Origin of the sequence: Pseudomonas sp. 21615526, assembly GCF_013386245.1 — a bacterium.
In the GTDB taxonomy this organism is placed as follows: Bacteria; Pseudomonadota; Gammaproteobacteria; order Pseudomonadales; family Pseudomonadaceae; genus Aquipseudomonas.
Genome location: NZ_JACAOM010000033.1, coordinates 1 through 55,797 on the forward strand (window position 1 = coordinate 1; position 55,797 = coordinate 55,797).

At 58.2% G+C, this 55,797-nt stretch carries 57 protein-coding genes and 1 pseudogene (1 of these 58 only partly in view); 23 read left to right on the top strand and 35 right to left on the bottom strand.

What is annotated here, in order from left to right; all coding sequences use genetic code 11:
- Positions 1-69: 69 nt before the first annotated feature.
- The 8 genes from HX786_RS11705 to HX786_RS11740 all read right to left on the bottom strand — a co-directional run bounded on the left by HX786_RS11705 (position 70) and on the right by HX786_RS11740 (position 9,655).
- A complete protein-coding gene (locus tag HX786_RS11705; protein ID WP_174717800.1) occupies positions 70-399 on the bottom strand; it encodes a GlpM family protein in 330 nt (109 codons plus the stop codon).
- Between the two features lie 18 nt (positions 400-417).
- On the bottom strand, positions 418-1,758 hold the full coding sequence (locus tag HX786_RS11710; protein ID WP_003208736.1) for a sigma-54 dependent transcriptional regulator: 1,341 nt from the start codon (positions 1,756-1,758) through the stop codon (positions 418-420).
- Positions 1,755-3,656 (bottom strand): sensor histidine kinase, encoded by a 1,902-nt coding sequence (locus HX786_RS11715; RefSeq protein WP_003208735.1) that lies wholly within the window; start codon positions 3,654-3,656, stop codon positions 1,755-1,757. The genes HX786_RS11710 and HX786_RS11715 overlap by 4 nt, the downstream gene beginning before the upstream one ends.
- Before the next feature lie 67 nt (positions 3,657-3,723).
- Positions 3,724-4,458: an amino acid ABC transporter ATP-binding protein gene (locus HX786_RS11720; RefSeq protein WP_003208734.1), complete on the bottom strand. Its 735-nt coding sequence runs from the start codon at positions 4,456-4,458 to the stop codon at positions 3,724-3,726.
- On the bottom strand, positions 4,455-5,126 hold the full coding sequence (locus HX786_RS11725) for an amino acid ABC transporter permease (RefSeq protein ID WP_003208733.1): 672 nt from the start codon (positions 5,124-5,126) through the stop codon (positions 4,455-4,457). The genes HX786_RS11720 and HX786_RS11725 overlap by 4 nt, the downstream gene beginning before the upstream one ends.
- Entirely contained in the window at positions 5,126-5,872 is a 747-nt protein-coding gene (locus HX786_RS11730) for an amino acid ABC transporter permease (protein ID WP_003208731.1), read from the bottom strand. Before HX786_RS11730 ends, HX786_RS11725 begins: the two co-directional genes overlap by 1 nt.
- A 195-nt stretch (positions 5,873-6,067) precedes the next feature.
- Positions 6,068-6,994: a glutamate/aspartate ABC transporter substrate-binding protein gene (locus tag HX786_RS11735; protein WP_008433481.1), complete on the bottom strand. Its 927-nt coding sequence runs from the start codon at positions 6,992-6,994 to the stop codon at positions 6,068-6,070.
- A 336-nt stretch (positions 6,995-7,330) separates the two neighbouring features.
- Entirely contained in the window at positions 7,331-9,655 is a 2,325-nt protein-coding gene (locus HX786_RS11740; protein ID WP_008433483.1) for a TonB-dependent siderophore receptor, read from the bottom strand.
- Between the two features lie 125 nt (positions 9,656-9,780).
- Between HX786_RS11740 and HX786_RS11745 the strand changes: the two genes are divergently transcribed.
- Complete coding sequence (locus HX786_RS11745; RefSeq protein ID WP_003208726.1) at positions 9,781-10,503, top strand: tetratricopeptide repeat protein; 723 nt, start codon at positions 9,781-9,783, stop codon at positions 10,501-10,503.
- Positions 10,504-10,551: 48 nt separating this feature from the next.
- Here HX786_RS11745 and glpD read toward each other — a convergent pair whose 3' ends face one another.
- The 4 genes from glpD to HX786_RS11765 all read right to left on the bottom strand — a co-directional run bounded on the left by glpD (position 10,552) and on the right by HX786_RS11765 (position 15,554).
- Positions 10,552-12,090: a glycerol-3-phosphate dehydrogenase gene (gene glpD, locus HX786_RS11750; protein ID WP_177028933.1), complete on the bottom strand. Its 1,539-nt coding sequence runs from the start codon at positions 12,088-12,090 to the stop codon at positions 10,552-10,554.
- 173 nt (positions 12,091-12,263) lie between these two features.
- Positions 12,264-13,019: a DeoR/GlpR family transcriptional regulator gene (locus HX786_RS11755; protein WP_003208723.1), complete on the bottom strand. Its 756-nt coding sequence runs from the start codon at positions 13,017-13,019 to the stop codon at positions 12,264-12,266.
- Positions 13,020-13,113: 94 nt separating this feature from the next.
- Positions 13,114-14,619: a glycerol kinase GlpK gene (gene glpK, locus HX786_RS11760; protein ID WP_003208721.1), complete on the bottom strand. Its 1,506-nt coding sequence runs from the start codon at positions 14,617-14,619 to the stop codon at positions 13,114-13,116.
- A gap of 80 nt (positions 14,620-14,699) precedes the next feature.
- The gene (locus tag HX786_RS11765) at positions 14,700-15,554 is read right to left on the bottom strand and encodes an MIP/aquaporin family protein (protein WP_008433490.1); all 855 of its coding nucleotides are present in this window, start codon (positions 15,552-15,554) and stop codon (positions 14,700-14,702) included.
- Between the two features lie 360 nt (positions 15,555-15,914).
- Between HX786_RS11765 and ybaK the strand changes: the two genes are divergently transcribed.
- A complete protein-coding gene (gene ybaK / locus HX786_RS11770; RefSeq protein WP_178912148.1) occupies positions 15,915-16,385 on the top strand; it encodes a Cys-tRNA(Pro) deacylase in 471 nt (156 codons plus the stop codon).
- Positions 16,386-16,395: 10 nt separating this feature from the next.
- Here ybaK and HX786_RS11775 read toward each other — a convergent pair whose 3' ends face one another.
- Both HX786_RS11775 and argF read right to left on the bottom strand, forming a co-directional pair.
- The gene (locus HX786_RS11775; protein WP_008433494.1) at positions 16,396-17,505 is read right to left on the bottom strand and encodes an ABC transporter ATP-binding protein; all 1,110 of its coding nucleotides are present in this window, start codon (positions 17,503-17,505) and stop codon (positions 16,396-16,398) included.
- A complete protein-coding gene (argF, locus tag HX786_RS11780; protein ID WP_003208712.1) occupies positions 17,502-18,422 on the bottom strand; it encodes an ornithine carbamoyltransferase in 921 nt (306 codons plus the stop codon). Before argF ends, HX786_RS11775 begins: the two co-directional genes overlap by 4 nt.
- Positions 18,423-18,867: 445 nt before the next feature.
- On the opposite strand from argF, the gene HX786_RS11785 reads away from it, so the two are divergent.
- Entirely contained in the window at positions 18,868-20,964 is a 2,097-nt protein-coding gene (locus tag HX786_RS11785) for a molybdopterin oxidoreductase family protein (RefSeq protein WP_177055194.1), read from the top strand.
- Positions 20,965-21,063: 99 nt separating this feature from the next.
- On the top strand, positions 21,064-21,402 hold the full coding sequence (gene grxD, locus HX786_RS11790; protein ID WP_003208710.1) for a Grx4 family monothiol glutaredoxin: 339 nt from the start codon (positions 21,064-21,066) through the stop codon (positions 21,400-21,402).
- Between the two features lie 78 nt (positions 21,403-21,480).
- On the opposite strand, the gene bfr is transcribed toward grxD, so the two are convergent.
- Together bfr and HX786_RS11800 are read right to left on the bottom strand one after the other, a co-directional pair.
- Positions 21,481-21,951 (bottom strand): bacterioferritin, encoded by a 471-nt coding sequence (bfr, locus tag HX786_RS11795; protein WP_008433502.1) that lies wholly within the window; start codon positions 21,949-21,951, stop codon positions 21,481-21,483.
- 200 nt (positions 21,952-22,151) lie between these two features.
- Entirely contained in the window at positions 22,152-22,370 is a 219-nt protein-coding gene (locus tag HX786_RS11800) for a bacterioferritin-associated ferredoxin (RefSeq protein WP_003208706.1), read from the bottom strand.
- A 237-nt stretch (positions 22,371-22,607) separates the two neighbouring features.
- On the opposite strand from HX786_RS11800, the gene HX786_RS11805 reads away from it, so the two are divergent.
- Complete coding sequence (locus HX786_RS11805; RefSeq protein ID WP_003172097.1) at positions 22,608-23,210, top strand: peroxiredoxin; 603 nt, start codon at positions 22,608-22,610, stop codon at positions 23,208-23,210.
- Positions 23,211-23,274: 64 nt separating this feature from the next.
- On the opposite strand, the gene rnt is transcribed toward HX786_RS11805, so the two are convergent.
- Positions 23,275-23,952, bottom strand: coding sequence for a ribonuclease T (rnt, locus tag HX786_RS11810; protein ID WP_003208704.1), 678 nt, complete (start codon positions 23,950-23,952; stop codon positions 23,275-23,277).
- Positions 23,949-24,995, bottom strand: a complete 1,047-nt coding sequence (gene pyrC / locus HX786_RS11815) for a dihydroorotase (protein ID WP_003208703.1) — start codon at positions 24,993-24,995, stop codon at positions 23,949-23,951. Before pyrC ends, rnt begins: the two co-directional genes overlap by 4 nt.
- Positions 24,996-25,151: 156 nt before the next feature.
- On the opposite strand from pyrC, the gene HX786_RS11820 reads away from it, so the two are divergent.
- From HX786_RS11820 to HX786_RS11830, 3 genes are all read left to right on the top strand, one after another.
- Positions 25,152-26,060 (top strand): OmpA family protein, encoded by a 909-nt coding sequence (locus HX786_RS11820; protein ID WP_177044498.1) that lies wholly within the window; start codon positions 25,152-25,154, stop codon positions 26,058-26,060.
- A gap of 129 nt (positions 26,061-26,189) precedes the next feature.
- Positions 26,190-27,407: an argininosuccinate synthase gene (locus HX786_RS11825; protein WP_003208700.1), complete on the top strand. Its 1,218-nt coding sequence runs from the start codon at positions 26,190-26,192 to the stop codon at positions 27,405-27,407.
- A 656-nt stretch (positions 27,408-28,063) separates the two neighbouring features.
- Positions 28,064-28,696, top strand: a complete 633-nt coding sequence (locus tag HX786_RS11830) for a response regulator transcription factor (protein ID WP_178912089.1) — start codon at positions 28,064-28,066, stop codon at positions 28,694-28,696.
- 71 nt (positions 28,697-28,767) lie between these two features.
- Here the strand turns inward: HX786_RS11830 and HX786_RS11835 are convergent, their stop codons facing one another.
- The 4 genes and pseudogenes from HX786_RS11835 to metG form a co-directional block, all read right to left on the bottom strand.
- Entirely contained in the window at positions 28,768-28,953 is a 186-nt protein-coding gene (locus HX786_RS11835) for a PA3496 family putative envelope integrity protein (RefSeq protein WP_003208696.1), read from the bottom strand.
- 107 nt (positions 28,954-29,060) lie between these two features.
- A complete protein-coding gene (nth, locus tag HX786_RS11840; protein WP_010170146.1) occupies positions 29,061-29,699 on the bottom strand; it encodes an endonuclease III in 639 nt (212 codons plus the stop codon).
- Positions 29,700-29,849: 150 nt separating this feature from the next.
- Positions 29,850-30,671 (bottom strand): annotated as a pseudogene (gene rsxB / locus HX786_RS11845) (electron transport complex subunit RsxB); the annotation flags it as partial.
- A gap of 121 nt (positions 30,672-30,792) precedes the next feature.
- Positions 30,793-32,844, bottom strand: a complete 2,052-nt coding sequence (gene metG, locus HX786_RS11850; RefSeq protein WP_003208690.1) for a methionine--tRNA ligase — start codon at positions 32,842-32,844, stop codon at positions 30,793-30,795.
- Positions 32,845-33,016: 172 nt separating this feature from the next.
- On the opposite strand from metG, the gene apbC reads away from it, so the two are divergent.
- Positions 33,017-34,111, top strand: coding sequence for an iron-sulfur cluster carrier protein ApbC (apbC, locus tag HX786_RS11855; RefSeq protein ID WP_177055192.1), 1,095 nt, complete (start codon positions 33,017-33,019; stop codon positions 34,109-34,111).
- A 496-nt stretch (positions 34,112-34,607) separates the two neighbouring features.
- Here apbC and fdxA read toward each other — a convergent pair whose 3' ends face one another.
- Together fdxA and mutS are read right to left on the bottom strand one after the other, a co-directional pair.
- Positions 34,608-34,931, bottom strand: coding sequence for a ferredoxin FdxA (fdxA, locus tag HX786_RS11860; protein ID WP_003208688.1), 324 nt, complete (start codon positions 34,929-34,931; stop codon positions 34,608-34,610).
- Positions 34,932-35,073: 142 nt separating this feature from the next.
- Positions 35,074-37,653: a DNA mismatch repair protein MutS gene (mutS, locus tag HX786_RS11865; RefSeq protein WP_178912149.1), complete on the bottom strand. Its 2,580-nt coding sequence runs from the start codon at positions 37,651-37,653 to the stop codon at positions 35,074-35,076.
- A 406-nt stretch (positions 37,654-38,059) separates the two neighbouring features.
- On the opposite strand from mutS, the gene HX786_RS11870 reads away from it, so the two are divergent.
- Genes HX786_RS11870 through HX786_RS11880 form a run of 3 tightly spaced genes read left to right on the top strand, consistent with a single transcriptional unit; the run spans position 38,060 to position 40,402 of the window.
- A complete protein-coding gene (locus tag HX786_RS11870) occupies positions 38,060-38,761 on the top strand; it encodes a hypothetical protein (protein ID WP_178912090.1) in 702 nt (233 codons plus the stop codon).
- Complete coding sequence (locus HX786_RS11875; protein WP_178912091.1) at positions 38,761-39,345, top strand: hypothetical protein; 585 nt, start codon at positions 38,761-38,763, stop codon at positions 39,343-39,345. The genes HX786_RS11870 and HX786_RS11875 overlap by 1 nt, the downstream gene beginning before the upstream one ends.
- Positions 39,335-40,402 carry an MBL fold metallo-hydrolase gene (locus HX786_RS11880; RefSeq protein ID WP_178912092.1) on the top strand — a complete coding sequence of 356 codons (1,068 nt, stop codon included), beginning with the start codon at positions 39,335-39,337 and terminating at the stop codon, positions 40,400-40,402. The genes HX786_RS11875 and HX786_RS11880 overlap by 11 nt, the downstream gene beginning before the upstream one ends.
- Here the strand turns inward: HX786_RS11880 and HX786_RS11885 are convergent.
- The 9 genes from HX786_RS11885 to HX786_RS11925 all read right to left on the bottom strand — a co-directional run bounded on the left by HX786_RS11885 (position 40,386) and on the right by HX786_RS11925 (position 44,969).
- Positions 40,386-41,633 (bottom strand): site-specific integrase, encoded by a 1,248-nt coding sequence (locus HX786_RS11885; protein ID WP_178912093.1) that lies wholly within the window; start codon positions 41,631-41,633, stop codon positions 40,386-40,388. The genes HX786_RS11880 and HX786_RS11885 overlap by 17 nt on opposite strands.
- Positions 41,600-41,776 carry an excisionase gene (locus tag HX786_RS11890; RefSeq protein WP_256735285.1) on the bottom strand — a complete coding sequence of 59 codons (177 nt, stop codon included), beginning with the start codon at positions 41,774-41,776 and terminating at the stop codon, positions 41,600-41,602. The genes HX786_RS11885 and HX786_RS11890 overlap by 34 nt, the downstream gene beginning before the upstream one ends.
- A 17-nt stretch (positions 41,777-41,793) precedes the next feature.
- Positions 41,794-42,081 carry a hypothetical protein gene (locus tag HX786_RS11895; protein WP_178912095.1) on the bottom strand — a complete coding sequence of 96 codons (288 nt, stop codon included), beginning with the start codon at positions 42,079-42,081 and terminating at the stop codon, positions 41,794-41,796.
- Positions 42,078-42,356, bottom strand: coding sequence for a hypothetical protein (locus HX786_RS11900; RefSeq protein WP_178912096.1), 279 nt, complete (start codon positions 42,354-42,356; stop codon positions 42,078-42,080). The genes HX786_RS11895 and HX786_RS11900 overlap by 4 nt, the downstream gene beginning before the upstream one ends.
- Positions 42,357-42,615: 259 nt before the next feature.
- On the bottom strand, positions 42,616-43,158 hold the full coding sequence (locus HX786_RS11905) for a phosphohydrolase (protein ID WP_178912097.1): 543 nt from the start codon (positions 43,156-43,158) through the stop codon (positions 42,616-42,618).
- Entirely contained in the window at positions 43,155-43,553 is a 399-nt protein-coding gene (locus tag HX786_RS11910) for a hypothetical protein (RefSeq protein ID WP_178912098.1), read from the bottom strand. The genes HX786_RS11905 and HX786_RS11910 overlap by 4 nt, the downstream gene beginning before the upstream one ends.
- Before the next feature lie 58 nt (positions 43,554-43,611).
- Positions 43,612-43,929 (bottom strand): pyocin activator PrtN family protein, encoded by a 318-nt coding sequence (locus HX786_RS11915; RefSeq protein ID WP_178912099.1) that lies wholly within the window; start codon positions 43,927-43,929, stop codon positions 43,612-43,614.
- A 155-nt stretch (positions 43,930-44,084) separates the two neighbouring features.
- Entirely contained in the window at positions 44,085-44,369 is a 285-nt protein-coding gene (locus HX786_RS11920; RefSeq protein ID WP_178912100.1) for a phage antirepressor KilAC domain-containing protein, read from the bottom strand.
- Positions 44,370-44,378: 9 nt separating this feature from the next.
- Positions 44,379-44,969 (bottom strand): hypothetical protein, encoded by a 591-nt coding sequence (locus HX786_RS11925; RefSeq protein ID WP_178912101.1) that lies wholly within the window; start codon positions 44,967-44,969, stop codon positions 44,379-44,381.
- Positions 44,970-45,317: 348 nt separating this feature from the next.
- Between HX786_RS11925 and HX786_RS11930 the strand changes: the two genes are divergently transcribed.
- On the top strand, positions 45,318-46,340 hold the full coding sequence (locus HX786_RS11930) for a DUF2806 domain-containing protein (RefSeq protein ID WP_178912102.1): 1,023 nt from the start codon (positions 45,318-45,320) through the stop codon (positions 46,338-46,340).
- 28 nt (positions 46,341-46,368) lie between these two features.
- Here HX786_RS11930 and HX786_RS11935 read toward each other — a convergent pair whose 3' ends face one another.
- On the bottom strand, positions 46,369-47,094 hold the full coding sequence (locus tag HX786_RS11935; protein ID WP_178912103.1) for a LexA family transcriptional regulator: 726 nt from the start codon (positions 47,092-47,094) through the stop codon (positions 46,369-46,371).
- A 78-nt stretch (positions 47,095-47,172) separates the two neighbouring features.
- Between HX786_RS11935 and HX786_RS11940 the strand changes: the two genes are divergently transcribed.
- From HX786_RS11940 to HX786_RS11965, 6 genes are all read left to right on the top strand, one after another.
- Positions 47,173-47,433 carry a hypothetical protein gene (locus HX786_RS11940; RefSeq protein ID WP_178912104.1) on the top strand — a complete coding sequence of 87 codons (261 nt, stop codon included), beginning with the start codon at positions 47,173-47,175 and terminating at the stop codon, positions 47,431-47,433.
- Between the two features lie 328 nt (positions 47,434-47,761).
- Positions 47,762-48,280 carry a phage regulatory CII family protein gene (locus tag HX786_RS11945; RefSeq protein ID WP_178912105.1) on the top strand — a complete coding sequence of 173 codons (519 nt, stop codon included), beginning with the start codon at positions 47,762-47,764 and terminating at the stop codon, positions 48,278-48,280.
- Positions 48,273-48,500, top strand: coding sequence for a TraR/DksA family transcriptional regulator (locus HX786_RS11950; protein WP_178912106.1), 228 nt, complete (start codon positions 48,273-48,275; stop codon positions 48,498-48,500). Before HX786_RS11945 ends, HX786_RS11950 begins: the two co-directional genes overlap by 8 nt.
- A complete protein-coding gene (locus HX786_RS11955) occupies positions 48,490-50,709 on the top strand; it encodes a VapE domain-containing protein (RefSeq protein ID WP_178912107.1) in 2,220 nt (739 codons plus the stop codon). The genes HX786_RS11950 and HX786_RS11955 overlap by 11 nt, the downstream gene beginning before the upstream one ends.
- Positions 50,702-51,067 (top strand): hypothetical protein, encoded by a 366-nt coding sequence (locus HX786_RS11960; protein ID WP_043046668.1) that lies wholly within the window; start codon positions 50,702-50,704, stop codon positions 51,065-51,067. Before HX786_RS11955 ends, HX786_RS11960 begins: the two co-directional genes overlap by 8 nt.
- A 528-nt stretch (positions 51,068-51,595) precedes the next feature.
- Complete coding sequence (locus HX786_RS11965; protein ID WP_178912108.1) at positions 51,596-51,907, top strand: phage holin family protein; 312 nt, start codon at positions 51,596-51,598, stop codon at positions 51,905-51,907.
- Here the strand turns inward: HX786_RS11965 and HX786_RS11970 are convergent.
- The gene (locus HX786_RS11970) at positions 51,896-52,558 is read right to left on the bottom strand and encodes a hypothetical protein (protein ID WP_178912109.1); all 663 of its coding nucleotides are present in this window, start codon (positions 52,556-52,558) and stop codon (positions 51,896-51,898) included. The two genes, HX786_RS11965 and HX786_RS11970, sit on opposite strands and share 12 nt — an antisense overlap.
- A 238-nt stretch (positions 52,559-52,796) precedes the next feature.
- Between HX786_RS11970 and HX786_RS11975 the strand changes: the two genes are divergently transcribed.
- The 4 genes in view from HX786_RS11975 to HX786_RS11990 are tightly spaced (at most 3 nt apart) and all read left to right on the top strand, a layout consistent with a single transcriptional unit that may run on beyond the window.
- Positions 52,797-53,399, top strand: a complete 603-nt coding sequence (locus tag HX786_RS11975; RefSeq protein WP_178912110.1) for a terminase small subunit — start codon at positions 52,797-52,799, stop codon at positions 53,397-53,399.
- Between the two features lie 3 nt (positions 53,400-53,402).
- Positions 53,403-55,427 carry a phage terminase large subunit family protein gene (locus HX786_RS11980; RefSeq protein WP_178912111.1) on the top strand — a complete coding sequence of 675 codons (2,025 nt, stop codon included), beginning with the start codon at positions 53,403-53,405 and terminating at the stop codon, positions 55,425-55,427.
- A 1-nt stretch (position 55,428) separates the two neighbouring features.
- Entirely contained in the window at positions 55,429-55,635 is a 207-nt protein-coding gene (locus HX786_RS11985) for a phage head-tail joining protein (protein WP_178912112.1), read from the top strand.
- Positions 55,635-55,797, top strand: partial view of a phage portal protein gene (locus HX786_RS11990; RefSeq protein WP_178912113.1) — the beginning only. Its footprint extends 1,319 nt past the window's final position; 163 of the gene's 1,482 nt are visible here — the first part of the coding sequence; it begins with the start codon at positions 55,635-55,637; its stop codon lies off the right edge, out of view. The genes HX786_RS11985 and HX786_RS11990 overlap by 1 nt, the downstream gene beginning before the upstream one ends.

A 55,797-nucleotide genomic window follows, 5' to 3' on the forward strand; every position in this document is an offset into this window, starting at 1 on the left:
CTGTAAGAGCGGAACCAATATCAGCCGTTACCTAAAAAATGGACAAACACACTCATTCGGCTCCACATGTCAGGCGTGCATGCGAACCCAAACGCTGACCAAAATCGTAGCCGCCATCAACCACGCTACCGCCGCCACCGCCAGCGAAGCCTCCAGACGCATCCGGTCAACCATCACATACAACGTCGCCAGGTACACAAAGTACGGAATGATCGACCACATCCCGAACACGATCGTGGTCTTCAGATCCTCCACCGACCGACCCTTGCCGACAATGTAATGCGCAATCAACGCGAACGTCGGAAACAGCGGCACCAACCCTGCAATGTAGTAGTTCTTGGTCTTGGCCAGCGCCGCCAGAATCAGCACCACCCCCGCACCCAATGCCGCCTTCAACAATAAATCCACAATGCGCTCCTAGTGGCTCAGCCCGTACTTCTTGACCTTATCGAACAACGTGGTCTTGGCCATCCCCAGTTCCTGGCTGGCCTGGGTCAGGTTGCCGCCGCTGCGTTGCAAGGCATCGTTGAGCAGGTTGCGCTCGAACGCCTCCACCGCTTCGGTAAAGGCCAGCCCATGGTTGCCGCTGCTGGCGCCGCTCTTCTTGAACGCCGGCAAACCGAGGGCAAACCGCTCGGCCACGTTGCGCAGTTCACGCACGTTGCCCGGCCAGTCATGGCTCATCAGGCTGGACAGGGTCTGGTTGTCGAGGTCCGGCGCGGTGCGGTCGAAACGCAGCGACGACTGCTGCAGGAAGTGTTCGAACAACTGCAGGATGTCTTCGCGGCGTTCACGCAGCGGCGGCAGTTCCAGGGTCACCACGTTGAGGCGGTAGTACAGGTCGCTGCGAAACTGGTTGGCGCGGCTCAGGTCGTCGAGGTCGGACTTGGTCGCGGCGATCACCCGGCAATCCACCGCCACGCTCTGGTTCGAGCCCAGGCGTTCCAGGGTGCGTTCCTGCAACACCCGCAGCAGCTTGATCTGCAGGTTCATCGGCATGCTTTCCACCTCGTCGAGGAACAGCGTGCCTTCGTGGGCGTGTTCGATCTTGCCGATGCGGCGCTTGCCGGCACCGGTGAACGCGTTGGCTTCGTGGCCGAAGATTTCGCTTTCGAACAGGTTCTCCGGCAGGCCGCCGCAGTTCAAGGCGACGAACTGGTGGGAGTGGCGCCGGCTGAAATCGTGCAGGCAGCGCGCGACCAATTCCTTGCCGGTGCCGGTCTCGCCCTCGATCAACACGTTGGCCGAGGTGTCGGCGACGTTGGCGATCAATTCCCGCAGGTTCTGCATGGCCGGGGAGCGGCCGATGATCCGGCCTTCCAGCGAATCGCGCTCGGCCAGTTGCCGGCGCAGCGACCAGACTTCCCGGGCCAAACCGCGTTGTTCCAGGGCGCGGCGGGCTACGTCCACCAGGCGCTCGGGAGAGAAGGGTTTCTCCATGAAGTCATAGGCGCCGTTGCGCATCGCGCCCACGGCCATGGAGATATCGCCGTGGCCGGTGATCAGCACCACCGGCAGGCTTTTATCCAGGGCCTTGAGCCGGGTCAGCAACTCCAGGCCGTCGATGCCCGGCAGGCGAATATCGCTGATGACGATGCCGGCGAAGTTTTCACCGACGAGGGTCAGGGCTTCTTCGGCACTGCCCACGCCCACGCTGGGAATGTCTTCCAGAGCCAGGGCTTGCTGGCAGCCGAGCAATACATGGGGGTCGTCTTCGACGATCAGGACGGTCAGGTCGGTGGTTTTTTCTGCGTTCATTTCGACTCGACTTGTTGAGGGCTCGCCAGCGGCAAACTCAGGACAAAGGCAGTACCACCGCTGGCCGGATGCTCGACGGCGAGGTTGCCGCCGGTCGCCGCCGCGAGGCTGGCCGACAGCGTGAGGCCGAGGCCCAGGCCTTGTTCGCCGGGTTTGGTGGTAAAGAACGGTTCGAACAAATGCTTGCGGGTCTCGGGATCAATCCCGTGGCCGTTATCGCGCACCCGCAGGCGATATTTGCCGTCGGCGATGTCGCCTTCCAGCCACAGTTCGGGGGCCGGTTGCGCCTGCATCGCGTCCAGGGCGTTGCCCATCAGGTTGACCAGGATCTGCTCCAGGCGTGTCTGGTCGATCTGCAACTGCGCGCTGCTGAAGTGGCGGTGCACCGTCAGCGGCAGGGTCTCCAGGCGACTGCCGAGGATCTGGAACGTAGCGTCCACCGCCTTGCCCAGATTGGCTTCGCCCTGGTCATCGCCACGCCGGGCAAAGGAGCGCAGGCTGGCGGTGATGCGACCCATGCGGTCGATCAGTTCGTTGATGGTCTTGAGGTTGGCACTGGCGGTGTCCAGCGCCCCACGCTCAAGGAAGCGCACGGTGTTGCCCGACAGGGTACGCAGGGCGGCCAGTGGCTGGTTCAATTCATGGGCGATGCTGGTGGACATCTGGCCGATGGCCGCGAGTTTGCCGGCCTGCACCAGTTCGTCCTGGGCTCGGCGCAAGGTTTCCTCGGCCTGGCGCCGCTCGCGAATCTGGCTCTTGAGCCGCTCGTTGCTGGCCCGCAGGTCGGTGGTGCGTTCGGCAATCCGTCGCTCCAGCTGGTTATTGGCTTCCTGCAGGGCTTCCCGGGCGGCGAGGCGGGTGGCGATCACCTTGCGGCGCTCGTTCCAGGCAATCAGCAGGAATGCCACCAGCGCAAAGGCTACGGCCACCAGGATGCCCTGGTTGATGGCGGCCCGGCGCAGGTCGTTCAGCGGGGTGAGCAGGGTGAAATTCCAGGGGGTGTCGTTCAGTGGGCGGGTCTGGGCCAGGTAGCTGACCTCATGCTCGTCGGCCACCACTTCGCTGTTGGCCGGGAAGGTCAATTTCTCGGTGCCTTCGTTGAGGCGTTCGCGGGCCAGTGGTTCCAGCTCGTTGAGCGTCGCCCAGTAGTATTGCAGGCTGTGGGCGAGGCGGTCCTTGGTGTCATCGCTCAATGGCCGCACGGACTTGAGGCGACGGGCCGGGTCGCTGGAGAGAATGATGATGCCATTCTCGTCACTGACGAAGGCCTCCAGGCGCGCCCGCTGCCAGCGCTCTTCCAGCGCTTCCAGGCGTACCTTGACCACGGCGACGCCGATGATCTTGCCGTGCTCTTCCAGACCATGGGCCAGGTAATAGCCGGGTTCGCCGTTGGTGCTGCCGATGCCGTAGAACCGGCCGGGCTGGCCGCGCACGGCATTCTGGAAATAGGCACGGAAGGACAGGTCTTCACCCTGGTAACTGTCGGCATCGCGCCAGTTGCTGGTCGCCAGCACACGGCCGGTGGTGTCCATCACGTAGATCGCCCGGCTGCGACTGCGCCGGTTCAGGCCTTCGAGGTAGTCGTTGACGGTTTTGCGGGTTTCTTGATTCGGGTCGGCCAACAGCCTGGAGACGCTGGATTCCAGCTCCAGGAGACTGGGCAGGTAGGTGTATTTGCTGAGTTCGCTCTCGACGGTGCGGGCGTGCAGTTCCAGCTGGCGTTCGCCGGTATCGCTGAGGGTGCGGATCCCATAGAACTCGCTGATCCAGAAGCCGACGTAACCCAGTCCGATCATCAGGGCGATGATCAGCGGCGGCAGGAACAATTGGCGAATCAGACGAGGCTTCACGGCAAGTGATGGCGGCGCGGCGCGAAAGAGGTTGGGGTCGCATTTCATCACAGATGCCTTGGGTCAACCAGTTGTGGTGAGTGGGGTTGCCCGACCCACCACAACAGGGCAGTGCTTAGTGCTGCAGGATTTTCTCGAGGAAGTGCTGCGCACGCTCGGAGCGGGCGCTGATGTCGCCGAAGAATTCCTCTTTCGGGCAGTCTTCGATGATCTTGCCGGCGTCCATGAAGATCACCCGGTCAGCTACCTTGCGGGCGAAACCCATTTCGTGGGTCACGCACATCATGGTCATGCCTTCCTGGGCCAACTGCACCATCACGTCGAGCACTTCGTTGACCATTTCCGGGTCGAGGGCCGAGGTCGGTTCGTCGAACAGCATGACGATCGGGTCCATCGCCAGCGCACGGGCAATCGCCACACGCTGTTGCTGGCCGCCGGAAAGCTGGCCCGGGTGCTTGTGGGCGTGAGCCGACAGACCGACGCGCTCCAGCAGTTGCAGGCCCTTCTTGGTGGCTTCTTCCTTGCTGCGGCCCAATACCTTGATCTGCGCGATGGTCAGGTTTTCGGTGATGGTCAGGTGCGGAAACAGCTCGAAGTGCTGGAACACCATGCCAACGCGCGAGCGCAGTTTCGGCAGGTTGGTCTTCGGGTCGGCAATGGAGGTGCCATCGACCACCACGTCGCCTTTCTGGAACGGTTCCAGGGCGTTGACGCACTTGATCAGGGTCGATTTGCCCGAGCCGGACGGCCCGCATACCACGATCACTTCGCCTTTTTTAACCTCGGTGCTGCAATCGGTCAGCACCTGGAAGTCGCCATACCACTTGTTGATATTCTTGATAGAGATCATACGGCAAACCTTTTTTGCAGACGCTTGACCAGCAGCGAGGCGGAAAAGCTGATGATGAAGTAGACGACACCGGCGAAGATCAGGAACTCATTGGAGCGGCCGATGATGTCGCCGTTGGAACGGGCGGAGTTGAGGAAGTCCACCAGGCCCACGGTGTAGACCAGCGAGGTGTCCTGGAACAGGATGATCGACTGTTGCAGCAGCAACGGGGTCATCTTGCGGAACGCCTGGGGCAGGATGATCAGGCGCATGGTCTGGCCGTAGGTCATGCCCATCGCTTGCGCCGCGGCCATCTGGCCCTTGGGGATCGACTGCACGCCGGCCCGCACGATTTCGCAGAAGTACGCCGCCTCGAACATCATGAAGGCCACGACGCAGGAGGTGAACGCACCGATCGGGGTGTCTTCGCCGGTGATCCAGCGCAGCACGAACGGCACCGCCAGGTAGAACCAGGTGATCACCAGCAGCAGCGGGATCGAGCGGAAGTAGTTCACGTAGGCGCCGGCCAGGCGCGACAGCAGTTTGCTGGACGACAGGCGCATCAGCGCGAGGATCGTACCCAGGATGATGCCGCCGACCACGCCCATGACCATCAACTGCAAGGTCATGACCATGCCGTTCCACAAGCCTGGGATGGCGGGGATGATGCCGCTGAAATCGAAGTCCATTATTTACCCCCCACGGAGATCAGGCCGGGCACGGCGACTTTCTTCTCGACCACGCGCATCAGCAGCATCAGGCTCATGTTCAGGGTGAAATAGATCAGCGTGGCCAGGGTGAAGGCCTCGAACAGGTTGGCCGAGAACTCGGCGGTCTGTTTGGTTTGCGCCAGCAGTTCCATCAAGCCGATCAGGGACGCCACGGAGGAGTTCTTGAAGACGTTGAGGAATTCCGAGGTAAGCGGCGGAATGATGATCCGGTAGGCCTGGGGCAGCAGCACGTTCCAGTAGATCTGCGGCAGCTTGAAGCCCATGGCGCGTGCGGCGGATTCCTGCCCCCGTGGCAGCGCCTGGATGCCGGTACGGACTTGTTCGCACACACGGGCAGCGGTGAACAGGCCCAGGCACACGACAACGCTCAGGTAGGCCGAGGTGGTCGGGTTGAGGTCTTGTTTGTACCAGTCCTGCAGGTTCTGCGGCAGCAGGTCGGGTATCAGGAAATACCAGATGAACAGCTGAACCAGCAGCGGTACGTTGCGAAACAGTTCCACGTAGCAGGTCGCGATGCCCGATACGATGCGGTTTGGCACGGTGCGCATGACGCCCAGAATGGACCCCAGCAGCAAGGCGATAATCCATGCCACGACGGCGATGGCAATGGTCCAGCCCAAGCCGGCGATGTACCAGTCGAGATAAGTCTCGCTGCCCACGCCGGTGGACTTGAAGAACACGCCCCAGTCCCAGTTGTAATTCATTAGGGTCTCCCCTCGAGATCGATCGATGTACAAGCACCCGCTTGGGGAAGATCCTTTCCCGCCCGACGGTGAACGCCAGGCACACGCGATCGGCTCGAAAACCGCCAGGTCGAGTGTTCCAAAATTAAAGCCAGCAGGTAGCAACAGACGCCTGAGGGAGGGTTGGCTCCCTCAGGACATAAGCTTAGTCAGGTATCAGATTTTTACGTCAGGCGCTGGCTTGTCGCTTGGGTTGGCGATCAGATCCTTGACCTTGTCGCTCATCGGGAAGTTGAGGTTCAGGCCTTTTGGTGGAATCGGGCTCTCGAACCACTTGCTGTAGATCTTGTTGATCTCGCCGGACTTGTACAGGCCGACGATCGCATCATCCACGGCCTTCTTGAAGGCTGGGTCGTCTTTGCGAACCATGCAGGCGTAGGCTTCGAAGGACTGTGGAGTACCGGTGATGACCCAGTCGTCCGGCTTCTTGGCCTTGGCTTCTTCACCGGCCAGCAGCGCGTCGTCCATCATGAAGGCAACGGCGCGGCCGCTTTCCAGCATCTGGAAGGATTCGCCGTGGTCCTTGGCGGAGATGACGTTCATGCCCATCTGCTTGTCGGCGTTCATCGCCTTGATGATGCGCTCGGACGTGGTGCCGGCGGTGGTCACGACGTTCTTGCCTTTCAGGTCGGCGAAATCGCTGTAGGACGGCTTGCCTTCCTTGTCTTTCTTGACCAGCAGGCGGGTGCCGATTTCGAAGATATTGACGGTGAAGTCAACCTGCTGGGCGCGTTCGGCGTTGTTGGTGGTGGAGCCGCACTCGATATCCGCGGTGCCGTTCTGGATCAGCGGGATACGGGTTTGCGAGGTGACCAGGTTGTACTTGGTCTTCAGGTCGGGTTTGTTCAGGTCTTTTTTCAGGGCTTCAACGATAGCCAGCTGAATGTCGTGGGAGTAGCCCACGGGTTTGCCCGAACCATCCGCGATATAGGAAAACGGAATGGAGCTGTCACGGTGAGCGAGAGTGATCGTGCCGGAGTCGTTGATTTTCTTCAGTGTGCCGGTGAGTTCGGCGGCGAAAACTGGAGTGCTGATCAGAGCAGCAGCGATAGCTGCGCCCAGGATATGGGGAACGATGCGCATCAATACTTCCTCGACATTTGTTTTTTTTATGAGACCGGTTGGGACGGCCACGTTTTTATATAAACAGTACTGCGAAAGCCTGTGACGGCTCCTGAGGCGCCTCAGGCAATCGCCTACGAGTGTAGAGCATGAGTCGTGCCAGACCAGAAATAAAAGGTTAACCATATGATTTATATAGAGATTAACTTTGTGTTACGGGTTTTTTCTCCTGTTTTGGTCCGGCAAACCGAATAGGTTGAGCTATGGCGTTCGGAAAACCGAATGGCGGCGTGGGCCTGTATCGCCCATGAAAAAGCCCCGGGAGTGTGGCTCCCGGGGCTTTTGGGTGTGGCTCTGTCAGAACGTATAGTCGGCCGACACCACTGCCGCGCGGCCATCGCCGGGCACTGCCCAACCGTTGTTGCGGATACGGGTGAGGTACTCCTTGTCGAACAGGTTGTTGATGTTCAGCTGCAGGTTCAACTGTTTGTTGACCTTGTAACCGAGCATCGCACGCTGCACCGCATAGCCGGGGGAAGTCGGCGAGTTGGCGGCGCTGACCAGGTACTGCTTGGTTTGCGCCGTGATGCCGTAGCCCACCTGGAAGTCGTAGGGCAGGTCGTACACCGTCCAGATGCTGGCTGCATGTTTGGGGGTGAAGGTCAGCGGCTCGCCTTTCTGCACGTCGATGCCGGTGGTCGCCAGGGTGTAATCGCTGGCGCTGCGCAGCACACGAGTGTTCAGGTAGGTGTAGTTGGCGAAGACCTTCCAGCGGTCAGTCAGCTGACCGCTCAGGCCCAGCGCCACACCGTCTGCACGTGCCTTGCCGTCGAGGGTCTGGGTGCCGCTCAGGTTGCTCGGGTCATTGTCGGCGACTTTATAGTTGGTGCGGTCATTGCGGAAGATCGCGCCCGTCAGCGAGAGGGCATTGTCGAGCAGGTCCCATTTGGTGCCGATCTCATAGCTGACGGCGGTTTCCGGGGAAACATCGCAGTTGTTGGTGGCGATGCTTGAGCTTTTGGCCGGGGTGTAGCAACCCCCATTGACGCTGGCCTGGGACGGCGTCTTGCTGTTGCCGTAGGCGATATAGAAGCTGCCGTTTTCCACCGGTTTGTAGACCAGCGCCAGGCGGTAGGAGGTCAGGTCATCCGCCTGGCCGTAGCGAGTGCCGGGCGTTTCCACGCCAGTGCTGGAATAGGCATTGGTCACCGAGCTGCCGGCGTTGTGCTCGTAACGCAGGCCGCCGTTGATTTCCCACTGTGGGTTGAGCTTGAGCGTGTCGAAGGCATAGGCGGCGCGGTTGTTCAGCGCGCCGTCAATGTGGGCGGCCCGGGTGAAGTTGACGGGGCCGGACCATTCGGAGTTCGGATCGCTGTAGCTGACCGGTGGTGGGACGATGGTGCTGCCGTTGGCGTTGGTCAGCCATTTACCGGTATCCGCCTCGTATTCCTCGCGGCTGATGGCGATGCCGGTCACCAGCGTGTGGTCGATGAACCCGGTGCTGAAGTGGCTGGTGACGTCGGTCTGGTTGGTGAACATCTTGTTCTGGGTGTTGCGCTCGTTACCCAGTGAGCCGCCGCTTGGCTGGAAGTAGCCCGGCTGCAGGCCTGCGGCGCAAGGGGCGCCGGTGATCTGGGTGCCGCTGGCCAGGCAGCCGGTCAATGCACCTTCGGGGCCTGAGGCGCGCAGGTCCTGGCGCACCCGCTCGACGCGGGTGAAGTTGCGCACCGAGACGGCGTCGTTGAAGTCGTGTTCGAGCTTCAGGCTGAACGAGTCCGATGTGATTTGCTGGTCATTGATGTTGTGGTAGCCGTAGTAGTCACTCCAACCCACGCCCGGCATGGGCTTGCCGTTGTAGATCGGGATACCGTATTGCGGTGTGTTGTCGTCTTTCTGGTGCTCATAACTGACGGTGACACGTGTCGGCGTTCCCAGGCCAAACGCGATGGAGGGCGCGATGCCCCAGCGTTCGTAATCTTCATAATCGCGGCCAGGCACGTCGTTACCATGGGCCATCAGGTTCAGGCGGAACGCGGTGGTGTCGTTGAGCGTCTGGTTGGTGTCCAGGGTGGTGCGCTTGTAGTTATCGGTGCCGATGCCCGCACTGATGGTGGTTTTGTCGCGTAATTCCGGCTGTTTGCTCACCAGGTTGATGGTGCCACCGACCGCGCCGGAGCCGGAATACACCGAACTTGCGCCGCTGACGACTTCGACCTGCTCCAGGTTGAACGGGTCGGTGCGGCTGTACTGCGCGCTGTCACGCACGCCGTCTACGTAGATGTCGCCGCTGGCGGAGAAGCCGCGCAGGTTGATGCTGTCGCCATACCCGCTGCCGCCTTCGCCGGCCCCGAAGGTGATCCCCGGCACGGTGCTGAGCACGTCGCGCAGGGTCAGCAGGTTCTGGTCATGAATGACTTCCTTGGGCACCACCGTGATGGTCTGCGGCGTGTCGCGCAGGGCCTCGGTGTACTTGGGGGAAGAAGGCGCCACAGGGTTGTAGACGCTCTGGCTCGGGGCCTGGCCTTCGATGCTGGTCGCGCCGAGTTGGATGACCCCTGTGTTGTCTTCTGGTGCGGGCTCCGCCGCGTAACTGAATCCTCCTTGCGCAGCCACTGCCAGGCCCACTGCCGACGCGAGCAAATGCCGCGATGAGAGGGGGGCAGAACTGATGCCGGTAGCCATTGAGTAATCTCTTGTTAGTGTTAGTGAGATGCGATCGTAATTGATAAGCGATCTCAAATGTAATACTTTGTAACCAAATAAATCATGAAACTTTTTGCGGTCCTTGATCGCTACTCGGGGCAGGAATGCAGAGCGCACAGCCAGGCAGCGAGCCCTCGGATATCGGTGATAACCCGCGTGCCTATGTGCGCTGGGTGATGCATGCGGCACAGCTGGGAGATGCCGACGCACAGGCGACCCTGGCCCAGCTGCTGCTCGACGGTCGTGGCGTGCAGAAGGATGAGGCGCTGGGGTTGAGCTGGTTTCGCATCGCTGCGCGGCAGCGTCACCCCATGGCGATCAACATGATCGGGCGCTGCCTGGAGAATGGCTGGGGCTGCGAGGTCGACTTGGAAGACAGTGCGCGGCATTACCGCAAGGCCGCCGATCTGGGGCTGGATTGGGGTTTGTATAACTACGGCCAGTTGCTGACGCGTGGCCGTGGTGTGGAGCGTGACCTTGTCGCGGCATATGAACTGTTCCGCCAGGCTGCGGCCAAGGGGCACGCCAAGTCGATGAACCTGTTGGGTCGGTTCCACCATGAAGGCGTGGTGGTGCCCAAGGATGTTCAACTGGCGCGCCAGTGGTATCAGCGCTCAGCCGAGGCCGGGGATTTCCGCGGGCAATACAACCATGCTGCGGAGCTGGCTCACGACGGCGACGAAGTGCAGGCCTGCCTATGGTTGGAGCGGGCCCTCGCGACGGCCACACCGGGCTTTTTGCAGGCGGCTTATCCCGTGTTGCTGGGCTCAGCCTTCAGCGGGATTCGTGAAATGGGCCTGCGCTATCAGCGTCATCTGCAGGCATGAAAAAGCCCCTGGACCTTTCGGTGCAGGGGCTTTTTTACGTCGGGCTGATCAGGCCGCTTCGATCTTGCCGCGGTTGTGCTCAACCTTGGACAGGTAACGCTGCACGTTCTCCTGCTCCTGCGGCGTGGTGAACAGGCCCAGCTTGCTGCGGCGCCACAGGATGTCCTGGGGCTGAGTGGCCCATTCTTCAGCGCACAGGTAATCGACTTCGCGGGTGTACAGGCCGCCACCGAGGTGGTCACCCATGTCCGCCAGCGATTGCACGCCTTCCAGCAGGCGCCAGGTGCGGCTGCCGTAAGTGGTGGACCAGCGACGGGCAATCTCGCTCGGCACCCAGTCGTATTTGCTACGGATTGCATCGGCCAGGGCTTCTGGCGTGCTCATGTTTTCGCCGCCGGGCAGGGTGGCTGTAGCCGTCCAGCTTGGGCGCATCTGCGTGAAGTAAGGCGCCAGTTGTGCCATCGCCGATTCGGCCAGCTTGCGGTAGGTGGTCAGCTTGCCGCCGAACACCGACAGCAACGGCGCCTCGCCCGAGGTGCCGGACAGCGCCAGGGTGTAGTCGCGGGTCACGGCCGACGGGTTGTCGGACTCGTCGTTGCACAACGGGCGCACGCCGGAATAGGTGTGCACGATGTCATCGCGGCTCAGCTGCTTCTTGAAGTGCGCGTTGACCACCTTGAGCATGTAGTCGGTTTCACCTTCGGTAATCGCCACTTTCGCCGGGTCGCCGGTGTATTCGCGGTCGGTGGTGCCGATGATGGTCAGGTGATTCAGGTACGGAATGGTGAAGACGATACGCTGGTCTTCGTTCTGCAGGATGTGCGCGTGGGCGCCTTCATACAGCTTCGGTACGATCAGGTGGCTGCCCTGGATCAGACGGATGCCGTAGGGCGAATCCAGCTTCAAGTCATCCTTGATGAACTTGGCCACCCACGGGCCGGCGGCGTTCACCAGCGCTCGGGCGCGGATCGAGAACAGGCTGCCGTCGGCACGTTCCATGTTCATTTCCCACAGGCCCTTGCTGCGGTGTGCGCTGACGCAACGGGTCTGGGTGTGGATGTGCGCACCCTTTTCCCGCGCAGCCATGGCGTTGAGTACTACAAGGCGGGCGTCGTCGACCCAGCAATCGGAGTATTCGAAGCCTTTGGTGATTTCGCTTTTCAGCGGACTGTCGGGGCCGAACTTGAGGCTCTTGGAGCCTTCGAGTTTTTCCCGCTTGCCCAGATGGTCATACAGGAACAGGCCGGCGCGAATCATCCATGCCGGACGTAGGTGCGGGCGGTGGGGCAATACAAAGCGCATCTGCTTGACGATGTGCGGGGCCTTGGCCAACAGCACCTCACGTTCAGCCAGGGCCTCGCGCACCAGGCGGAATTCGTAATGCTCTAGGTAACGCAGGCCACCGTGGATCAGCTTGCTGCTCGCGGAGGAAGTGTGGCTGGCCAGGTCGTCCTTTTCGCAAAGGAATACCGACAAACCGCGACCGGCTGCGTCTGCTGCAATCCCGACGCCATTGATCCCGCCACCGATAACGGCGACGTCATAGACTTCGGCAAGCGGTGGGGCAGGCAAGGTAGAAGGGTTCATCGGCTGGCCTCGCAATCTTTTTCGTATTGGAATTCGAACATAAATGTTCATTTGCGAAAATGGTAGCTTATAAACGCAGGCACAGCCAGCCCGCTTCGATTGAAAATACTGATCGAAGGGCGAAGAAAGGAAAATTTGTGAACATCAGGGGGCAGGACACCCCCTGTATAGGCTTACACCACTTCCAGTCGAATCTTGTGCTGATTCAACAGTTGCACCAGTGCCGGGACCGGCTGCTGATCGGTGACTAAACAATCGATCAAGCTGATCGGTCCCAGGCGAATCATGGCGTTGCGCCCGAATTTGCTGGAGTCCGCCGCCAGGATCACCTTGCGCGCATTGGCAATGATCGCCTGGGAAACCCGTACTTCCTGATAATCGAAGTCCAGAAGGCTGCCGTCTTCATCGATACCGCTGATGCCCACCAAGGCGAAATCGACCTTGAACTGGTTGATGAAATCAACGCTGGCCTGGCCTACTACACCGCCATCCCGGCGCACGTTGCCGCCGGTCAGGAGTACGTCGAAGTCGTCTTTGGCACTCAGCATCATGGCGACGTTGAGGTTATTGGTGATGATTTTCAGGTGGCTGTGGTTAAGCAGCGCACGCGCGATCGATTCGGTGGTGGTACCGATGTTGATAAACAGCGAGGCGTGATCGGGGATTTGCGCGGCGATGGCTTCGCCGATGCGCTGTTTTTCGTCGCGCATCTGGTCGGCACGCATGGCGTACGCGGTGTTTTCAACGCTGGAATCATAGGCTGCGCCGCCATGGTAGCGGCGCAACAGATTGGCTTCCGCCAGTTGATTGATATCGCGGCGGATGGTTTGCGGGGTGACAACGAAGAGCTGCGCCATTTCCTCGATACTCACATAGCCGCGTTCGCGAACCAGTTCGAGGATTTGTTGCTGGCGGGGAGGCAGATTCATGGTGCGTCCTTTGGGCTGCCGTAAAAAGTGGCCCATGATGACGCAGGAATCTGCTCCCTGCCAGTTACAACCCTATGCGCGTCCGGCGCTTGGCTTATTCAGCGCCTTCGTGGGGTTCCCAGTCGCGGGTGCGGCTGACTGCTTTCTGCCAGCCGGCGTAGAGTTTTTCCTTCGCCGCTTCTTCCAGCTGCGGTTCGAATTGACGCTCGATTACCGCCTTGCCACGCAGTTCGTCCAGGCTGCCCCAGAAACCGCACGCCAGGCCGGCCAGGTAGGCGGCGCCCAACGCGGTGGTTTCGCGCATTTGTGGGCGTTCAACCTGGGTACCGAGGATGTCGGCCTGGAACTGCATCAGGAAGTTGTTGGCGACCGCGCCACCGTCTACCCGCAGGGATTTGAGGCGTTCGCCGGAATCCTGCTGCATGGCATCGAGTACGTCGCGGGTCTGGTAGGCAATCGACTCCAGGGCTGCACGAATGATGTGATCCACGCGTACGCCACGGGTCAGGCCGAACAGCGCACCACGGGCATACGGGTCCCAGTACGGAGCGCCCAGGCCGGTGAAGGCTGGCACCAGGTACACGCCGTTGCTGTCCTTGACCTTGCCGGCGAAGTATTCGGTGTCGGTGGCATCGGCGATGATCTTCAACTCATCACGCAGCCATTGCACGGTGGAACCGCCGTTGAACACGGCGCCTTCCAGGGCGTAGGCCACTTCACCACGCGGGCCGCAGGCGATGGTGGTGAGCATGCCGTGCTTGGATTTCACCGCCTTGTCGCCGGTGTTCATCAGCAGGAAGCAGCCGGTGCCGTAGGTGTTTTTCGCCTGGCCCGGTTCTACGCACATTTGGCCAAACAGCGCCGCCTGCTGGTCACCGGCGATACCGCCGATGGCGATACCGCTTTTGGTGCGACCATAGATTTCCGAGGAAGACTTCACTTCCGGCAGCATTTCGCGCGGCACGTCGAGAATCTCCAGCATCTTCGCATCCCACTCCAGCGTGTGGATGTTGAAGAGCATGGTGCGCGAGGCGTTGGTGTAGTCGGTGACGTGGGTCTTGCCGCCGGTAAATTTCCAGATCAGCCAGCTGTCGATGGTGCCGAACAGCAGCTCGCCGTTACGCGCACGTTCGCGGCTGCCTTCGACGTTGTCGAGGATCCACTTGAGCTTGGTGCCGGAGAAGTACGGGTCGGTGACCAGGCCGGTGGTGTCGTTGATGTATTGTTCGTGGCCGTCGCGCTTGAGCTGCTGGCAGATCTCGGTGCTGCGGCGGCATTGCCAGACGATCGCGTTGTAGATCGGGCGGCCGGTGATTTTGTCCCAGACCACGGTGGTTTCACGCTGGTTGGTGATACCGATTGCCGCGACCTGGTCATGGTGCAGGCCGGCTTGTGCCAGGGCCTCGACCATCACCGCGCTCTGAGTGGCGAAAATCTCCATCGGGTCATGTTCGACCCAGCCGGCTTGCGGGTAATGCTGGGTGAATTCACGCTGGGCGGTGCAGACCACGTTGGCGTCACGATCGAAGATGATCGCCCGGGAACTGGTGGTGCCCTGATCGAGGGCAATGATGTAGTTCTTATTCTGAATGTCGGTCATGTCGATTGCCTTGGACGGAGAATAGGGAAGTCAGTAAACAGCCTGGGCCGCAAAAGGGCAGTACGGTCCAGGCTATCGCATCAGGAAGTACGGGTTTTGGCGGTGGCAGCCGCTTCGGTTGCATCAGTTGTAGCAGGTGCGGCGCTGGGCAGGTGACGGGCAATCAGCCCGCGATAGGCGGCAGCACCGAGGCAGGCGCCGACAATCGGCGCAAAGATCGGAATCAGGAAGTAAGGAATGTCGCGCCCGCCAGTGAAAGCCATTTCACCCCAACCGGCGAAAAAGGTCATCAGCTTGGGGCCGAAGTCACGGGCCGGGTTCATCGCAAAGCCGGTCAGCGGGCCCATGGCACTGCCGATCACGGCAATCAGCAAACCAATCAGCAGCGGCGCCAACGGGCCGCGGGGCAGGCCGTTGTTGTCATCGGTCAGGGCCATGATCACGCCCATCAGGATCGCGGTGATGACCATTTCCACCAGGAACGCCTGGGCCGTGCCCAGCAGCGGATGCGGGTAGGTGGAGAACACCGACGCCAGTTCCAGGCTGGCCTGGGTGCCGCGAATCATGTGGTGGGTTTGTTCGTAATCGAAAAACAGGTTGCTGTAGAGCGTGTAAACCAACGCGGCCGAACAGAAGGCCCCGGCGACCTGGGCGATGATGTAGAACGGCAGTTTGCGCTTGTCGAAATCGGCAAAGATGCACAGCGCGATACTGACCGCCGGATTCAGGTGAGCCCCGGAAATACCGGCGCTCAGGTAGATCGCCATGCTGACGCCGATCCCCCAGATGATACTGATTTCCCACAACCCAAAGCTGGCACCCGCGACCTTGAGCGCAGCAACACATCCGGTACCGAAGAAGATCAGCAACGCAGTGCCCAGGAATTCGGCCATGCATTGACTTGAAAGTGAAGGCTGTTGAAGAGCAGTTGTCATGGAAAACCTCTGTTTTTGTTGTTGTCTGGCGTTTTGCCGCAACGGGCAATCGGCGATTTTCACCGTGGCGAGGATCCCCATCCTGTTCGCGGCTTACTGCTGTGAATCCGTAGGTGCATTCCTACAGTATTCGTAAACGAAAAAATATAGACAAGAATGACGGCTGTCAAAGGTCGAAAGTGAACGATCGGTCATTTTGTAATTATTGGTGTGATGAATGATCGTGCCGTGGGCGCGGGAAGCGGCAGGGAAGGTGCGCGTGAGCGCGTGGCAGAGGGCTTCGGACTAGAGCCTTTTGCTTGTTGTTGGCCTAGAATTGGCTGTCTGTTTTTTCACCTTTTTGCCAAGCCTGGAGCCCACATGACGCCCGCATTGGACCTGTTGAAAAAAGTTCGCGCCGAACATCGAATTCACAGTTACGAACATGACCCCAAGGCAGCGTCCTATGGTCTGGAGGCCGCGGAAAAATTGGGCCTGGACCCGGCGCAGGTGTTCAAGACCCTGCTGGCCAGCAGTGAAAAAGCCGAGCTGCTGGTGGCGGTTGTGCCGGTCGTCGGAAGTTTGGATTTAAAGGCGTTGGCGCAGGCGGCGGGGGTAAAAAAGGTCGAGATGGCAGACCCGGCAGCGGCGCAACGGGCCACCGGTTACTTGTTGGGCGGCATCAGCCCGCTGGGGCAGAAGAAACGCCTGCGCACCTTCATCGATGTGAAGGCGCAGTCGTTTCCGACAATTTTTATCAGTGCGGGGAGAAGGGGGCTTGAGGTGGAGTTGGCAGCGACAGTGCTGGCCGAACATACCCAGGCCAAGTTCGCGGAAATTGGCCGGGCGTGATGCGTTGACGTCAGGAGGCGGTGCTGTAGCGGCGAACGCCTGACTCAACCTGAGGGATTTGTGCTGCGGTACTGCCTGAGGCCTGGAACAACACCAGGTGCTCGGCTGCCACGCGAATGCCCACGTCGGCACCGACCAAGTGATCGGCGTGGCTGGGGAAGATCGACTCCAGCTGAGCGCCTGTCGGCAACTGCAAGCGATACAGGGTCGACGCGCCGAGGAACGTCTTGCCGACAATCCGCGCCTTCAAGGCGCTGTCCGGTGCATAAACGATGTCGTCCGGGCGCAGCAACACATCCACCGCGCCGCCGGTTGGCCAGGTGTAGGCACGATTGCCGCGCAACTCCCCCAGTTCGGTGGTAACCGATTCCGGCGTGTTCAACTGCCCGCGAATGAAGTAACCCTGGCCAATGAAGCTGGCGACAAAGGGTGTCAGCGGTTCGTGATAGAGGTTGTAGGGCGTATCCCACTGCTCCAGGCGACCCTCCTTGAACACGCCGACATGGTCACTCACTGCGAAGGCTTCTTCCTGGTCGTGGGTCACCAGAATCGCACTGGTGCCCCGCGCCTTGAGGATATCGCGTACTTCGTGGCTGAGTTTGCGCCGCAGTTCGCCGTCGAGGTTGGAGAAGGGTTCGTCCAGCAGCAACAATTGCGGTTCCGGCGCCAGGGCGCGAGCCAGGGCGACGCGTTGCTGCTGGCCGCCCGAGAGTTCGTGGGGGAAGCGCTTGCCGAGGTTTTTCAGGTTCACCAGTTCCAGCAATTCAGCGACCACACGCTCTTTTTGCGGGTGCTTGCGAATGCCGAAGGCGATGTTGTCGGCCACGCTGAGGTGTGGAAACAGCGCGTAGTCCTGGAACACCATGCCGATCCGACGTTTCTCCGGAGCCAGTGTGAAACCGGCGCTGGAAATGACTTCGCCTGCCAGGCTGATCTCGCCTTCATGCACCGGCTCAAACCCGGCAATCGCTCGCAGCGTGGTGGTCTTGCCGCAGCCCGAGGAGCCCAGCAGGCAACCGATGTCGCCGGCGTTGAGGTGCAGATTGAGGTTCTGCACCACCCGTTGGTCTTGATAGCCGCATGCCAGATTGCGCAGGTTCAGCAGTAGTGGCTGGCTCATGCAGGACGGTACGCCGGCGCAACCAGAAACTCGAGCAGGGCTTTTTGTGCGTGCAGGCGGTTTTCCGCCTGGGCCCAGGCTACTGAACGTTGATCGTCCAGCAGGTCGAGACTGATTTCTTCGCCACGGTGGGCGGGCAGGCAGTGCATGAACAGCACGTCCGGCGCGGCCAGGTCGAGCAGGGCGCGGGTGACCTGGAACGGGGCGAAGAGCTTGAGGCGCTTGGCGGTTTCCTCTTCCTGGCCCATGGAGGTCCACACGTCGGTGCTCACCAGGTGTGCGCCGATGACCGCCTCACGCGGGTCGCGGACGATAGTCACGCGGTCGCCGGCCTGGGCCAGGAAACGTGCATCCGGCTCGTAGCCTTCAGGGCAGGCAACGCGCAATTTGAAGTCGAACTGGATCGCCGCTTCTATATAGCTGTTGCACATGTTGTTGCCGTCGCCGATCCAGGCCACGGTCTTGCCCTGGATCGAGCCGCGCTGTTCGAGGAAGGTTTGCATGTCGGCCAGCAACTGGCAGGGGTGCAGGTCATCGGACAGGCCGTTGATCACGGGCACTCGGGAGTTGGCGGCAAATTCGGTCAGGGTGCTGTGGGCGAAGGTACGGATCATCACCGCATCCAGCATGCTCGACATCACGATCGCGCAATCGCTGATCGGCTCGCCACGGCCCAGTTGGGTATCGCGAGGTGACAGGAAGATAGCCTGGCCGCCGAGCTGAATCATGCCGGCTTCGAAAGACACGCGGGTGCGGGTCGACGACTTCTCGAAAATCATCCCGAGCACGCGGTTTTTCAAAGGCTCGAACAGTACGCCGCGGTTACGCAGGTCTTTAAGCTCAATGCCTCGACGGAGCACGCTGACCAGCTCTTCGGGCGTGCAATCCATCAGGGAGAGAAAGTGCCTTGCGCTCATCATTAACTACCTTTTTGCAACAGACCGCAGATACTCAAAGCCTGGTTTATTTTGAAAACGGGCGAGACCTGCGGCGAAAGCCGCACGGGGCGACGAAATAGGGGAAGGCGCGATCTTATAATTAAATGTCGCGTCTTACCAATAGGGCTACAGTTTTTAGGGGAGTTCAAGGACGCGGGGAGGGCGCTTTTGAAGCCTGTTTCCTGACAGCAGCGGGTCATTTGTACACTGGCGCTGCGCCACATTGCAATGCGTGAGGGCGGGCTGAGGCCGGGCTGCGTCGGTTTCAGCGGGCTGCCGGAGGCTTCTGAAACATTTCCTGATGTTTCCTCATGGCCTGGCCTGATGCCCCTGGATTCACACGACGAACGTTGCTGGCGCTGCTGCCCCCGGCGGGCCATAGTTTTCGTCCGAAGTGCCTAGCCCACAATAAAAGAGACTGGCCATGACCAAGACTCTCCACCACCGTGCCTGCCATCTGTGCGAAGCCATCTGCGGCCTCACACTGGAAACTACCCAGGGCGAAGACGCAAGCCTGGCGATCACCTCGATCAAGGGCGACCCCCTGGATACGTTCAGCCGTGGCCATATCTGCCCCAAGGCCGTGGCCCTGCAAGACATCCAGAATGACCCGGACCGCCTGCACCAGCCCATGTTGCGGGTGGGCAGCGAATGGCAGCCGATCCCGTGGGAAGACGCCTTTGTACTTGTAGCCGAGCGCCTGGCCGCGATTCAAGCGCGTCACGGGCAGAATGCTGTGGCGGTGTACCAGGGCAATCCGAGCGTGCACAACTATGGCCTGATGACCCACAGCAACTACTTCCTTGGCCAGCTGAAGACCCGCAATCGTTTTTCCGCCACCTCGGTGGACCAGTTACCCCACCACCTCACCAGCCACCTGATGTACGGCCACGGCCTGTTGCTGCCGATCCCGGACATCGACCATACCGATTTCATGCTGATCCTCGGCGGCAACCCGTTGGCGTCCAACGGCAGCATCATGACCGTGCCGGATGTGGAGAAACGCCTGAAGGCCATCCAGGCTCGCGGCGGCAAAGTCGTGGTGGTTGATCCGCGCCGCAGCGAGACGGCGGCGATGGCCGACCAGCATCTGTTCGTGCGCCCGGGCGGTGATGCGGCGTTGTTGTTCGGATTGCTCAATACACTGTTTGCCGAGAACCTGACCCGTGACAGTCACCTGCCGGTGGACGGCCTGGATGACGTGCGCCACGCCGTGGCCGGATTCACCGCCGAGGCCATGAGCCGTCAATGTGCGGTACCCGCCGAGCAGATCCGCCAGTTGGCCCGGGACTTTGCGGCGGCTGAAAGGGCTGTGTGTTATGGCCGCATGGGCGTTTCGACCCAGGCGTTCGGCACGCTGTGCCATTGGCTGGTGCAGTTGATCAACCTGGTGACCGGCAATCTGGATCGAGTCGGCGGGGCCTTGTGCACCACGCCGGCAGTCGATCTGGTGGCTTCCACCTCCGGCGGGCACTTCAATCGCTGGCAAAGCCGGGTTTCCGGGCGACCCGAGTACGGGGGCGAGCTGCCGGTATCGGCACTGGCTGAAGAAATGCTCACTGAGGGTGAAGGGCAAATCCGTGCGCTGGTGACGGTGGCGGGCAATCCGGTGCTCTCCACGCCCAACGGCCGGCAACTGGAGCAGGCGCTGGATGGCCTGGAGTTCATGGTCAGCATCGACCTGTATATCAACGAGACCACGCGTTATGCCGACCTGATCCTGCCGTCCACCTCGGCCCTGGAAAACGATCACTACGACACCACCTTCAATATGTTCGCGGTGCGTAACGTCACCCGTTTCAATCGCGCCATCCTGCCGAAACCCGAGGGTGCGTTGCATGACTGGGAAATCTTCGTCGGCCTGGCCCGGGCGTTTGCCGAGAAGACGGGTAATACACTCAAACCGACGATGCCGCCTGCGCAGATGATCGACTTCGGGCTGCGGGCCGGGCCTTATGGCGACAGGTTGTCCATTGCCGCGCTGGCCGATCACCCTCATGGCCTGGACCTCGGGCCGCTGAAACCCAACCTCGCAGGCCGCCTGAAAACCGCCAATGGCCATCTGCAGGCCGCACCATCGGTAATCCTTGCCGACCTGGCGCGCTTTGCCGCGCAGCCGGTGCCCGAGGTGAATGAGTTGCTGCTGATCGGCCGCCGGCATGTGCGCAGCAACAACTCCTGGATGCATAACTACCACCGGCTGGTGAAGGGCAAGCCTCGCCATCAACTGCTGATGCATCCGGATGACCTTGCCCATCGCCAGTTGACTGACGGGCAGCGGGTACGGGTCAGCTCGCGGATCGGCATGATCGAGGTGGAAGTGTTGGCCAGTCTCGACATGATGCCCGGCGTGGTCAGCCTGCCTCACGGTTGGGGCCACGGCCGCCCTGGCGTGCAGATGACCATCGCCAGCGGGCAGCCGGGGGCGAGCGCGAATGACCTGACGGATGAGCGGCAACTGGATGAGCTGTCGGGCAACGCAGCGTTGAACGGCGTGCCGGTGCAGGTGGCGGCGGCGTAAGGATTGTCTGTCGGGGAGTCCGAGCGTCACGCTGGGGTTTGCGTTACAATGCGCCACCGTGCCGACCCATGAGTCGGAAAGTTCCAGCCGAGGTGTTCCATGGATATCATCGAAACGATCAAAGAGCAGATTGCCAACAACACTATTCTGCTTTACATGAAGGGCGCCCCTAACGCTCCCCAGTGTGGCTTCTCCGCAAAGGCTTCCCAGGCAATCATGCAATGTGGCGAGAAGTTCGCCTACGTGGATATCCTGCAGAACCCGGAAATCCGCGCCAACCTGCCGAAGTACGCCAACTGGCCAACCTTCCCGCAGCTGTGGGTTGCCGGTGAGCTGGTCGGCGGTAGCGACATCATCACCGAAATGGCGGCTGATGGTTCGTTGCAGGCACTGATCAAAGACGCAGCGGCCAAAGCAGCTGCGAAGACCGAAGCCTGATTTGTTTTAGGCCGCGGCAATAAAAAGCCCCGCTTCTCGAAAGAGAGCGGGGCTTTTTAGTGGCCGGGAATTGAAGGGTTATTCACCCATCTGCGATTGCAGGTAATTCTCGATAGTCACTTTGTCGATCAAGCCGATTTGGGTTTCCAGCCAGTCGATGTGTTCTTCCTGGTCTTCAAGGATATCTTCCAGCAGTTCACGGCTGCCGAAGTCGCCCTTGGATTCGCAATGGGCAATGGCGGCCTTCAGGTCGGTGTGGCTCTTGCGCTCGAAGTTCAGGTCGCAGTTGATCATTTCCTGGGTGTGCTCGCCGATGTTCAGCTTGCCCAGGTCCTGCACGTTCGGCAGGCCTTCAAGGAACAGGATGCGTTTGATCAGCGCGTCAGCGTCCTTCATGGCCTTGATGGATTCTTTGTATTCACGCTTGCCCAGCTTTTCCAGGCCCCAATCGTCATACATGCGCGCATGCAGGAAGTACTGATTGATCGCGACCAGTTCATTGGCAAGGATTTTGTTGAGTTGCTGGATGACTGTGATGTCGCCTTTCATGATTGGGGTCCTGCCCTGTATTAGCTGTATATAAGGCGGAGTTTGAGCTGCGCATTTACTACTGTCAAACCTAAGTTATTGAATAATAAATGAAAATTAATCGGAATAAGAATGTTTGTGTTCCGCGTCTTGGCGCTAACTGTTTGAATTTCGGGCATAAAAAAACCGGACACTAAGTCCGGTTCTTTAAAACACGCTGATTAAGCGTGTGTAAATTCTGCTGAGTAGGGGATCGCAGCCTGGGCAGTTTGCAGCTGCGTCAGGGTTTCCCGTACCACTTGCTTGGCGAGGCAGGCGCATTTGCCGCATTGGCTGGCAACGCCGGTGGTTTCACGTACTTCCTTGTAGCTGCAGCAACCTTCGTAGATTGCTTCGCGGATTTGTCCGTCGGTGACGCCAGTGCAAAGGCAGACATACATAAGGGAGAACCATCGCGGTTTAAGGCTTAAGTGCGACGGATCTTAATGTTAACGAGAATGATTGTCAAAGTAGTTTCTCAAGCCTTGGTGTTTGCACGCGGCTTCACTGACGAACGGCTTTTTTCCGGTATGATGGTCGGTCTTCACGAAGCGTGATCACGTCACAGGCCTGTCGTTTAGCTGCGGCACACTGGGACGGATCCTTTTACTTCAGTCACCACCATCAGGAGATACCCAATGAGCGTACTCGTCGGCAAACAAGCCCCGGATTTCGACGTACCCGCCGTCCTCGGCAATGGCGAAATCGTAGACAGCTTCAAACTGTCTGAAGCCATCAAAGGCAAATACGGCCTGGTGTTCTTCTACCCGCTGGACTTCACCTTCGTCTGCCCATCGGAGCTGATCGCTCTGGATCACCGCATGGACGATTTCAAGGCGCGTAACGTTGAAGTGGTAGCCGTTTCCATCGACTCCCATTTCACCCACAACGCCTGGCGCAACACCGCCATCAATGATGGCGGCATCGGCAAAGTCAAATACACCATGGCTGCCGACATGAAGCACGACATCGCCAAGGCCTACGACGTTGAGTCCGAAGGCGGCGTGGCTTTCCGTGGCGCGTTCCTGATCGACGACAAGGGCGTTGTGCGCTCGCAGATCATCAACGACCTGCCGCTGGGCCGTAACATGGAAGAGCTGATCCGCCTGGTCGACGCTCTGCAATTCCACGAAGAGCACGGTGAAGTCTGCCCTGCCAACTGGAAAAAAGGCGACAAAGGCATGAACGCTTCGCCAGAAGGCGTTGCGGCTTACCTGACCGAGAACGCTGGCAAGCTGTAAGCCACGTTCGAAGCAAAAAAAACCGGCCTGAGAGGGCCGGTTTTTTTATGCGCGGGATTTGGCTTCAGTCGCCGAAGTCTTCCCAGCCGCCCATCTGTTTCCAACGGTTGACGATGCCGCAGAACAGCTCGGCGGTCTTCTCGGTGTCGTAGCGGGCCGAGTGGGCCTCACGACCGTCGAAGTCGATACCGGCAGCCTGGCAGGCCTTCGCCAGCACGGTCTGGCCATAGGCCAAACCGGCCAGGGTCGCAGTGTCGAAGCTGGAGAACGGGTGAAACGGGTTGCGCTTCATGTCCAGGCGCGCCACGGCGGCGTTGAGGAAGCCCAGGTCGAAGCTGCTGTTGTGGCCCACCAGGATCGCGCGTTTGCAGCCATTGGCCTTCAGGGCCTTGCGTACGCCACGGAAGATGTCGGTCAGCGCCGCTTCTTCACTGACGGCCATGCGCAGTGGGTGATCAAGCTTGATCCCGGTGAATTCCAGGGCCGCCGCTTCGATGTTGGCACCTTCGAACGGCTCGACGCGGAAGAAGTGGGTGTGTTCCGGGAACACGAAACCCTGTTCATCCATGCCGATGGTCGTGGCGGCGATTTCCAGCAGCGCGTCAGTGGCGCAATTGAAGCCGCCGGTTTCTACGTCGATGACAACCGGCAGGTAGCCACGGAAACGCTCGGCCATCGGGTGACGGGAACCGCCACCACCGCCGCCGTGTTCCTGGTCGTCGTCGTAATGGTCTTCACTCACGGGTGTTCCTCCAGCAGGCGCCAGCGCAGTGTTTCACCGGCGCGCAGCGGGATAACGGTCAGCTCGCCAAACGGCAGGCTGGTGGGGGCGGTCCAGTCTTCACGGACCAGGGTAATGCGGTCGGTATTCGCCGGCAGGCCATAGAAACGCGGGCCGTTGAGGCTGGCGAACCCTTCAAGCTTGTCCAGGGCGTTGCGTTGTTCGAACGCTTCGGCATACAACTCGATCGCCGCATAGGCGGTGTAACACCCGGCACAACCACACGCGGCTTCCTTGGCGTGTTGGGCGTGAGGTGCAGAGTCGGTACCGAGGAAAAATTTCTCGCTGCCACTGGTGGCGGCATCGAGCAGCGCTACCTGGTGCGTGTTGCGCTTGAGAATCGGCAGGCAATAGAAGTGCGGCCGAATCCCGCCCACCAGCATGTGGTTGCGGTTGTACAGCAGGTGATGCGCGGTGATGGTCGCGCCGACGTTGGCCGAAGCCTCGGTGACGAACTGCACGGCATCGGCGGTGGTGATGTGCTCGAACACCACCTTGAGGGTCGGGAACAGCTCGACAACTCGGCGCATGTGCTCGTCGATGAAGATCTTTTCACGATCGAACACATCGACATCGCCACGGGTGACTTCACCGTGGATCAGCAACGGCATGCCCACTTCGGCCATGGCTTCGATGGCCGGCAGGATCTTGTCGATACTGGTGACGCCGGAATCGGAGTTGGTGGTCGCGCCGGCCGGGTACAGCTTGGCGGCGTGCACGAAACCACTGGCCTTGGCCTGGCGGATTTCTTCGGGCTGGGTGCGGTCGGTCAGGTACAGCACCATCAACGGTTCGAAGCGGCTGCCGGCCGGTCGTGCAGCGAGAATGCGCTGGCGATAGGCGTCGGCTTCCGCGGCGTTACGCACCGGAGGTACCAGGTTAGGCATGATGATGGCGCGGCCAAACGTGCGCGCTACATCGGCCACGGTTTGGGGCAACGCAGCACCATCGCGAAGATGAATATGCCAGTCGTCGGGACGCAGCAGGGTCAGGCGGTCGGACATTGGGGATTCCAGGCGGGTCAATCTGGTGGGAATGCTACCGGAAAAGACTCTTGCAGGCACTCGCTATCAAGTTTTGCAGGATGCGACCGATATCCCTGGGTATGCCTTAACGATGTATGACGCCTTGATGTGTTGTAGAAACCAGTGGAGCCTCCCGTGCGCCAGCATTATCTAGCCCTGCTCAGTGTGTTCGCCAGCCTGCCCGCGATGGCCCTCACGTTCCAGACACGTCTGGAGAATATTGAGTGGAAAGTGGAGGGCGATAAATTCGAGTGCCGCTTGACCCAGCCGATCACCGATTTCGGCTCGGGCGAGTTCGTGCGCCGGGCCGGCGAGCAGGCGACGTTTCGCCTGAAAGCCTTTAACGGCTCGTTGGGTGCCGGTTCCGCAACCCTATTGGCGGCGGCTGCGCCGTGGCAGCCGGGGCGTGGCGATATCAACCTGGGGGCGGTGCGTGTCGGCAGTGGCGATGTGCTGTTCAACAGCTCCCAGGCCCAGGCCGGGCGTTTGTTTACCGGCCTGCTCGAAGGGCGCAGCCCGACGGTGCGCCACTATAGTCGCGACGGCGGTTACTCCGAGATCCGCCTGCTGCCGGCGAAATTCAGCAAGGCCTACAACGACTACCAACTCTGCACCACCAAGCTGCTGCCGATGAATTTCGAGCAGGTCAGACAGACCGAGGTGGGTTTCCCGGGTGGCGGCATCGAACTGGACGCGGCGGCCAGGAAAAAGCTCTCGGTGATTCTCGAATTCATGAAAGCCGACCCGACGGTTAACCACGTCGAGTTGAATGGCCACTCCGACAACAGCGGCAATCGCCTGACCAATCGCGACGTTTCGCGGCGTCGTGCATTGGCGGTGATGGACTACTTCAAGGCCAATGGCATCCAGGAATCGCAGATTACCCTGCGCTTTCATGGCGAAAGCTATCCGCTGGCGCCGAACACCAACGCGGCCAACCGGGCGAAAAACCGCCGGGTGAATATTCAGCTCGAACGGGTGGCAGCCCCCGAGAAACCGGCGCCCCAGGCCAAGGCGCCAGGCAACGCTGCCGCCACCTCATAAGGTGCGGCGTTTCGTCGCCCGCTCGACATAATCTGTCGCTTTATCTTCATTTGCTGTCGCGCCTCTGTAATTTCACGGTTTTGGTCGGTAGAATCGACGCCTTTCCGTACAACCCCGTGGAGTGATGGCATGGCCGACGTAAACAAGGTCGTTCTCGCGTATTCCGGCGGCCTGGACACTTCGGTGATCCTCAAGTGGCTGCAGGATACTTATAACTGTGAAGTGGTGACCTTCACCGCTGACCTGGGTCAGGGCGAAGAGGTCGAACCTGCACGTGCCAAGGCGCAAGCCATGGGCGTGAAAGAGATCTACATTGACGACCTGCGCGAAGAGTTCGTCCGCGATTTCGTTTTCCCGATGTTTCGCGCCAACACTGTCTACGAAGGCGAGTACCTGCTGGGTACTTCCATCGCACGTCCGCTGATCGCCAAGCGCCTGATCGAAATCGCCAACGAAACCGGCGCCGACGCCATTTCCCATGGCGCCACCGGCAAGGGCAACGACCAGGTGCGTTTCGAACTGGGCGCCTACGCCTTGAAGCCAGGCGTAAAAGTGATTGCTCCGTGGCGTGAATGGGACCTGCTGTCCCGTGAAAAGCTGATGGACTACGCCGAAAAGCACGCGATCCCGATCGAGCGTCACGGCAAGAAGAAGTCTCCGTACTCGATGGACGCCAACTTGCTGCACATCTCCTATGAAGGCGGCGTGCTGGAAGACACCTGGACCGAGCACGAAGAAGACATGTGGAAATGGACCGTCTCCCCGGAGAACGCTCCTGACAAAGCCCAGTACCTGGAACTGACCTACCGCAACGGCGACATCGTCGCGCTGGACGGCGTCGAAATGACCCCGGCCACCGTACTGGCGACCTTGAACCGTATCGGTGGCGAACACGGTATCGGCCGCCTCGACATCGTCGAGAACCGTTACGTGGGCATGAAGTCCCGTGGTTGCTACGAAACCCCGGGCGGCACCATCATGCTGCGCGCTCACCGCGCCATTGAGTCCATCACCCTGGACCGTGAAGTGGCTCACCTCAAAGACGAGTTGATGCCCAAGTACGCCAGCCTGATCTACACCGGCTACTGGTGGAGCCCGGAGCGTCTGATGCTGCAACAGATGATCGACGCTTCCCAGGTCCACGTGAACGGCGTTGTGCGCCTGAAGCTGTACAAGGGCAATGTGATCGTGACCGGTCGCAAGTCCGATGAGTCGTTGTTCGACGCCAACATCGCCACTTTTGAAGAAGATGGCGGCGCCTACAACCAGGCAGACGCGGCAGGCTTCATCAAGCTGAACGCGTTGCGCATGCGCATTGCGGCCAACAAAGGTCGCAAGTTGTTCTGAGTGTTGTAAGTTGCAATGAAAAATGGCCCCTCAAGGGGCCATTTTTTTTGGTTGAAAATACATCCGGAATCATCGGGCGCGCGCCTGTGTTTATTGTTCGCTTCGAAAAAGTTCAGGTACTCCAGGAGATGATCTGGAGTGTTTATATTTTTACGGGGGCAATGTTTATTAATTTCGCTCGATAAGTGATGCATTGTTGAAAGTGAGATTTTTTCTTGTAGGTAGGAACTATGTACTACAGAAAATTCACTCAGAAATGTACCGCGAATATGTCAGATGCTGACATGCCTGTAGGATTTATGGAGCGTTAGTAATTATGTCGAATGGAACTTTTAAAAACCCGGTTTCCCTCCGGGTTCACAGGTCTTCTGACAGCGCACAAGGGGCATTTCCTGAAACTTGTGTACGGCGCGTTTACCCGGGCCCGCGTAATCCTGGGAATTTTCACTCAAAATATGTTTGTGCTCGGAAAGTTCTGAAAGCCCCAACAAAACTGGATAGCTCCGATCTGGCGTTTTTTTGTAGGTTAAATCCTATGTCTTTGTGGGTTAGGTCTCTGCTTGCTGTTGCTTGGGGGGGAGCGCTATGCCAAGCGAGAAACGACTAGGCTATTGTGCTTACTCTTAATAATTCGAACAGCGAAATTGGACTTGCCCATGAATAAAGTGCTGATCGTGGATGATCATCCCGTCATTCGTCTTGCTGTGCGTATGCTAATGGAACGTCATAGTTATGAGGTCGTTGCCGAGACCGATAACGGTGTCGATGCCTTGCAACTTGCGCGCGAGCATATGCCGGACATTGTCATACTGGATATTGGAATTCCCAAACTCGATGGCCTGGAAGTTATATGCCGGCTGTCATCAACCAAACAGGCACATCCCTTCAAGGTGCTGGTGCTGACGTCCCAGGCGCCCGGGCATTTCTCGATGCGGTGCATGCAGGCGGGTGCTGCCGGCTACGTGTGCAAGCAACAGGATCTCACCGAGCTGTTGAGCGCGGTCAAGGCGGTGCTGTGCGGGTATAGCTACTTCCCCAACCAGGCGTTGAACTCGGTGCGCTCCACGATGGGCAACGCCAGCGAAGCGGACATGGTCGAGCGCCTGTCCGGACGGGAGATGATGGTGTTGCAGCAGTTGGCCCACGGCAAGACCAACAAGGAGATCGCCGATGGCATGTTCCTGAGCAACAAGACTGTGAGCACCTACAAGACCCGCTTGCTGCTCAAGCTCAACGCCCGCTCGCTGGTGGACTTGATCGAGCTGGCCCAGCGAAACGGCCTGGTGTAGGCCGGCCTCACATTTACATCCAGTCAGAAAAAAGCCTCCGCAAGGGAGGCTTCTGTTTATCGTTGGATCGATTAGAGATCGAAGTCGTAATCGGCCAACTGTTTTTGCAAGCGCCGCTCTTCCAGCAGGTTGTCGATGGTGCGGCGTTTGCTCAAATTGGTCTTGGCCACCTCTACCGGTGCTTCTGCTGCATCATCGTCGGATTCAGCGCCAACAACGTCGTCTTCTACATCCAGTTGTTCTTTGCCAGTGCTCATAAGGTTAACTCCAGGCTAAGACTGCCGTTGGCGCTCCTTATAACGATAATCTCGGGCCTGGTAAAAAAGATTTTTTCAATCGACTCATCGATAAAAGCAATGATGGCTCAATCGTCGGAAGTCTTTTCCTTGTATTCGCACAGGTCTTCGATGCGGCAGCTGCCACAGCGCGGCTTGCGGGCCTGGCAGACATAGCGTCCGTGAAGGATCAACCAGTGATGCGAGTCCAGCAGATACGGCTTGGGCACGAACTTCATCAGCTGTTTTTCCACCTCCACCACATTTTTTCCGCGGGCAATACCGGTTCGGTTGCTGACCCGAAAGATGTGCGTGTCCACCGCCATGGTCAACTGGCGAAATGCTGTATTGAGCACCACATTGGCGGTTTTTCGGCCAACACCCGGAAGGGCTTCCAGGGCTTCGCGCGTTTGCGGCACTTCGCTGCCGTGCAGTTCCACCAGCAGCCGGCATGTCTCGATGACATTCTTCGCCTTGCTGTTGTACAGGCCGATGGTCTTGATGTATTCGGACAAGCCCTCAACCCCCAGCGCGTAGATCGCCTCCGGGGTGTTCGCCACCGGATACAACTTGGCGGTGGCCTTGTTGACGCCGACGTCTGTGGACTGGGCCGAGAGAATCACGGCGATCAGCAACTCGAACGGCGAGGAGTAGGCCAGTTCGGTTTTCGGTTCCGGGTTGTCTTCGTGAAGCCGGCGGAAAATTTCCAGGCGTTTTGCGGCGTTCATGGGGCGAGCGGTTCCTTGCGGACAGTCAGTGTGGTTACGAAAAACGGGCCCAATAACCCAAGCAGGATAAACGCGGCGTGCACCGGCAGTACACGCTTCATCACGTGGGGCCGGTGCTCAAGGGGGTCAGGTGCGGGCATCAGCCACCACCAGTGCTGCAAGCGCCTGCTCTGCCGTTTCGAAGTGCTGTTGCAGAATGATCAACTGCGACTGCTGTTCAAAGGTCGGCGGGTGGCCGAAAGCTTTCAGGGATTTGTGTAATTGGGCGCGGCTCATGGCCAGGTTGATCTTGGCCTTCTTCAAGGCGGCGTCCATGGCCGCGGCTTTTTGTGCACGAACCCGCTCAATGGCCGCCTGGACCGGGTTGACCGTGGCCGCAGCTACCGGGGCGGCGCGCTTGGAGCGTGCCTGGCGTTCGGCAAGTTTCTGTTCCTCTTCGCGTTGCAGCCGCGCGTTGCGCTGTTCAAACCGTCGCCGGGCCCGGTCGCGCTTGAGGCTGCGTGCCTCGCGTTCATGATCATTGGAGGCCAGCCCGCCGACAATCGGTACCACGGTGCTCAACGGACGCATTTCGATGCAATCAACCGGGCAGGGTGCTACACACAGGTCGCAACCCGTGCACTCGTCGACAATCACCGTGTGCATCAATTTGGCAGCACCGACGATAGCGTCCACCGGGCAGGCCTGGATGCATTTGGTACAGCCGATGCACTCCGCTTCACGGATAAACGCGATCTGTGCGGGCGCTTCCCCTCGAGATGTGTCCAACTCCAGCACCGGGAGCTTCAACAGCTGCGCCAGGCCTGTAATGGTTTCCTGGCCGCCCGGAGGGCACTTGTTGATCGCCTCGCCTTGGGCAATGCCTTCTGCGTAGGGCTTGCAGCCAGGATGCCCACATTTGCCACACTGGGTTTGCGGCAGCAGGGCGTCGATACGTTGAATCAGGCTCATGGTTTGATCATTGCGTTGGAACCCGGAAAAGCCACAGCCAACAACGGGCCGACAGCAAACAGAATCCGATTATCCGGCAAGCGAGGAGGGGGTACTAGCTGAAACCGCCCCATGGCCGAGACCATGAGGCAGTTAGCCATTGTTACTTGATGCGCTGACCCGGCTTGGCGCCGCTGTCCGGGCTCAACAGGTAGATCTCTTCACCGCCAGGGCCGGCCGCCATCACCATGCCTTCGGAGATACCGAACTTCATTTTCCGCGGCTTGAGGTTGGCGATCATCATGGTCAGGCGACCATCGAGCTTGGATGGGTCCGGATAGGCGCTCTTGATCCCCGAGAACACGTTGCGTTGTTCATCACCGATGTCCAGGGTCAGGCGCAGCAGTTTGTCGGCGCCTTCTACGGCTTCGGCCTTGAGGATCAGGGCCACCCGCAAGTCCACCGCAGCGAAGGCGTCGAAGTCGATTTCCGGCGACAACGGATCTTTCGCCAGTTCGCCATTGCCCGCAGGTGCAGCGTCGCCGGTATCGGTCTTGCTGGCCTCGAGGTCTTCTTTCGATGCGTCGGTCATGGCCTGCACTTTTACCGGGTCGATACGGGTCATCAGCGGCTTGAACTCATTCAACTGATGGTTGCCGAGCAGTGTCGCGTGGTCATTCCAGGTCAGCGGCGGCACATTGAGGAACGCCTCGGCGTCGGCTGCCAGCAATGGCAATACCGGCTTGAGGAAGATCACCAACTGACGGAACAGGTTGACGCCTGTGGCGCAGATCGCCTGGACTTCAGCCTGCTTGCCTTCCTGCTTGTTCAGCGACCACGGCGCCTTGTCGGCGATCCAGGCGTTGGCGCGGTCGGCCAGGCCCATGATTTCGCGCATGGCCCGGGCAAAGTCGCGGGCTTCATAGGCATCGGCGATGCTTGGCGCCGCCGCCAGGAACGCATCGGTCAGCTCAGGTGCGGCATTTTCAGCCACCAGCACCCCGGCGTTGCCCTTGTGGATAAACCCGGCGCAACGGCTGGCGATGTTGACGACCTTGCCCACCAGGTCCGAGTTGACCTTCTGTACGAAGTCTTCCAGGTTCAGGTCCAGGTCGTCGACACCACGGCCCAGCTTGGAGGCGTAGTAGTAGCGCAGGTATTCCGGCGACAGGTGGTCCAGGTAGGTGCGCGCCTTGATAAAGGTGCCACGGGACTTGGACATCTTCTGGCCGTTGACCGTCAGGTAACCGTGCACGGCAATGCCGGTTGGCTTGCGATAGCCCGAACCTTCAAGCATTGCAGGCCAGAACAGCGCGTGGAAGTTGACGATGTCCTTGCCGATGAAGTGGTACAGCTCGGCCGTGGAGTCCTTGTTCCAGAACGCGTCGAAGTCCAGCTCCGGCGTGCGGTCGCACAGGTTCTTGAAGCTGGCCATGTAGCCGATCGGCGCGTCCAGCCACACGTAGAAGTACTTGCCTGGCTCGCCCGGGATCTCAAAGCCGAAGTACGGCGCATCGCGGGAGATGTCCCACTGTTGCAGGCCGGCGTCCAGCCATTCGGCGATCTTGTTCGCCACGGCGTCCTGCAGGGTGCCGCTGCGGGTCCAGGTTTGCAGCATCTGCTGGAAATCCGGGAGCTTGAAGAAGAAGTGCTGGGAATCCTTGAGTACCGGGGTGGCGCCGGAGATGGCCGACTTCGGATCCTTCAGGTCGGTGGGCGCGTAAGTGGCGCCGCATTTCTCGCAGTTGTCGCCGTACTGGTCCTCAGTGCCGCATTTCGGGCAGGTGCCCTTGATGAAGCGGTCGGCCAGGAACATTTTCTTTTCCGGGTCGAAATACTGGGTGATCGAACGCGTGGCAATGTGCCCGGCGTCCTTGAGGCGCAGGTAGATCTGGCTCGACAGCTCGCGGTTTTCGTCGGAGTGGGTCGAGTGGAAGTTATCGAAATCCACCAGGAACTCGGCAAAGTCGGCGCTGTGTTCAGCCTGGACATTGGCGATCAGTTGTTCCGGGGTGATCCCTTCCTTCTCGGCGCGCAACATGATGGCCGAACCGTGGGCGTCGTCCGCGCAGACATAAATGCATTGATTGCCGCGATGCTTCTGGAAGCGCACCCACATATCGGTCTGGATGTACTCAAGCATATGGCCAAGGTGGATAGAACCATTGGCATAGGGCAGGGCGCTGGTGACGAGGATCTTGCGTGGCTCGGACATGGGGCTCGGCTACTTGATGAAACGGAGGTCGGCCACTATAAAGCGCCGGGAAATTTATTTCACCCCGTGCGGCTGTTTCCGGATTTTCCCACAGGCCGAAAGCGTGCCGCTGGAGCGCTGGAACGGTTAGGATAGCCGCCTGTTTTAGTCAGTCTTTTTTCGGGAGTAGCCCATGAGCGCCGTCAATCGCGCAGCGGTGGAAGCCGTTCTTCGCCAGTACACCGACCCCTACCTGAACCAGGACCCGGTCAGCGCCGGGTGCGTACGCGCCATCGACGTGCAGGGTGACAAGGTTTCGGTCCAGCTTGAGCTGGGCTACGCTGCAGGCCTGTTCAAGAGCGGCTGGGCGCAGATGCTGCAAATGGCCATCGAAGGCCTGGACGGCGTCAGCTCGGCCAGGGTCGACATCCAGTGCGTGATCGCCCCGCACAAGGCCCAGGCGCAGGTTCCGGGCCTGGCCAACGTCAAGAACGTGGTGGCCGTGGCTTCCGGCAAGGGCGGCGTGGGCAAATCCACCACCGCCGCCAACCTGGCCCTGGCCCTGGCCCGGGAAGGCGCGCGGGTCGGGATTCTCGACGCCGACATCTATGGCCCGAGCCAGGGCGTGATGTTTGGCATCCCGGAAGGCACCCGGCCGAAGATCAAGGACCAGAAATGGTTCGTGCCGATCGAGTCCCATGGCGTGGAAGTCATGTCCATGGCGTTCCTGACCGACGACAACACACCGATGGTCTGGCGCGGCCCGATGGTATCCGGTGCGTTGCTGCAACTGGTCACCCAGACCGACTGGGGCAATCTGGACTACCTGGTGATCGATATGCCGCCCGGCACCGGCGATATCCAGCTGACCCTGGCGCAGAAAGTGCCGGTGGCCGGCGCGGTGATCGTCACCACACCGCAGGACCTGGCGCTGCTGGATGCCCGCAAGGGTGTGGAGATGTTCCGCAAGGTCAACATCCCGGTGCTGGGCGTCGTGGAAAACATGGCGGTGCACATCTGCTCCAACTGTGGCCACGCCGAGCATCTGTTCGGTGAAGGCGGCGGCGAGAAGCTCGCGACCCAGTACGGCGTTGAACTGCTGGCGTCATTGCCGCTGTCCATGGGGATTCGAGAGCAGGCTGATGGCGGCAAGCCAACGGTCGTTGCCGAGCCCGATGGCCAGATTGCCATGGTCTACCAGGAGCTGGCGCGCCACGTAGGCGCGCGAATCGTCCTGCAGGAAGCAGAGGCCCAGGCAATGCCGACGATTACTGTCAGCGACGACTGATCCACCGGATGGGAAAAAAGCCTCGACCTTGTCGGGGCTTTTTCTTGCCTGGTGAACACCAACGAGGCGTTTTTTACTCTTTTACGTAATTGCTGGTGTAAGCATTCACTTACTTTTTCGTAAGCGTTTGGGTTTTTTCGTCGGCGGGGGCGTCTTGAATTGATTACCTATATTTCTATCTTATTGAAATATAAAGACTATTTATTCGCGTTTGAGCGCGTGAATCGAAAACCCGGCGGGTTGGATCCCGTTGAACTTCCCCGTGAACTCTCTAAGATCAGCCCTGTGTCCACGGATTGACACAGTCATCAAGGAACGATGATTCAGGGAACCTCGCAGGATGCGATTCATCAGGACGATGAAAAGGAACACAGGGACTAGGGAAAAAATGTGGGCGGGTCATACCGCCCCTTTTTTTTGCCTGTAGAAAAGTGAAACCTGCCCCGCAGAAATGCAAAAAGGCCCGCAAGGGGCCTTTTGGAGGGCATCGACGCTATCAGCGTTCGAGGTCGGCAATCTTGCCTTTTTTGCCATCCCACTCTGCCGCATCCGGCATCGGGTCTTTGCGCTCAGTGATATTCGGCCAGATTTCCGCCAGCTCAACGTTCAACTGAATAAATTCCTGCATCTCTGCCGGGACTTCGTCCTCGGAGAAAATAGCGACGGCCGGGCATTCTGGTTCACACAGGGCGCAGTCAATGCACTCGTCCGGGTGGATGACCAGGAAATTCGGGCCTTCGTAGAAGCAGTCCACCGGACACACTTCTACGCAGTCGGTGTACTTGCACTTGATGCAGTTGTCGGTGACGACGAAGGTCATTTCTAATTTTCTCCTCAGGCGGCGGCAGCGAAACCCTTTGTGGCAGGGCTCGCGAGGTTCGGGAGCGATAGTCTGCAGGCCAGGCTAAAAGCCCGCAGCATCCCAAACCGCGCGAGAGTCTACCAGCTTGCAAGCGTCTGCGTTATATCCGAGTCTTCAGTGCATATAACATTTCGAGCGCTTTTCGCGGCGTCACCTCATCCAGGTCAAGCTTAGCCAACTCATCCAGTACCGGATGAGGCAGGCTGGCGAACATGTCGCTCTGGTGCGGCGCGCTGGGTTTGTTGCTGGCCTTGGCCGGGCTGGCCACGGGAATCTCATGGGGCAGCGCGGTTTCTTCCAGGCGGCTCAGGTGCTCGCGAGCACGGGTAATCACCTCGGCCGGCACCCCCGCCAGTTGCGCCACGGCCAGGCCGTAACTTTGGCTTGCCGGGCCGGGCAGCACGTGGTGCAGGAACACGATGCGCTCGTTGTGCTCGGTGGCATTGAGGTGCACGTTGGCTACCAACGGCTCGTTTTCCGGCAGCACGGTCAGTTCGAAGTAGTGCGTCGCGAACAGCGTATATGCCCGCAGGTGCGCCAGACGCTCGGCCGCCGCCCACGCCAGGGACAGCCCGTCGAAGGTGCTGGTGCCGCGGCCCACTTCGTCCATCAGCACCAGGCTGCGTTCGGTGGCGTTGTGCAGGATGTTGGCGGTTTCGCTCATTTCCACCATAAAGGTCGAACGGCCGCCGGCCAGGTCATCGCTGGAACCGATCCGGGTGAAGATGCGGTCCACCAGTGACAATTCGCAGCTTGCCGCCGGCACGAAGCTGCCGATATGCGCCAGCAGCACGATCAACGCGGTCTGACGCATGTAGGTGGATTTACCGCCCATGTTCGGACCGGTGATCACCAGCATCCGGGTATCGTCGTCCAGCGACAGGTCGTTGGCGACGAACGGCGTGGTCAACACCTGCTCCACCACCGGGTGGCGACCTTGCACGATGCGCATGCACGGCTCGCTGACAAAGCGCGGGCAGTTCAGGTCAAGGTTCAGGGCACGCTCGGCCAGGTTGCTCAGTACATCCAGCTCGGCCAGGGCGGCTGCGGTGTCCTGCAACGGCGCAAGCTTGTCGATCAGGCTTTCGAGTAAGGCTTCGTAGAGCATTTTCTCCCGGGCCAGGGCGCGGCTTTTGGCCGACAGCGCCTTGTCTTCGAATTCTTTAAGCTCCGGAGTGATAAAGCGCTCGGCACCCTTGAGGGTCTGGCGGCGCTGGTAATCGATCGGCGCCTGCTCGGCCTGCTTGCTTGGCAACTCGATAAAGTAGCCGTGCACGCGGTTGTAGCCGACTTTCAGGTTGGCCAGGCCGGTGCGGGCTTTTTCACGGGCTTCCAGGTCAATCAGGAACTGCCCGGCGTTCTCGCTCAGGGATTGCAGCTCATCCAACTCGGTGTCGTAACCGGTCTTCAACACGCCACCGTCACGGATGATCGCGGGCGGGTTGTCGATGATGGCTTTTTCCAGCAGCGCCGCCAGTTCCGGGTAGGTGCCGGTGGTGACTGCCAGCTGCTGCAGGTGCGGTGCTTCCAGTTCGGTCATCGCCGCTTGCAGTTGCGGCAGGGCGCCGAGGGCATCGCGCAGGCGTGCCAGGTCGCGGGGCCGCGCATTACGCAGGCCGATCCGCGCCAGGATCCGCTCGATATCGCCGATTTCCTTGAGCTGCGGTTGCAGCTTTTCAAAGCGGTAGCGGTCGAGCAGGCAGGTAATAGAGGTTTGGCGGGCTTGCAGCACGGTCAAATCCCGCAGCGGGCGGTTCAACCAGCGGGTGAGCAAGCGGCTGCCCATGGCGGTCTGGCAACGGTCGACCACCGATTGCAGGGTGTTGTCGCGCCCGCCGGCCAGGTTGGTGTCCAGTTCCAGGTTGCGACGGCTGGCGCCATCCAGCACCACGGTGTCGTCCAGGCGTTCATGACGCAGGCTGCGCAAATGCGGCAGGGCAGTGCGCTGGGTTTCCTTGGCATAGCTGAGCAGGCAACCGGCGGCGCCGATGGCCAGGGTCAGGGTTTCGCAACCGAAGCCCTTGAGGTCTTGCACGGAGAATTGCTGGCACAGGCTTTTCAGCGCCGAATCACGCTCGAAATCCCACGGCGCACGACGCTTGGTCCCACGGCGACGTTCCGCCGGCAGGTCCTTTGGCCAGTCGTCCGGGATCATCAACTCCACCGGGTTGACGCGCTCAAGCTCCGCCAGCAGATTCTCCCAGCCCTTGATCTCCAGCACCGTGAAGTTGCCACTGGTGATATCCAGGACTGCCAGGCCGAACAGGCGTTCGTCCCCCAGTACTGCCGCGATCAGGTTGTCGCGACGCTCATCCAGCAGCGCCTCATCACTCACAGTACCCGGCGTAATGATGCGCACCACCTGGCGTTCCACCGGGCCCTTGCTGGTGGCCGGGTCGCCGATCTGCTCACAGATCACCACCGACTCGCCCAGCTTCACCAGCTTGACCAGGTAACCTTCCAACGAATGATATGGAATCCCGCACATCGGAATTGACTGCCCGGCCGACTGCCCGCGCGCGGTCAGGGTGATGTCCAGCAACTTGGCCGCCTTCTTCGCGTCTTCATAGAAGATCTCGTAGAAATCGCCCATGCGGTAGAACATCAACTGATCAGGGTGCTGGTTTTTCAGGCGCCAGTACTGCTGCATCATCGGGGTGTGGGAGGACAAATCTGAAATTGCTTTATTCATCAGTATGTTAGAAGAAATCTATTGGGTGACTGGGGCAGAAATGGGGCTTTAGTAAGCATGTTTAAGCCCCGAACGAAATTCTGAGCTAGGGTAACATTGGAAAAAGACGGGGATGTAATCAAGGTTGCTTGTTCTGATTGAAATGGCTTTCGGTAATAGGATAATATTTTTCGATGATGGCCCATTGATATCAATCGAGGCGTGCTAGAGTCCCACGCTAGCCTGATTTCAGGCGGTTTTTCCGTGTCTGGTGACAGGGGCGATAGGCCATAAAAGCCAATGAGGATGGATCCTCGATATGGATTGTGGTCGATTTTAGGTTTTGTCGTCGAAGGATGAGTGTCGCGGGTCGGAGTGATCCGAATTTTATCAATCCCCTTTTGGATACGTGGAAATGGAGCAGTTAGACGTCAAACAAAGAGAGTCGAGTATCGTGCTAGTCGGTGAATTTGACCCGCTAGTAATGACTCCTCACTGGTTTGCCAAACAGGGAATGATTCCTCAAGAGGATATAGACGAGAACTTAGCAATTGAGTTGGTCTATAAAGATCTGACCAAGTTTTCTCTTGCTAATATTCAGGTCGAAATCCAATGCACAACCTTGATATTGCGTTCGGATCATCCTTCCTTTGATTACAGAATCCATGATCTTGCTTTAAGTATTTTGTCTGCTCTAAAAGACAGTAAGGTCCGAGCAGTTGGTTTGAATCAGTATGCGGATGTCCATTTTGATAGTTTGGATTCCTGGCATAGTGTGGGTAATTTGATAACACCAAAAGATATTTGGTTTAATGCTATGCCCGACTCTGAACGAATCGGAATGGCAAATGTGCAGATGCAAATAATGAAGCCTAAGGGTGAGCAAGGGCTATATAACGTCACGGTGGGTTGGTTGGAAACTCCTAAGGCGATTAGGTTCTCAATAAATAATCACTATGATTCTAAGCAGTCTTCTTCTTCAGTAAAGCAAAAAGCCGGGCGTTCTGGTGCTTTTGATCCAATCGCTATTATTACCGCTTGCTGGCAGCAGACTTTAGATTTTCATGAACATCTCATTCTCTCTCTCTTGTCCCAAGCGAAGCTGGAGATTAAGTAATGGCCCAGGTAAACATGTCGATCCCTGAAACGGCACTCGCTGACCCTTTTGAATACTTTCTAAAAAGGGAAGCTAGTGTCGGCGTGAGGCGTTATCGAGAGTTGAATGTTGTGAAGCCTCTTCGAAAAGACGTTTCATCCATTGACTATGTACCTAGTGCTGTCTCTGCTCGTGAGGTGGGTGATATGCGTGTTATCAGAGCGCCTGAATCCGCTATTAAAAAAACCTCGGTTTGGTCTGAAATTAACCAGACTTGGGAGGGCCGAGTTATCGAAAACTCTCCAGGCTCGAGAGAGTTTGTTGCCATCATCTCTGATAGGACTTGTAAGTCAAATCCAGATGAAGAGGTTGTGATCGGTTATGAAAGTGTTATCGAGTCTGATTTAGACTTGATATCTGAAGGTGCAGTATTTTTCTGGAATATAGGCAAGTATCGCAAGTACTCAGAGAAAAGCGGTAAGGTCGGTCCGGCTGTTAATAAGTATGAGCTTAGATTTAGGAGGCTCCCTCCTGTGTCTGCCGAAACTATTGAACATATAAAAACTTTGAGCAAAGGATTGTCCAAAATAATTCATGGCCATTAATTTTCAGCCGCCTGCAGTTGCTGAACTCGAAGTATCCCTATTTGGGCCAGGAACAGGTGAGTGTATTGTCGCTCACCTGGGTGAGAATGAGTGGATGGTGGTAGATTCCTGCACTGTGGAAAATAAGGTTCCTGTTGCTTTAGATTATTTGACTAAGCTGGGAGTAAGTGCGGACCGCGTAAAGCTTATTGTGATCACTCATTTTCACGATGACCATATCGCAGGGGCTAGTGCTTTAATCGAGGCTTGCACTTCAGCAGAGGTTTTTATTTCCGGTGCATTGACTCATGAAGAGTCAATTTCTTATTCTTTGGCTCACGCGCTAGATGACGTCCTCGTAGATAAAGCAAAACCTAGTACTTACGAGATAGCTAAGATTATCAGGTCAGTAGAAGTGGGCGATCGGCATATTGAGTTTGTCGGTGCTAACCAGGTGTTGTATAGGAAGAACAATGTTCTTGTCCATTCACTTTCTCCGTCAAGCAGAGCGATTGCTCAGTCTAGGCTATTGTTTGCGGATCGGCTTTTAAAGGTTGAGACGGATTTTAGAAAGCTAGCTAATAAGCTACATCCTAATTTGTGCGCGATCGCGTTACATATTTGTAACGGCGTTGACACGATTTTGCTAGGGTCTGATTTGGAAGTGTCGAATGATCCAGCTTTGGGGTGGGAGGCTGTTGTTCTGAATGCAAAGAAACCTATTACCACAGCGGCCGTTTTCAAGGTGCCTCACCATGGTTCGCAGAACGGGCACTCAGAAGATGTTGTAAAATCAATGCTTCGGGAAAAGCCTATTTCAATTTTGACAACTTTTGATAGATCTTCCTTGCCCCGCGAGGAAGATATATTGAGGATAAAGTCTTACTCCGACAGTCTGTATTTTACATCTCTTCCCAAGGTGCGTGCTCCAGTTCGAAGTCGAGCAGTTGAAGAAAATATCTTGCTAGTCGTTAAATCTCGACGTGTTGTAACTAAAGATATGGGGCATATTCAGGTTAGGATGTTGAACGGTGTTTCCACAGTTCTGCTAAATACCCATGCTAGTGCGGCAGCCTAGCCTTCAAAGCGCACCATATGCGCTGAATCTCAGTTGGAGATTCATCATCCATCCATTTGGCATAGACTTCCACCAGCATAGTGAAGTCTTTATGCCCCATCTGTTTGGCGATGAACGCTAGATTGCCGCGAGCGGACAGACACCAGCAGGCATAGGTGTGGCGGGTTTGGTAAGGCCTACGTGGTCGAATCCCTGATCTCTTTTGCACCGCTGCCCATTTGGTATTCCAGGCGGTTGGCACATACCAGAAATTGATAATTTTCTTCCGTGCCTGGGTAATCGGAGACAGCAGTGGGGTGACCTTTTCGTGCCGGCTCTCATGTCTATTCTGGAACACTTCGATAGATCGCTGGGGGTGATCCGCAACAAGCGACATCAGGACTTTGCATGCTTCGATTGCTGGCGGCATCAAAAGTACTGAGCGCGGTTTACCTGTTTTAGGCAGCTTGAACGTACCATTGGCGGTAATTGCCCGTGTGATGTTTATTTTTCCGCCCTCTAGGTCAATGTCCTCTACCGCTAGTGCACATAGTTCACCTGGTCGAAGTCCTGTGAAAACTGCCAAGGTAATCGCTGCTGAGTCCTGCCTGTGGAGGCAGCCATTGGTTACCATCAGTTCGAATTCTTCACGCGTGAGTGGATCCGGTTCCTGACCCTGCATGGCAAACCGATTGCAGGCTGCTGACAAGCCCTTGCGGCAATATCCATTAGTCTCGCACCAAGCCAAGAAGCCAGCGAACGTCGCCAAGTAGTGGTTGACAGTCGACGGCGCTCGATCTGCGATCAGCAAGGTCCTCAGTAACTGGATGTCCTCGGGCAGTAAAACACCGGTAAGACGATCAATTCCGACCAAGGCGGTGCAGATGTCTAAGGCGTATCCGTATTTCTCCTCCGTCATCGGCGTGATGTCGACAGCCTTCAACGGCTTGTATCGCTGTAGCAACGTCCCAAGCCTTTCGTCCTTGGGGCTGCTGTAGTTGGTCGCGTGCTTCGAGTTAGGAAAATGCCGGCCATAGTCAAAGTGGCCGGTTTTGATCTCATGAAGAATCGCCGCCCTTAATAGGGCGGCGTGTTTGATGTTGGCTTTGGTGATCGGCAGGCCTAGGGATTCGCGGCAGCGTATACGCTGCCACATGAACACGACGCGTAGATTGCCGCCATGTATCTCAATCCCCTTGTGTTTTGCCAGCTCGGTTTCTAGGCCGCTTCCTGAGGTGCGCTCTCGGCCCACTTGTCATACTCCGTCAAATTGATTGCGATTCGTCCGTCCGGTGTCTTGCGCCAAACACGACCTTGAGCCCAGGTGCCGTTCTTCACTTTGTGGCGGATGGCATCTTCGCTATAGCCCGTCAGTTCAGAGGCGCGGCTGATCATTACCCATCGAGGAAGACTCATTGAGTGGCATCCTGTGTGGTGTTTAGACTTGGGCTTTCGTTACAGAACCCCTGAATGCGTAACGCATCAATCTCTTTTTCTAGTGCCTCTTCTCGGGCTAACGATTTGGAGTGTCTGACTTTGAGAAGATCAAGCTCCTCTCTCAGCGAAATTTCACGGCGATGTGCGGCATCACGCTGCTCGATTGAATTCCCAAATGACGTTGTGAGTAAGTAGTCCTTGTCTCGGATTGCGTCTAGAAACGCATCTGGAGGGGCATAGAGAACTATGGTCATTTCGCTCATGAACTCGCCTTCGTCCACGGTCCAGGTACGCGAGCAGGTTTTTGTTTCTTTTGGAAGGCATCCAGTTCTTTCGTTCGCAGCTTTCGGGCGTTGTTCAAAAGTACGAAAAGACGGTCACGTTCCGCGCTTTTTATGGCTTTAAAATCAGCACTGGCGGCTAGATATCCGACGAAAAAATGCTCAGCTCGCAGAAGCTCATCCTTTGTTTCAGCCGTCCTGACGCTCGATGCCATGTAACGCAGGTACCAATAATCAACTCCAACATGTCTGGTCATAGAGGGCTCCAGGCAATCTGGTGAGAGAGCGTATACCCCACGGCAGGCTTCGCGAGCGGGCGTTTCCGAGCGTTTAGCGTTGCATCAGCAAGCGCTGCCCCGCGCAGCTTTTCGTGGGGTATAAGTACCCCAGCAGTGGCGCTGGAAGGAGCAATAATGCCTGCTGCTTCGCAGCAGAGACTGTTTGTTTCTAGCGTGTCGACGCCACCTGCTGCGCGGAGCAAAGCGGGCAAGGAATTGGGGTGGTCCTGGCGGTTTATCATGCCGCTTTCCTCCGGTGTTCTATAGCGAGTTGGTCCATCAGTCGTTGGTGGTAGGTGAGTCGGGCTTCTGCGGCAGGCCATGGGCGGATGGTTTCAACCATAGGTTCGATGCCGACCAAACAATCCCAGGTAGCCGGATCGGTTGGCATGAGGTCGCGGCGCTCGGTGGCCAGCGCAATCAGGTCAGCCTGGTGTATGCATGCGGGTGGATCGAAGGCCAGGTCGAAGCGCTCACAGATGCGCCCCCACACGACGTCCTCAAATCCTCGGTAGTCGGGCATCCACTGTTTGAGTGGCCGGGTCATATCGCCCAGGTACGCCTCGGTCGCATCGTGGAGTAGGGCCGCCAACATGTGTTCTTCCGGCACCAACTCGGCGACGATGCAGCTGTGTTGTGCCACGCTGTAAAACTCGCGGGTGTGGCCGTTGAAGCGACACAGGTGTGCCAGCGAGTGCGATATGTCCCGTGGGTCGATCATGTCGGCGTCTGGCTCATACACGTTGAAGTGCTTGCCGGTGAAGGTGAGGATGAAGTTCATGCTGCATCCTCCAAGGTGAATGGGTCCATCAGGGCAGCCATGCTCAGTGCCTTGTCACGTAGGGCAAGTGCTTGCGTTGCCTGGCTCTCGGATCTCACTGCTCGGAAGGTGTCAGCCGCAAGCTTGAGCTTTTCGGCAATGGCCAATAGGGTAAGTCGATCTTGTGGTTGCAGATCCAAGATAAGTTGTAGGCGCCGGCATCGTTCGCTGACTTGCTCAACTTCGATAGAGCCTACTGACTCGCCTTGGTCCATCCCTTCCATAAAGCCCTGAGCGTGGCCATTGTCATAGCCCTCGGCTCGACCATCCGTTAAGCCGCCCTTGTAGCCGACCCAGTAGAGGATCCCAAGTGCGATTACGATGCTGATCAATGCGCAGATTTGAATTGAAGTCATGTGGTGTGCTCCTGGTGGTTTTGTTGGCTGGTGGTGGCAGCCGTTGGGTTAACTGGTATTACTCGGTTGATTCTATTTCTGGACGCGGCATGTCTTCATCGGCTCGGTAAGCGCGGATGTCGATCAAGACGGCGACATGCTTGATGTGGGCATACCGCAATGCCTTGACGCTGTGATCCAGGGTGGTCACCGGCAGCTGAATACGGCCGCTGTTGATCGCCTCTGTGAACGTCTTTTCGTTGAGGTTCTTGAAGTAATGCACGCGCAGCTTTTCTAGGGGGATAAGCACGTCGCCGAAGAGTTGATGCAGCATCTCGACGGTCGCGCTATCTGGTGCGGGTTGCAGCCGCAGTGGTGTTTGACTGGTGTTGCTCATGGGGCTCGGCCTCCTGGCGGTTGAGTCGTGATGGATGTTTCCAGGCATTCAGGCAATGGCGCTTAGTCAGCTCCCGCAGATGCTCCGGCACTTCGAGGAGCGCGGCGTTGCGCTCCTCGCGTGTGCGCATGGCGACGATCTGGCGGGCGTACTCCCTAGGCCACGTCACGGTTGTCTGCCGGGGTGGCTGGCAGTTCGAGTCCCAGTTGCTCAGCGAGCCAGGGCATGCCGGCCTGCCGGACCTTGGTCGATTGGCTGTACTGCATGCCGGCGGTCTCGTGGTACCAGTTGCCGTTCTTGATCCGCAGGTATTCATGGTCACGGACGGGGAAGGCCGGCAGGTTACGGTCGTTGAGCAAGCCCTTTTCACGCATGAGCGCAATCAGCTTGGGACGGGTGATGCCGAAGTACCTGGCGGCTTTTTCTAGACTACGTTCCATTTCGGCCTCCTACGCTGCATGCGCGGCAGGTGTAGCTGCTGCGGCCAAGTGGTTGATGGATTCCACGATCATGCCGTACAGCTCGACGTCGGTCCCGTACACGGTGAAGCACTTGGTGCGCGGCGACTTCACGCCGATACCCATGATGGTGGTGATGCCGGAGCGGGTTTTGTTGCGGTGAATCGCCAGGTAGATGGGCAGCTCGAAGCCTAGGTCGAGACTGATCGACCCGCCGGTGCGCACCAGCTCGAACACTTGCTGCTTGTGTTCAACATCGAACGCGCCATAGCGGCGGTTAGCGTGGAGAGCCGGCGGTGATTCAGGCAGTGCGGTGGGATCGGCCGGGCCACTGGCAATTTCTTCGATGAAGTCGGCCAGCTTGAGGTGCATTTTTTTGCTGTTGGTTAGGGTCAGTGTGTGGCGTTCGCTGCCCAGCTCAACGGTGAAGTGCGTGTCAGCTTTGCTGCGTTCGACTTTCAATCGGAAAGCCAGCACATCGCGCCGTGGTGTGGTGCGCAACGTATGGTTGAAAGTCTCGCTGAGGTTGACCTGGGCATGCAGCAGGGCAAGGGTGCGGTTGTCGAGTTTGAACTTGCTCATGCTGCGTGCCCTCCGCCTTTCGGATCGAAAGGTGCGGGTGCGGTTCGCTGTTTCAGCTTGGGTCTGGACGAGATGAAGGTGCAGCCGCAATCTTGCGCCAGGCGGCGGATTTCAAAGATGCGGGAGGGGTTCGCAGCGGCCGGATGGACGTGCAGGGTGGCAGTGGTGTGCATGGTATTGCCTCGCTCTGTGGTGGAAGAGTGAGGTAAATATCAACCAGTGGTTGCGTTATGTCAACAACCACAGGTTGATGTTTTCGCGCCGCATATGAAATATGCAAATATATGTAGTGGATCTGGCATCACCATAAGCAAGCAAACGCTTGAAGAATATCGGGGGTAAGCGCTGATGGATTGGCCTGGCGAAAAGCTTGTTGTACGTATGTGGGAAACTCTCGCAGAGAAGGGTATCGGCGGGTGGCTGCGGCCTGGTCAGATTCGTCGGGAGGGTATGGCAGGAATAGAGTTAAAGCGCGCTGAGCTTCTAGCGCTAGCACAAGCTGAACGAGAAGCCCATGAAATAAAGCTAGGCATAAAGAATGCCTCTGACTTTCCCCTGAAATTAAAGTTTGCCAGTATCGAGCGCATAGCAGATGCAGATAAGCGTGTTGAGCCTACTATAGAGGCAATAGATGTTACAGGGTTAATCGAGTCCTCCTATCATAGATCAGGGCACGACTTTGCTCGTAAAGAAATAAACGTGGCAAAAGCAATTCTTCATGCCGAAGAAAAATTGATTGAGGACACCCAGGAAGCAACGAGTGATAGCGTTGATGATGACTGGCTATATCGTTGGAGAGATTATGCTGGTGATGTAGGCTCTGATGATATGCAGCGATTATGGGGGCGGCTGCTGGCCGGCGAAGTTAAAAAGCCAGGAACATATTCGTTGCGTTGTTTAGAGTTTTTAAGAAGTCTTGATCAAGCTGATGCAAAATTAATAGAGCAAATTTCAAATTTCGCGATCGAGAGCATGATTTGGAAAGATATCGATGACGAAGGACCCTTGCCCTTCCCACGATTAATGGAGTTAGACGATTTAGGTATACTTTCAGGCGTCATAGCTGGCGGAGTGACTAGAACATATTTATCTGCAACTAAAGCAGGTGGTGGGTGGATCCGTTTGATGATGTCTCACAACAAATGTCTAGTTATTAAGCACGATGATCCAGAAGCGAAGCTAGAAATAGAGGGCTACGTATTCACAAGTTTAGGAAGGCAGCTGCTTTCTTTGGGAAGCTTTAACAGTGATGTTGAATACCTGAAAAAAGTAGGTTCTAAAGTAGCTGCAAAAGGGTTTAGAGTGACAGTGGCGGACTATAATGTTGAAGGTGAGAATGTTAGATATTTTAATGGAGAAAGTGTTAGTTAAGAAGCGGGGTTAGTAGGTTTGAGTTGGCTTACTCAGGGATGAAAGAGCCAACCACTTTTCCGCATATGTGAGTCTCTTCTGTTATATCTATTATTGGGTACTGAGGGTTAATAGGTCTTAGGAACTGCCGTCCAGCGTCTTCTACTAGTATTTTGAATGTCGCTTCATTGGTTCGCGGCACTCTAGCAATTACCCGATCTCCTGTCTTTGTTTCGGCCTCTGGGTCGACGAAGATAATGCAGCCTGTAGGATAGCTACGGCCTGGGCCGGGGTTTGTCATTGAATCTCCGAGCACCTTTAGTGCATATCCGCTTCCACTAATTGCAACGGGGCAAGATAGCCAAGTTTCACCGTCATGTTGTTCGAAGTTCGCTTCACACCAAGCTCCGGCTTGCACCCAAGAAATTAGCGGCACCTTCCCGAAACGCTCTGTTACTTCGCGTACGTTGCTGTCATACGAGCTTTTGATGTGATGCACATTATTTTCCCCAATCTGTTTTTTGGGTAACACGCCGTACTCCAGCCACTCCCGTCGGACGTTCAGCCATGAGCACAGCGCAGTCATACTGTCCGCCTCAGCGATGGCATCTCCATTCAACCATTTGCTTACCGCCTGAGGGGTTTTGTCGACCCCAATGCTCTTCAAATGCTTGTGAACATCCGCCCCACGCCCCCGGGTGCGTACACCGGCATCGTCAAGTGCTTCATGAAGGCGCGCCGTGAAAGCTGCCCGTAGCTCGTTCTTATCAACCATGAGTTGATACTCTCACAGGGGTTGCGCAATAGTCAGTTGATGTTAATATCAACCGCGAGTTGATAAATGGAGGTTGCCATGTTGGACCCCGCAGATTTTCCGAACGCCATCGCGTTTGCATTTGAAGCAGTAGGCGGCATTGGTGCCGCCGCCAAGGTGTGTGAAAGGAGCTATCAGGCGCTCAATAAATGGCGTTTGGCTGCCAGTCTTCCCCGCACCGATTACACCGGTGAAACCCAATACGCCTCGCTTTTGGCGATCGCTGCAAAGCAGAAGGGCAACGCATTTGACGCTGCCTGGTTGCTCACCGCATCGGCTCCGCAGAAAGCTGCAGCGTAGATAGAAAAAAGGCGACCCAAGGGCCGCCCAGTTCCTCCCGGCACACACCACCACAGTGCTGTCGGGTCGCGATAAAGAGTTGCGGGCACACCACATGCAAACCACCTCTCTTTGCCGCGCTACCAAGACACGGATGCCTTGGGTTGCTGCCTTTTCCACCACAGATTGGGCAGCTGTTGCGCCAGAGGTGAACAACGGATTGTTCGCCTCGGCACGGTGCCGGTTCGATCCCTAGATCTAGCCGGCGTTTTGGGCCCTTTCAAGCCACGCGGCAAATGTATCACCACTGCATGTCGCGGGGCACTGGCAACTTTGTAGGAGTAATGCCATGAGCCGAATAGCTTTAAGCTGTGTTGATCGAGCGCAAAGGGAAGTCCTGACGCTCGAATTAGCTCTCTACCACGCCGCACGGGACTATCCCGGCGGTGCCGCCGCAATCGCCGCCACCACCGGCCGTAATGCCACTACGCTACAGCACAAGCTGTCTCCCACCCATCCATCTCACACCGTGAACATTCAGGAGTTCGGCGAGATCCTCGAACTGACCAAGGACCGCCGCATTCTTGATGCGGTGCATGCCCTGGTCGGCGATACCACATGGCAGGAGCTGGCTGAAACCTATACCAGTGACATGCCCGAGACTCTCACCACGGGTATTGCCTCGTACTTCCGTCAGGTGGCTAATTTGGCTGATACGTGGGCCAAGAGCATTGGCGACGGTGTCGTCAGTGATCAGGAGCTGGCCGAGATTCGCCTGCAGGTGTTTCGCGGTATTCAGGGGCTGCTGGGGATGTTCAACCGCGCCAAATACGTCAACCAGACTACGCGGGGTACCGACCGTGGCTGACGTTATCGATTTTGCCAACGATCTTGTGCAAGAGCGGATGGATCAGGCGCTCGCGGCGCGCAATGCGAATAAAACGGTTACCGCTGCACATTCGTTCATGTTCTGCGAAAGCTGCGACACGCCGATCCCGTTGGCACGCCGTGTTGCGATCCCTGGTTGCACCCAGTGTGTGACCTGCCAGTCCATCGACGAAGCCAGGAAGGCCCGCCATGCTCGATGAGGTACTCAGTCAATTCTCTGATTACGGCTTGGAGCCTGATCAACCCTTGGTGTTCGGCAAGCTGACCCGTTGCAAAACCTCCCAGGACAAGGGCAAGGAAAAAAACGGCTGGTACGTGGTCCACGAGCATGTCACCGAGAAAAACGTAACGTTGATCTTCGGCAGCTTCGGCGATTGGCGATCAGGTGAGTCTCAGAAGATTAAGGTCAAGGCCGGTCGGATGAGCCCCGAGGAGCGCGAAGTCATGCGCGCTCGGCAAGAGGAAGCCAAGCGCAAGGCTGCCGAGGTCGCGGCCAACGCCTCCCGTCGAGCGGCCAGCCGTGCAGCAGCTCTGTTCAAGCGCATGCCTGAAAAGGGTAAAAGCGCTTACCTGGATCGAAAGCAGATCGTCGGATTCAAAGTTCGCTATGCGCCACGTACTGGCGCATTTTTGGTGCCTATGTGCAACGTGCGCGACCAGGTCGTCGGCGTGCAGGTGATCTTCCCGGCAAAGCAGGTGGACACTGGGCGTGACAAGGCCTACTGGCCCTACGGCATGTCGAAAGAGGGCGCCTTTCATTTGATCGGTCCGCACCCTGAGCCGGGTGAGCCGGTGCTGGTGTGTGAGGGCTACGCCACGGGCGCAAGCCTGCACATGGCGACTTCGCTCACTGTCGCCATCGCCTTCGATGCGGGCAACCTGCTGCCTGTCTCCAAGGCCATGCGCGAGCGCTTCCCTGGCTGTCCACTTATCATCTGCCGGGACGACGACTGGAAAACCAAGCGTCCCAATGGTGACCCCTGGAACCCCGGCGAAGAGAAAGCCAACAACGCCGCGCTGGTCGTCGGTGGTCAGGTGGTTGCCCCGATGTTCTCCGGCGAGCGTGAGATCAAGTGGACCGACTTCAACGACCTGCACGTCGCCGAGGGGTTGGAGGCCGTCCGCCGCCAGGTGCTTGCGGTGGTCAAGCCTCCTGCAGCGGGTGGCTGGAAGGATCAACTGGCCCGCACCGAAAATGGCTCCCTGATCGCGCACATGCAAAACGTCGAGCTGATCCTGGGCAATGACGAACGCTGGGCAGGCGTCATCGGCTACAGCGTGTTCAGCTCCAAGATCGTTAAGCTGCGGTCTGCGCCCTTCGGCGGCGGTGCTGGTGACTGGGCAGACATCGACGACATGCGAGTGATGAAGTGGCTCGCGCAGCAATACAACCTGCGGGTCAAAGCCTCCCATGTGATCGAGGCGGTCAGCGTGGTTGCCCACGACCACGCCTTCCACCCGGTGCGTGAGTACCTGGAGAAGCTGGAATGGGATCGCGTGCCACGCATTGAAACCTGGCTGACCGACGTGCTGGGCGTCCAGGCCAGTGAGTACTCGGCCAAAGTCGGTAAGCGCTGGCTCATCTCAGCGGTTGCCCGTGTGATGCGTCCAGGCTGCAAGGCAGACTCGGTGATGATCCTCGAAGGCGGGCAGGGCGCCGGTAAGTCCACGGCCATGGGCGTGCTCGGTGGCGAGTGGTTCATGGACACGCCCTTTGCCCTCGGCGACAAGGACAGCTTCCAGGCGATTCGCGGCAAATGGATCGTCGAACTGGGGGAACTGGACAGTTTCAACAAGGCTGAAAGCACCAAGGCCAAACAGTTCTTCTCTGCGTCCACCGACACCTACCGCGAGAGCTACGGCCGCAGAACGAATGACGTGCCACGCCAGTGTGTTTTCGTGGGCACCACCAACCAAGAGGAATACCTCAAGGACGCCACGGGTAACCGTCGTTACTGGCCGGTGTTTTGCAACAAGGTCGATCTGGAGCAACTGCGCGAGATACGCGATCAGCTATGGGCTGAGGCGCTGTTCTGCTTTGAAGCGGGCGACATCTGGTGGGTGAATAAGGACGAATCCAAGATGTTCGCCGAGGCCCAAGACGAGCGCTTTGTGGTGGATGAATGGGAAGGGCCAATCCTGGCCTGGATGGAAGAGTCGCAGATCGGCGAAACCGCAACCGGCAACGAGATTCTGACCCAGGCGCTTAAGCTCGACTTCGGCCATTGGGGCAAGCCTGAGCAGATGCGGGTCGGGGCGATCATGCACCGGTTGGGCTGGCGCAAGCGGCGTATGCCTGCGCTGCCAAAAAGCGGCGTGCGGCCATGGGCCTATGAAAAGCCTGCGGGATGGGGGCGTGCGTCTGCGTTGCAGCAGGCGGTGATCGAGGAGCCTTGCTTCGATGATTAAGCGAATCGACGAGATGCTCAAACTATGGGCGCAGGATCTGCATTCGCCTGTGCCGGACGGTGCTGGCGGGCCGAGTGGCGGCAACATGATCGCCATGCTGATGGAGTGCAAAGGTGAGTTGATACGCGGCACGCGTGGAAGTCGGGTCCTCCTGGATGAATCGGCGGATATCGAGCTGATCGTCAACAAACACTTGGCGCCTGAGCTGGCCCTGGTGGTGATGGAACACTACTGCAACCACGAGAGCTTCCTCTCACAGAAAATGCTTCATTGCGGTTGCAGCGCGCCAACCTATTACCGTCGGTTACACGATGCCCATGTATCCATCGCCGGCATGCTGATGGGGAAGGCTGCATGATCCTCCGCGTCACTCCGCGTACCTCTGTCCTACTGTCCCGCCTTGTCCGACTGCCATTTTGCGCAGTTGGACAGGCGCAGGCCGCGCCGTTTCTGGGCTGTCCTACTGTCCAACCTTTACCAGCCCCACGCACACATGAGCGTAGCGGGCACGTAGTCGCGCCCATGGCGCGCACGCGTGCTTTTAACTTTCTCTCTATACACAAGAGAAAAGTAAAAAAAGGTAGGACAGTAGGGCAGAGCCCCGTATTTAGGCGCCTGTAGCTGTCCTACTCTGATCCAGAATAGTGGGACAAGTAAGACAGGGCACCAGAAGCGATAGCCGATTGAATGCGTTGTCCCTGCGTTGCACCTGCGTCATACCCATATGGCACCCGTATTGCGCCATGGCATTAAAACCTGCTTGCTGCCATGATAATCCACCTGTAAAAAGTACCCATCTTCGATAGGTGCGACCGCAAGCAGCGGGACACACCACCACACTGAACCCGGCCATTGCGCCGGGTTTTTGCGTTTATGGGGTAGGGCGATGACGAACGAGCAGCAAGCGCTTATTGATATGCCGATATGGATGGTGATCGTGCTGTCGCTGGTCGGCGGCATATCCGGCGAAGCATGGCGGGCCGACAAAGCGGGGGTAAGTGGCTGGTCCTTGATTCGCCGCTTGCTCCTTCGATCCGGGGCCTGCGTGGTTTGCGGGCTTTCCACCATGATGTTGCTGCACGCTTCGGGCATGTCGGTCCTGGCGGCAGGGAGCATTGGATGCCTCACCGCGATGGCTGGCGCAGACGTCGCCATCGGGCTGTATGAGCGCTGGGCCGCTAAGCGACTAGGCGTCTGACTTAGGTCCGGCGCTAGAGGACTGTTGTTCGCAGGTTAAGGTAAAAGTGGCAATAGGCGGTGCAATTTTAATTAATCGTAGTTTGCATGTGCCAGTTGGGGATTTGATAGTTCGATCATTTCCGACGGACAGGTAATCGGAATCGTTGTTAATGGTTATGGTTACTGACGACGGATACACACTAGCTACACCTAACGCAACACGGTTTTTTACTAGCTCTTCACTCTCACCGCCCCTGAGAGTGATTTCTTTTCTGGGCAGCGACATAAGGCTTAGCTCGTTACTCAGTCGGGATGAGTATTCTGCTAGTTCGGACTTTTCGTCAGTCAACTTTTTGACTGCGGCAGTAAGTTTGTTATTTTCTTTTTCTAGTTCTCGGTTCTTGATGTTTGTATTTTCAATGTCTTGCATTGTTGTTAGCTGTTTGTCTAGTTTTTCACTTACAGCTTTCATGCTTTTTATGGTTTCGGGGACTTTCCACTCGCTAGCTTCTTTGCGGGAGGCAATTTCATTTTTGAGTGAGTCAAGGTAGTCCATGCGATTCAGCCATGTGAGACCTGCAATAGCACAGCCTACTGCGGCCAAGGCCACGGCGATCAGCCAAACTCTCTTCCAGGTGATTTCAACTTGTGCGGGGAGTAGAAATGACATTGGGCTCTAATCTTGTATTGGTTTGAGGTTAAAGTGCCAGCATATAGGAGGAGGGAGCTAAATGCATTCGGGGAACAGGTATGCGCGCTCATAGTATCGGGGACCCTGGCGGTATTCGAGGGACACGGGGCATGAAACCCGCGGGAAAGCGTTAGCGGATGGGCTGCCAGCTTACTGAAATTCAATCCATTGAAATTGAAAGGTTTCCATTGAAAAGCCGTTGAAAAAGGGGGGGCTTATGACGGAGCCATTGTTCCTGTCTAAAAGCGCTTTCGCGGCTCGCATCGGCAGGACGCCGAGTTACATCACGTGGCTCAAAGGCAACAACCGCCTGGTGCTGGCGCCGGATGGCAAACAAGTTGACGTGCTGGCGACTGAAGCGCTGATCCGCGAAACCGCCGACCCCAGCAAGGCCGCCGTCGCGGCTCGACACCAACAGGACCGGATCCAGCGTGACGTTTACAGCCAACTGTCCCCCCTGGTCGAGCCGACTAACACGGCTGCGCCGCAGCAACCTATTGCTGTCGGCGCCAAGGGCCACGACTTCCAGAAGGCTCGCGCCATGCGCGAACACAACCTGGCGCAACTGGCCGAGATCGAACTGCACAAGGCACAAGGCTCGTTGGTGTCCAGGGATGCTGTCGAGCTGGGGGCATACAACGCCGGGCGCCATCTGCGTGACCAGTTGTTTGGTCTGCTGCCCCAGCTGTCCCACAAGCTGGCCGTGATGACCGACCCATGGGATATCGAAAAACACCTGACGGCGATACTCCGTAAATCACTGGAAGAGGCTGAGCGCATGTCCTCGTCCGACCTTGAACGAGCTATGACAGCGAGCTGACCTATGACCACGGAATTTCCTGACGGGGACCGTGCGTACCGTGAGGCGTATTTCCGTGGACTGCGACCCGACCCTGACCTCTGGATTGACGAGTGGGCTGACGAGTACATGCGCATCCCGCGAGACACTGGTGCGCCTGAGCCCGGCCAGTATCGGACCGAGCGCACGCCTTACGCTCGCGAGCCTATGCGCTGCCTGTCGCCGGCCCACCCGTGCCGACGCGTGGTCACCATGGTGGCCTCGCAGCTGATGAAAACGCAGATCGCCTTGAACTGGATGGGCGGCCTGATCCACATGGCGCCGTCCAACATCCTGGCGCTGTTGCCCAGCCTGAGCCTGTCCAAGCGGGTCTCCGGGCGGATCAGCAAGACGATCAAGGCCACCCCGGAACTGGCGAAGCGTGTAGCGGCCAGCCGCTCACGGGATGCCCGCAACACCATGGACACCAAGGAGTTCGAGGGTGGCGCCCTGTACGTCACCACGGCGGGCTCTGCGGCCAACTTGTCGGAGCTGTCGGCGCGCTACATCTACGGCGATGAGGTCGACCGTTGGGAAAACGATGTCGGCCAGGAAGGTGACCCCATCGTGCTGGCGGAGACGCGGGCGACCAACTTCGGCCGCAACGCAAAGATCTACTTCTCCAGCTCGCCCACGATTAAAGGCGCCTCGCGGATCTCGGACCTGTTCGAGTCCAGCGACCAGCGTTACTACTACGTGCCATGCCCCACCTGCGGGCACATGCAGGTGCTGGAGTGGGAGCGGCTGCTCTACAGCAAGGACTACAGCACGGTTCACTACCAGTGCGCGGCGCCTGAATGTGACGTGCTGATTGAGGAGCACCACAAGACTGACATGCTCGCCCGTGGCGAGTGGCGTGCCCATGGCAGCGGTGATGGCAAGACGGTGGGCTTTCACCTCAACGCCCTGTACTCACCGATTGGTTGGAAGGACTGGCCCTCGCTGGCCGAGGAGTTCGAAGACGCAAAGAAGGCCCAGGCCAAGGGTGACATGGGCCTGATGCAGGTGTTCTACAACACCCGTCTCGCCAAGGTCTGGGACAGCGCGCAAGAGCAGACCAAGGCCGAAGTGCTGGTCGCTCGTGCGCGACTGGAGACCTACACCCTCGGCAGCATGCCGGTGGGCGTGCTGATGTTGACCGGCGCCGTCGACGTCCAGGCCAACCGCCTGGAGCTGATGGTGATGGGCTTCGGTGTCGGCATGGAACGTTGGGTGGTCGACCACCAGGTGATCTGGGGGGACCCTGCCGATGAGCGCACCTGGGCGGTGTTGGACGAAAAACTCAAGGTTCGATATCGGCACCCGTGCGGTGTCGCGTTGGCGATCCTGGCGACGGGCGTCGACTCCGGCGGTCACCACACCGACGAGGTGTACCAGTTCTGCCGTGTGCGGCGTTGGCGCAACATCTTCGCCATTAAGGGCGCGAGCAAGCCCGGCAAACCGGTGATTGCTCAACGACCGTCCATGGTCGATGTGACATGGAAGGGTCAGACCGAACGTGGCGGCGCCGAGCTGTGGTTTGTCGGTACCGACACCGCGAAGGACTGGATCTACAACCGCTACGCCTTCGAGGACGGTCCCGGTTCGCTGCATTTTGCCAATGACCTGCCGGACGAGTTCTTCGCCCAGTGCGTGGCCGAGCGCAAGGTCGCCCGGTACGTCAAAGGCTACAAGCGTATCGAGTGGGTCAAGGGCAAGGCCGAGCGCAACGAAGCGCTCGACCTGATGGTGTACTGCCTGGCGATGGCGCATTACCTGGGCATTAACCGCTACCAGGAACACGACTGGGAGCGGGTACGCCAAGCGCTGGCTCAGTCCGGTTTGTTCGACGATGTGTTGGGCGTCAAGCCCGTACAAGGCGAGCGCCTCGACGCTGACGAAATACCAGCACCGGTTGCGGCGCGTCAGTCGCTCCCTGCACCGCCACCTGCAGCGCCTGTGGCCCAACCGCGACCCGCTGCACCCCCACAACGCCGCAGCTCCACCAGCGGTTACCTGAAGAGACGCTGATATGTCGTTTACCTCGAAGCACCTCGAAGTCATCGAGCGCGCTATCGCACGCGGTGAAAAGACCGTGCGCTACAGCGACCGCACGGTGGAGTACCGCTCCATCGACGAACTGCTCAAGGCTCGTGACGAGATCCGCACGTCGCTGAGTCAAGCCGCCGGGCCGCGCTCTCGCGTGATCCGGCTCACCCACGGAGGCAAAGGACTCTAATGGCCCGACATTATCCGACGCTAACCCGTAACGGATTCTTGCTGCCGTCGAACATCAAGGCCAGTTACGAAGGCGCCGGTGAGGGCCGACGTTCGGCCAGTTGGGAAGCCTCCGACAACGGCATCAACAGCATCAATACCCCGGCCCTGCGCAATCTACGTG

Coding starts and splice junctions, on each gene's coding strand:
- HX786_RS11710 (WP_003208736.1), bottom strand. CDS start 1,758: ATGAACGCAGAAAAAACCACCGACCTGACCGTCCTGATCGTCGAAGAC.
- HX786_RS11715 (WP_003208735.1), bottom strand. CDS start 3,656: ATGAAATGCGACCCCAACCTCTTTCGCGCCGCGCCGCCATCACTTGCC.
- HX786_RS11720 (WP_003208734.1), bottom strand. CDS start 4,458: ATGATCTCTATCAAGAATATCAACAAGTGGTATGGCGACTTCCAGGTG.
- HX786_RS11725 (WP_003208733.1), bottom strand. CDS start 5,126: ATGGACTTCGATTTCAGCGGCATCATCCCCGCCATCCCAGGCTTGTGG.
- HX786_RS11730 (WP_003208731.1), bottom strand. CDS start 5,872: ATGAATTACAACTGGGACTGGGGCGTGTTCTTCAAGTCCACCGGCGTG.
- HX786_RS11735 (WP_008433481.1), bottom strand. CDS start 6,994: ATGCGCATCGTTCCCCATATCCTGGGCGCAGCTATCGCTGCTGCTCTG.
- HX786_RS11740 (WP_008433483.1), bottom strand. CDS start 9,655: ATGGCTACCGGCATCAGTTCTGCCCCCCTCTCATCGCGGCATTTGCTC.
- HX786_RS11745 (WP_003208726.1), top strand. CDS start 9,781: ATGCAGAGCGCACAGCCAGGCAGCGAGCCCTCGGATATCGGTGATAAC.
- glpD (WP_177028933.1), bottom strand. CDS start 12,090: ATGAACCCTTCTACCTTGCCTGCCCCACCGCTTGCCGAAGTCTATGAC.
- HX786_RS11755 (WP_003208723.1), bottom strand. CDS start 13,019: ATGAATCTGCCTCCCCGCCAGCAACAAATCCTCGAACTGGTTCGCGAA.
- glpK (WP_003208721.1), bottom strand. CDS start 14,619: ATGACCGACATTCAGAATAAGAACTACATCATTGCCCTCGATCAGGGC.
- HX786_RS11765 (WP_008433490.1), bottom strand. CDS start 15,554: ATGACAACTGCTCTTCAACAGCCTTCACTTTCAAGTCAATGCATGGCC.
- ybaK (WP_178912148.1), top strand. CDS start 15,915: ATGACGCCCGCATTGGACCTGTTGAAAAAAGTTCGCGCCGAACATCGA.
- HX786_RS11775 (WP_008433494.1), bottom strand. CDS start 17,505: ATGAGCCAGCCACTACTGCTGAACCTGCGCAATCTGGCATGCGGCTAT.
- argF (WP_003208712.1), bottom strand. CDS start 18,422: ATGAGCGCAAGGCACTTTCTCTCCCTGATGGATTGCACGCCCGAAGAG.
- HX786_RS11785 (WP_177055194.1), top strand. CDS start 18,868: ATGACCAAGACTCTCCACCACCGTGCCTGCCATCTGTGCGAAGCCATC.
- grxD (WP_003208710.1), top strand. CDS start 21,064: ATGGATATCATCGAAACGATCAAAGAGCAGATTGCCAACAACACTATT.
- bfr (WP_008433502.1), bottom strand. CDS start 21,951: ATGAAAGGCGACATCACAGTCATCCAGCAACTCAACAAAATCCTTGCC.
- HX786_RS11800 (WP_003208706.1), bottom strand. CDS start 22,370: ATGTATGTCTGCCTTTGCACTGGCGTCACCGACGGACAAATCCGCGAA.
- HX786_RS11805 (WP_003172097.1), top strand. CDS start 22,608: ATGAGCGTACTCGTCGGCAAACAAGCCCCGGATTTCGACGTACCCGCC.
- pyrC (WP_003208703.1), bottom strand. CDS start 24,995: ATGTCCGACCGCCTGACCCTGCTGCGTCCCGACGACTGGCATATTCAT.
- HX786_RS11825 (WP_003208700.1), top strand. CDS start 26,190: ATGGCCGACGTAAACAAGGTCGTTCTCGCGTATTCCGGCGGCCTGGAC.
- HX786_RS11830 (WP_178912089.1), top strand. CDS start 28,064: ATGAATAAAGTGCTGATCGTGGATGATCATCCCGTCATTCGTCTTGCT.
- HX786_RS11835 (WP_003208696.1), bottom strand. CDS start 28,953: ATGAGCACTGGCAAAGAACAACTGGATGTAGAAGACGACGTTGTTGGC.
- nth (WP_010170146.1), bottom strand. CDS start 29,699: ATGAACGCCGCAAAACGCCTGGAAATTTTCCGCCGGCTTCACGAAGAC.
- metG (WP_003208690.1), bottom strand. CDS start 32,844: ATGTCCGAGCCACGCAAGATCCTCGTCACCAGCGCCCTGCCCTATGCC.
- apbC (WP_177055192.1), top strand. CDS start 33,017: ATGAGCGCCGTCAATCGCGCAGCGGTGGAAGCCGTTCTTCGCCAGTAC.
- fdxA (WP_003208688.1), bottom strand. CDS start 34,931: ATGACCTTCGTCGTCACCGACAACTGCATCAAGTGCAAGTACACCGAC.
- HX786_RS11870 (WP_178912090.1), top strand. CDS start 38,060: ATGGAGCAGTTAGACGTCAAACAAAGAGAGTCGAGTATCGTGCTAGTC.
- HX786_RS11875 (WP_178912091.1), top strand. CDS start 38,761: ATGGCCCAGGTAAACATGTCGATCCCTGAAACGGCACTCGCTGACCCT.
- HX786_RS11880 (WP_178912092.1), top strand. CDS start 39,335: ATGGCCATTAATTTTCAGCCGCCTGCAGTTGCTGAACTCGAAGTATCC.
- HX786_RS11890 (WP_256735285.1), bottom strand. CDS start 41,776: ATGATCAGCCGCGCCTCTGAACTGACGGGCTATAGCGAAGATGCCATC.
- HX786_RS11895 (WP_178912095.1), bottom strand. CDS start 42,081: ATGAGCGAAATGACCATAGTTCTCTATGCCCCTCCAGATGCGTTTCTA.
- HX786_RS11900 (WP_178912096.1), bottom strand. CDS start 42,356: ATGACCAGACATGTTGGAGTTGATTATTGGTACCTGCGTTACATGGCA.
- HX786_RS11905 (WP_178912097.1), bottom strand. CDS start 43,158: ATGAACTTCATCCTCACCTTCACCGGCAAGCACTTCAACGTGTATGAG.
- HX786_RS11910 (WP_178912098.1), bottom strand. CDS start 43,553: ATGACTTCAATTCAAATCTGCGCATTGATCAGCATCGTAATCGCACTT.
- HX786_RS11915 (WP_178912099.1), bottom strand. CDS start 43,929: ATGAGCAACACCAGTCAAACACCACTGCGGCTGCAACCCGCACCAGAT.
- HX786_RS11920 (WP_178912100.1), bottom strand. CDS start 44,369: ATGGAACGTAGTCTAGAAAAAGCCGCCAGGTACTTCGGCATCACCCGT.
- HX786_RS11925 (WP_178912101.1), bottom strand. CDS start 44,969: ATGAGCAAGTTCAAACTCGACAACCGCACCCTTGCCCTGCTGCATGCC.
- HX786_RS11930 (WP_178912102.1), top strand. CDS start 45,318: ATGGATTGGCCTGGCGAAAAGCTTGTTGTACGTATGTGGGAAACTCTC.
- HX786_RS11935 (WP_178912103.1), bottom strand. CDS start 47,094: ATGGTTGATAAGAACGAGCTACGGGCAGCTTTCACGGCGCGCCTTCAT.
- HX786_RS11940 (WP_178912104.1), top strand. CDS start 47,173: ATGTTGGACCCCGCAGATTTTCCGAACGCCATCGCGTTTGCATTTGAA.
- HX786_RS11945 (WP_178912105.1), top strand. CDS start 47,762: ATGAGCCGAATAGCTTTAAGCTGTGTTGATCGAGCGCAAAGGGAAGTC.
- HX786_RS11955 (WP_178912107.1), top strand. CDS start 48,490: ATGCTCGATGAGGTACTCAGTCAATTCTCTGATTACGGCTTGGAGCCT.
- HX786_RS11960 (WP_043046668.1), top strand. CDS start 50,702: ATGATTAAGCGAATCGACGAGATGCTCAAACTATGGGCGCAGGATCTG.
- HX786_RS11965 (WP_178912108.1), top strand. CDS start 51,596: ATGACGAACGAGCAGCAAGCGCTTATTGATATGCCGATATGGATGGTG.
- HX786_RS11970 (WP_178912109.1), bottom strand. CDS start 52,558: ATGTCATTTCTACTCCCCGCACAAGTTGAAATCACCTGGAAGAGAGTT.
- HX786_RS11975 (WP_178912110.1), top strand. CDS start 52,797: ATGACGGAGCCATTGTTCCTGTCTAAAAGCGCTTTCGCGGCTCGCATC.
- HX786_RS11980 (WP_178912111.1), top strand. CDS start 53,403: ATGACCACGGAATTTCCTGACGGGGACCGTGCGTACCGTGAGGCGTAT.
- HX786_RS11985 (WP_178912112.1), top strand. CDS start 55,429: ATGTCGTTTACCTCGAAGCACCTCGAAGTCATCGAGCGCGCTATCGCA.